A 57671-nucleotide genomic window follows, 5' to 3' on the forward strand; every position below is an offset into this window, starting at 1 on the left:
CGGGCATCTATGCCGGCGACCAGGGCTTCACGATTCATGTCGGCGGCGACACCGCGCTCACCGGCGCGGTGATCGCCAGCACGGCGGACCCATCGAAGAACAGCCTGACCACCGGCACGCTCCACGCCAGCGACCTCGAGAACCGGGAGACCTGGAACGCCAGCCAGACCTCGATCGGCGGCGGGATCAAGGTCGGCAAGGACGGGCAGGTGTCGCAGCAGGGCGCCACGGCGCTGCCGGGGCTGCCGATCCAGGGGCTGGGCACGGTGACCGCGACCCCGCCGATGGCGATGGGGGCGAGCGGTAGCCAGTCGGGCACGACCCGGTCGGCAATCGCGAACGGCACGATCACGATCACTTCGGGCGACGCCGCCAGCGCCGCGCTCGACCATCTGTCCGGGGGGGGGAGCTTGGTCAAGTTGTTGCCCGCAGGGAGCCGCGCGCCTGCAAATTACGGCTACTATATGACCCAGCCGTTTCCCGCAGCGGCAGGATCAACCAGCGTCCATCCACTTATCAGCGCCGCGAGCCTGTGCAGACGAACCGAACCACTTCTGCCCTAGCGCCAGCGGCAGCAAGCAGAAGCAGTATGGGGGGAAATGGGAACTTCCTTCTGGTGCCGAACTCAGCGCATCAAGCCGGCGGTGCGCAGCGCATCTTCTATGATACGTCCGACGCCGTCGGATGCGCGCTGGGGCTGGGGTCGGGTCGGGGTTCCGCGATGCTCGACGGGCACAGCCTCGCTCAGCGATTGCGGCGCCGAGGACGGTGAAGCGTCGTGGTTGCGCCGACGGCCAGACGTCGTCGTGGCCAGACCCCAGAAATCGGAAATCCGACGTGTCGAGGAGATCCCGGCCTCCAGCATGTATGCGCCAGCAGCGCCGCAAGCGTCGGGGCCCGCGGTGCTCAGCGGTGTGCCGTGGCCAAGGCCGCCGATGCGATATTCTTCGATCACCGCACGCCCATGCGCATCCTGCCATGCACGACGACGATGGCCGTCGATCTGCTCGACAAGGTCAGGCTCGGCCGCAACATCATGGAGCCCGCGCCATTGTTCGACGATCAGGGCCGAATTGGCATAGCTCACCGTCGCATCACGATCGCCGTGCCAGATCGAGATCGTCGGCCATGGGCCCTGATGTGGAGATGCCGCAGTCACGAGCGCGCCAAGCCCCGCCGCCGGAGGTCCGCCGTGCGCCCGCATGCGATCAAACGCCTCCGGCATCGATGCCGCGGTCCCGTACGGGAGGCCGGCGATGATGGCCCCGCCGGCAAAGACGTCGGGATAGGTGGCGAGCATCACCGACGCCATTGCGCCGCCCGCCGACAGGCCCGTCACGAAGATGCGGGCCGGATCAATCGCGTGCGCTGCCACCATCGTCGCGATCATCTGGCGGATAGACAGCGCTTCGCCGGTGTCGCGCCGGGTATCACTCGCGTTGAACCAGTTGAAGCAGAGGTTGGGGTTGTTGCCACGCTGCTGTTCTGGATAGAGGAGCGCAAAGCCCTGGTCGTCGGCGAGACGGGACCAGCCCGACCCGTGATCATAGCCGGCGGCATCCTGCGTACAGCCATGCAGCACGACGACCAATGCCGCAGGTGCCTGGCCTGATCGAGGCAGGTAGAACCGTCCCCGTAGCGCGCCGGGGTTCGAGCCGAACGCCACCAGTTCGGACAGGCGATCTTCTGTCGGTGCGGCGGTTCCGCCGATCGCGGCACCGTTCCGCAAGCGGGAAAGGCGGCGTAGAGTATCGTTCAGGCTACGCATGCGGCATTCTCCTGGCCACGGCAGAAGCCCTGACGTGCAGAACGGTTGCGGGTTGCGACGTTTGCTGCACTGCACAATGTCGGGCGCGGCGGTGTGGATGCAAGGCGGGGCGCGAACTATTTCCTCGCCTGCCAAGGCACCTAGATGCTCGAGAGGGGGCGATCCGCAATCGCACGAAGGCGCAGCCGCAATGCCATCGCCCGCGTGTCTTCCACCGTCCGGCCCAAGGCGTCGGCTATGGCCTCGATGCTGATGCCGGCCGCAATGCCGCTGCGTAAATCGTTGATGTTGGTCTGAGTCCAGCGCTGGTGCGTGTCCGTCACCGGCCGACCTTCGAGCAGACTTCGTCCCCTTGTACCCGGGTAGCCAGCTCCCACTTGCACCTGGCGCCAAGCCCCGACGAAGTCGCAATCTCCGCAAGCCCTGGCAGCACCATGATCGAACACGGGACCGCAGGCGCGTAGATGAAACGCCAGCACCAGCGGCATTCGGCCGAACCGAGATTGGATGGCGGCGTGCTCCACGGCAGGGCCGTTTCCTGACCGGGTCGTGCGTCGCGATCGTCGAGGAACATCAGCGTGTCATCCTAATCGCCCCATGCGCGGTACAAAGGCCGATGCATCAGCTTCAGGATCGCACGCACGATGTCGTGCCTTGGAGATGGAATCACAAGCGCGCCGCAAACTATTTCGGCTTCCGCACCTTTGGGGGTAGCCCACGCCTCCCGCCGGCCTCATATATGCCTTATCGCGCCGTCCTTCCCGAGCTTGGCCGCGACCGAGAGCGATTGATGCTCCCGCTCTGATGCGGAACGCTCTCATGGCTGCGATCTTCGACCTGCGCCCCGTACCGCCGTTGAAGCTGGCGCGTGCTCAGGCCGCCGCGAGGGAGAGGGCCGCGCTTGCCAATGCCGCAGCGCTCGTCGGCCGACAGTCTCGAGCAACAGAGCCGCGTTGCGCTGCTCGCCCGGAAGCTGCTCGATGGCGATGCCGCGATCCAGTTCCTTCACGTCCATCACGACGCGCTGTCCGCCCGGCCGCTCGACCTTGCGGTTGCCAGCCCGATCGGCCGCGCGGCGGTGGAGCAGGCGATCACCGTCCGCCGTTAGTCGTTGAAGCCCTGGGTGTTGCTGACCATCCATCACCGCACGCGCTACCGCTATGCGCGGCCGGCATGGCTGCAGCCGCACCGGAGGATGTAGCGCCCGCGCGGCCGGCAGGATCTTCGCGTGCTCGCGACCGCCGGGTTCCTCGAAGCGACCCGGACGCTGACGATCGACAGTCGGATGGTGGCGGATCATTCCTCTACCACGTGGTCGGTATGTGCCATCGCCCCCGGCCGAGAACTTCCTCGACAGGCAGGTCGAGGTGACGGTCGAGACGCGCAGCGCGCCTCCCCGTATTTCCGACGCTTCGGCCCTGTGAGATGATCGACCGGAACGGACGCACCGCCGAACTCGAAAGCGCGTATCGAACGCTGTGCCGGGGCGCACGCTTCTTCGCGAGCCCCCCGGGCCAGGGCGCGGCGCCGCCCGACATGGTCGTGCCGATCAGTCATCGGCACCGGTCGAAGTGGATCGGCAACGGCCTGCGCGAACTCGATCGGTTCCTCCACCACTTGCTCGATGCGGTCGCGCAGGCCCATGGGCTCGGTATCGTTTCCGGCCGGCGCAGCAGCGCGGCAAAGCTGGGTGCGCTGCGCGCAACGCTCGGGCGTGGCGACGACGATCACGCCCGGCTGTTGGCGCTGGGCGGGACGCGCGCCTGCCTGTTCCACTGTGACGGCATCTTGCGAAGCCCTGCCATGGCAGCGGCCTGCTGGAACGGCCTCGGCAGGTTTGGCACGCCGCCGGCGCCCGAATCGGGCACGATGCTCGTCATTGTGGGGGAAGACCTGCAGAGCATCGGTCAATTCTACCACGAGCTCGCCGACGATCTCGTGCGGCGGCTCTAGTAAGTACGCGGTGGAATGCCCATCTCCATGACATCGCGGCTCGCCCTGCATGAGCAAGGTCGCGGCTGAGAGAGAATCCTGCTCCCGCTCGTCGAAGGAGCAGCGCCGTGTCATCTTTCTCCCTCGTTCCGCGGTCGCCTAACGTCGTTCCCTTTGTCGATGGCAGCGCGCGCCGCCGGCCGGTCCTGTCGATCTTCCCGCCGCGGCGCGATCCTGTAGCGCCGGCCACTCCAGATACCGTTTGAAGGTCGCGCGCCGCCAACATCGACGCGACCGTGCAACGGGTACGCGCAGCCTGCGCACAGCCGCAGGCGCGGATCCGCGCGATCCAACCAACATCGCCGAGCGGCACCCATGTCGTCGTTGCCTCCCGACGCAGCGACCGAGGAAAAGCGCCGGCTGACAGCCGATGATGGCATCGCCCGCGTTCCCGCCGATTTGGGCAGTGGGAGCCCGGCCTGCGTCCGGATCCTGCCCTGCTGACGATCGAGCGACCGCATGATCGGCGTTTTGGTCAGCCCGATCGCATACTGCCCAGCGACGAGGTGGCGGTGAAGGAACTGAAGAGCGAACGCTGACCAGCCCTACTTGGCTACGGCTGCCAGCCAATTGCACAGCCTCGCGACCCTCTCCCGCGATTGCGCATGTGAACCCGCTTCAGCCGCTTGCGGGGATCCATGCAGCTGCAAGCATGTACTCTCCGAGTTTCATCGTGGTGCCGGAAATCGCTACGCGCGACGCAGCTATCTCTTTCCGGATGATCCTGGCACAAAAATGGGTTCCGGAAAATGACAGCGCCATATCGGTGAAGTCTATGTATTGTCCTATCAGCAAGTAAATTGCCTTGAACGATGCCTCTTTGGCCGTGAAGCAGCGAGATAGCCACTCCTGCTCGGTTTGATCGAGCGGTCGAAAATCGGCTTCTTCTTGTGATATCAGGGAAGACTGAAGATCTGGCGTAAACCGCTGCATCAACTCTACGTCGATGCCGATCCCATCGAAAAGGAACGCCGGAGCGACTGCGGTCAATACCAACGATTCGCAGTGTGTGACGGTACCGCGCACCCCAGGCGGCAACAGGGGCTCGCGTCGATCACCGATGAGGACCGGCGATCGACTGTCAGAGATATGCTGCAACAGGTTTCGTAAGCTGATGCGCCCGGTTGCGAATTCGGCTCGGCGCGCGGAGCTGAAGTGCGCGCTAGCCTCTGCTTCCTCCGGGAGGAGACTTCCCTCATACGCCTGATCCAACAGCCTCCCATCCACCAGCACGTCGGAAGGAAGCATCGCACGCAATGCCGATTGTGCGTCCGCAGCAATGTTCACGAGCATTGAATCGGGCCGCCTACGCTTACGTAAACCTGGAGGCTGGTCTCGATTTCGCGCGCGCGAAGGGCGCTTTGCTGTGCCTGCGCGGCGATCAAGTCCTGCTTGGCTGCGATGGTCGCCCGTCCGTCGTCCAGTCCCGCGGCCTCACGGGTGCGAGAGAGACGTTCCACCTGCGCAAGCGCGCCGATCCTGCGATCGCCAGCCTGCAGCTGAGTGTCGTACCAGCGGCGTGCAGCCAGCGCGTCGCTGACGTCTCGAAAGGCGCCGCGCACCGCCTTGCGATATAGCGCAAAAGCTTCAGCTGCCTTCGCCTGGTTGAGGCGCACATTCGCCCGCCGCTTTGCCAGGTCGAAAATCGGCAGATCCAGCACGCCCCCTGCAGTTGCGAGCATGGCGTTGCCGGAGAAAAGCGAGTCCAATTCCGTGGAGGCAAACCCGAACAACCCGGTAAGCCGGATGGTCGGGAAAAGCATTGCCCTGGCCGCGCCTACGTCCCCTTGCGCCGCGCGTACGCGATATTCTGCGCTTAGGATGTCCGGTCGTTGCAACAGGAGCGTCGAAGGCAGGCCTGCATCGAGACGGTATGCGCCGGCGAATTGCGCGAAATTCGGTTGGATGGCGGTGGAGGCCGTCCCGCCGCTGAGTGCATCAAGGGCGTGCCGAAGCGTCGCCTCTTCAAGGGACAATTGGGCAAGCGTGGAATCGAGCGTATGCAGGCGGTCTTCTCGCGTGAAGACCTCGACACCGTTTTCCAGCCCTATGCGCTCGCGCTGTTCCGAAATTCGTGATTGTTCGGCAGTCAGCGAACGAAGGGTAAGCGTCGCCTCACGCTGAGCGCTGATTTCGGCCAACCGAACATGGAGGCCGATAAGCTCGCGCAACAGCGCCAGTTCGATGGCCTTGCGGTTCCAAGCCTCGGCCAGCACGCGATTGCGAGCGGCTGCGGTGAGATTGCGAAGCTTGCCCCAGAGGTCCACCTCGAATTCCGTCATCGTCAGCCGCGTTTCATATAGCGGATAACTCGCGGTGTTGGGGATCCCGATATCCTTGCTGATTTCCGGATAAAGCCGCTCGAGCAGGGCGCCAGCCGCCGTCGCTCCGGTTGTCGTGCGATTGATGCTCGTGCCGGCCGTGGTCTCAAGGCCAGGACGATTTTGCTGCAATCGCTGGCGAAGCAGACCCTCGGCTTGGTCAAGGCGGGCGCTGGCCACAGCGACATCGTCACTATGCGCGAGCGCCTGCGTTACGGAGCGGGCGATATCGTCGGTAACCAGATGACGCCAGCATATGGCATTGCGGGGGATTTGTCCCTCCGGCTGGAGGTCGGTGTCGTAGCTGGGCGGAAGCGCGCCGGCGCGCAGCTTGTCGCTGGACTTCCCTATCGTGCAACCGCTCAGCAGCAACAGAAAGGGGGCGGCGAGACGAACGCCAGCGAACCACTTTTGACGCTCCGATGGCAAAGCTCGATAGCGCGACAAATTATGCTCCCAGCGCCGGTTCGAATCGGTGCATGGCAATGCTGCTCAGCTCGGCTTGGAGGTCCGATAGGCGAACAGTTGCGCTGTCGAGGTAGCGTCGATCCTCGCCGATCTGAACGGAACGATGGTCGGAGATGTCCAGGTTGGAACCGTCAATCGGTGTGCTGGTGTTGCGCACGGGATAAATCGTCGTGTCGCTGAAGGTGAAGCGGGCGTTGATGCCGATGCGGTTTCGGGGGGACAGGTTCGCTGAGGAACCGTGCATGCACCGTTCGCTGAAGATCACGAACTCTCCGGCGCGCATCGGCAGCGAGACGATGTCCTGCTCCTCTTCGTGGAAATCGAGCGTTACCGCTCCGCGCGCATGCTCGAGCTTCTTTCGCGTGAACGCGCAAAGTTGATCGAACGTGAAGCCACGGGGATCGACATCGTCGAGATAGGATGCCGTCGGTATGTCGAGGCAGAGGCTATCATCGCGGATCCGGGCGACGAGCTCGTCGAAGTCGTGGATCTCGCGAAACGGGTCGACATAAAATTCGGCTTCGGTGAGCGGGCGCATCTCGATCGGGAAGCGGCGCCGATGGGAACCTCGCGCAAATCGAATCGGCCCCATGGTGGGATCCACATCGGAAAGCGGCATCCAGACGGTTAGGTTCCAGGCGCTATTCTCGCGTCCCGCAGCGGGAACGAGCGCAGGCACGTCGTTCCCAATCTCCTCGCCATTGAACGCGCCCCATTCCTGATGCCAGCCGAGCGGGGCTTCGCCCGGCGCTTTCAGGAAGATCTTGGATCGCCACAGCTTGAAGCTGTCGCCCAAGACGGTCGAAACCGCGCGCAACACCTTCGGCGCGGTGAGCAGGTCGAGAAAATCGCGGTTCAGCAAATGCCAGTCGCGTACGGAGAAGCGGCGATAGAGCGGATGTGCTTCGCGGCCATCGATCATCGCTTCGATTGCGCGGGCTACCATCGCGCATTGCGCCTGCGACACGCCGGCATCGAGGGGGCCACAGAAGCCGTCTGCCGCCATGCGCTCGCGAATTGCGGCGGGCTCAACCAAATTTTGCTCAGACATGCTCAAACTGCCTCCAATTCGCCCAAGATCACATAATTTTCGCGTGGTCCCCGGTGACGAGCTCGGGCGTGGGCGAAAATGCGGTTGTTCAGCGCCAGAATGTCGCCCGAGCGCCAGATGAAGGACCGCGCCGCGCGAAGCTGGGCGGTGACGATGGCACGCGCCCATGCATCGGGTATCGGGGTGCCATCGCCGAACAACACGTCGCGCGGCGTTCGGCCCTGCGCGTCACAGGTCTCGAAATATTCTCGAACCTCTTCCGGCAGAAAGGCGGGGTGGTGCAGGGCGATCTGATGAAACATCGCGTATGCACCGTCGCACGATCGCGAGATCGCCGTCGTTCGAAAGTCGGTTTGCAGCACGTCCTGGTCCCATTCGGCGGCAAGCCCATGCTCCAGGCACTGCCGCTCGACCTCCTCGGGAGAATGCGTGCCGAAAAAATCCTGCCAGGCCACGTCGAGTCCGGGGATGAATCGCCGTCGGTACAGCAGTCCGCGGCGGTGCAGCGCGTCGACAATCCCATCGTCGAGTTCGGCGAGCGCGCGCGCACCGTCGCTGAAGGGGGTGTTGCCGCCTTCCGGTGCTGGCTGGTGGCAGTAAAAAAAGATGAAGCGGGGCGCTGTCGGCGTATGCGAGGCTTCGTTGTGAAAGAGCAGGTCTTCTTTCGCCGGATACGGCGTCACGCGAAAAATGCCACGCTCCCCGAAGCGCGGCAGATCGCCATAGCGCTCCGCCAGCGGCAAGCCGAAACCGAGGATCGCGTCGTGGAACCCTCCGATGGAGGTTGCCGCATTGCGCAACAGACATACACCCTGCTCTGCCAGCATCTGACGGGCAACTGACACGTTCTCGGCGACGATCCCGCCGAGCTGGGCGTCGTCCAGGGGGACGATGTCCGCGAGGCTGGGACGCTCATGCATCCCCGCCTCCGTCGATCAGCGCGTTCAGCCATGGCAGAAAATCCAGCGGGGTCATCGCATCGGGATCATAGCCGAGCTGCACACGAAGGCCGGTCCGGCTGCGCACGCAGGAGAGTTTGACGCGGTGCCAGCGCGGCGCGGACGCGACAGCGCTGGTCTGCGCGGATGTCGGCGTATCCAGCAGGAAGCGATAGGAAAAAGCCGCGAGCGCAGGCGCAAGGGTCGGCCCGCGTGACGTATTTCGTAACGTCGCGATCAGCTGGTCTGCTGCAGACTCCGCATAGGCGCGCAGATCTTCCAGGCGGGCATGCTCGAACAGGAACAGCCGATCCTCGCTATGGGGACCCAACGGAAAGAATGCCGGGTCCTGCTGCCGTACCCTGCCATCGATCGCGCAATCCACCGAAGCCACCGCGCCCTCGTCCTTGAACATGGCGCCGAACGCACCGAGCAGCAGGGCGGGCGTGGTCACGCGCCAGGCTCCGGCCAGACGCTCGAGCAGTGCGACCCGCTCGGCGTCCAGCACCTGCTCCGTGACGTTCCACGATCGGACCGGTGCCCCCGGCGTGATGTCAGAAGCTGTGGGCGCCGTTCGCGACGCGCTCGCCCGCCAGGCCTCGGGCGAGGGGTAGCGCGGCGGAGTGCCGCCGGGCGCGCCGCGCGGGGACAGGTGCTGCAGCAACTCCGCAAAGATTCGCTGCAGTGAGGTGCCGTCGAAGAAATCCGAGCGCGCACGAAACACCAGTTCGCGCACCAGGTCGCCGTCGGCGATCGCGTCGACGGCAAAAGCCCCGTCTTCGCCGCGCAGGGGTTGCTCGAGCAGGTCCAAGGCGGCGGCTCCGTCCTGTGCCGAATGGCGGCGCAGCAGCGCGCGGGACGGGGCGAGATCGAGCAGTTCGCTCCTGGGACCGAAGCGCCAGCGCAAGATCGGGTGGCGGGCCGCAACCAGATCTGCTGCACGCGCCAGCGTTGCCGCCGCCACCGGGCGGGGCGGCTTGACGACGACGCCGAAATGAGAAGCGTCCGATCCGATCCGGCGGTTCCAGGCGGCGATTCGATGATGGTTCGCAGTCACTATGTCGAGCGCATCGGCTTCCGTAGGTGCGTCTGGGGATGGGTCTGCCGGGCCGGCCCCGCGCAAGGCGGCCGTGATACGGCGCAAGGTGCGCAGTTCGAATACCTTCACCACCGGCAAGCGGACGCCGAACTCCCGGGCGATCTCCGCGACCAGCCGGGTCGCGAGCAGCGAATGCCCGCCAAAGGCGAAGAAATCGGCATCGATTGGCAGCGCGTCCACCTTGAGCAATCGCCGCCACAGGTCGGTCATCGCGGCCGTGACCAGGTCGTCGTCCACGCTGGGGTTGGCGTCCTCTTGATCGACGAACAGCAGGTGTCGCAGGGCGGATTCATCGACCTTCCCGCCCGGTTTGATGGGCAGCGTATCAAGGAAGACGAGCATCGGCGGCACCATATGGGCGGGAAGCAGGTCTTCCAGTGCGGCCTGTATGTCGGTCCGCATGGCGCTTGCCCGGCGAATGAAGTCGGGTTGGTTCGAGAGCTGCGGCAGCGCCTCGTCGCCAATTATCGGCACCCGCCGGCCCACAGATGCGGTCGCCGGATCCGGCGAGGCGGTGACGGTGCAAAGCGCTGGGTCGTCGAGGTCGGGAAAAATCGCCGCATGCCAGCCGCGCGCGCGAATTGCTGAAAGGATGTTGCGCAAGGCAGTGGATTTCCGGCCCTCGCCAGCGGATGACGCGAAGGGAACGCCTTCCAGCGCAAGCGGCGAGACCGCGGCAGTGACGCGCTCGATCAGCGCCGCTGCGCGCGAAGCCTGCCATGCCAGCGCGTCCATCTGCACGTTTGGCGATGCGGTACGGTGCAATAGCGCGTCGAAGCGGAAGTTGATCATCTCATTGTCGATGTCGAGCGGCTTGTACCGAATCGTCGGCTCCGCCAGCCCACATCGGCTTGCGATGGCGGTGAAGGCGAGGGGATGGAAATGCGCCTCCTCGTCCTGCAATCGCGCCTGCAACGCGCGGCGATGGATCGCGGCGGTTTCCGCACCCGGTGTCCGCGCGCGCTCCACCAGCGTGTAGAAGAGGTCCCGCCTGCGGAGATCCCGAACGTCTCCCACGAAAATGGCCCCATTGGCGGAAAGCCGCGGCGTCAGCGACGCGATCAGCGCCGAGAGTTCGGCATGCCCCGATAGATACTGAACCACCGAGTTGAGGATGATGAGATCGAACGTCTCACCCGGCAGCGCTGCCGGGACCGCATGTGCCGGCACGCACAACGTGCGCAGCGTTATCCCCTTCGCAGCAGCCTTCGTGTCGAGCGCGGCGATCGCGTTGGAGGAAATGTCGGTGGCGACGTAGGTTTCGGTCTGGTCGGCGAGCGACAGGGCGATCAGCCCCAGGCCGCAGCCGATTTCCAGCACGCGGTCGTGGCGCACCCCCTTGAGGACGGCGAGCGTGTCTTCGAGCCATGCACGCATTTCGTCGACGGGAATGGGATCTCCGGTCGCCGTTTCGGTCCAGCCGCTGAAATCGAGAACGGGGCCATCGGGATCGATCGAGGGGGCATAGAGATCGTCGAAGGCGGTCTGCCATTCGCCGGTCATCGGCGCGAAGTCGTCGCTGCTGCGCCGTGGCACGATGAAGGCGCTGAGCGTAGGCGTTCCCTCGTGCGTCAGTACGGCGACAACGGCCTGAGTAACCTCCGGCAGGCCCATCAATGCGGCTTCCACCTCGGCGGGTTCGACCCGCATGCCGTTGATCTGGACCTGGCGATCAATCCGCCCACCGAATTCCAACTCGCCCGACACCAGCCATCGGCCGCGATCCCCGCTGCAGAAGAAGCGTTGCCGTTCGCCGAAGAAGTCGGCGTCGGCGAACTTTTCCGCCTGGAGGGGCGGAGCGTCCAAATACCCGTCCGAAAGATATGGGCCGCCGATCCAGATTTCTCCAAAGACGCCGATGGGCGCCAACGCGCCCTGCGCATCGACGACGACGATGTCGCAACCAGGGATCGGGTGCCCGATAGTCACGGTGTCCGCCGCCGCGGACCCCGCCTCATAGAGCGAAGTAGTGGCGTTGAAGACCGCTTCGCACGGTCCGTATTGATTGGCGAAGTCAGCGTCGATGCCGGCGGCGCGCTGCCGCGCGAGCAGGTCCGGTGGACAAGTGTCGCCGCCGGTCACCACCAGGCGCAGGGCGGGCAGCGGCACGGGCGATTGGATCAGGGTCGCGACGACGAGCGGGATCGCGTCGAAGATACTGATCGCCTCGTCGTGGCAGAACCGGCCCAGCGCCGCGGCGTCGCTCAGCAACGCGAGCGGCACGAAGCGGATCGGGGTGCCTCTGGTCAATGGCCAGAAGGCGCAGACCAGGCCGCCATCGTAATTGAACGAGTAGCAATGCGCGAAACAGTCTTCGCCGCTTATCGCTCCGAGGACGCGATCGTTGGCGACGAGCCGGGCGCAGACGGCGCGGTGCGATACCTTCACCACCTTCGGTACGCCCGTGGTGCCCGAGGTGAAGGCGAGGAAGGCGGGATCCTCTGGCGCGCAGCGCGGATGCGGCGCGGTATCGCCCAGTGCGGCAGACCCGGCTACCGGCGCCGTTTCCAGCCGCTCGATCCGCCATGCGTCGTTGGTGGCGGTGATGCAGTAGTGGCAACGGGCGAGCGCGAGCAATTGCCGACGTCTTCCCGCCGGATAGGCGGGGTCGACGTAGCAGGGTACCGCGCCGGCCCATTGGATCGCCAGCATCGCGATCACCACCTGCGGCCCCCGCGGCAACGCGATCGCGACTGCCGCTTGTCGCGAGCATCCGCTTGCCAACAGCTGATCGGCCAGCGCGGTTGCCTGGCCCAACACGGCGCCATAGGACAGGAGTTGATCCCCGTCGCGCATGCAATGCCGATCCGGTTCGCGGCGCGCCCACTGCTCGAACAACGAACAAATCGTATCGTCGGCACCTGTGAGAACTGTGTCTCCCCGGCCGAATGCGAGAAGCTGTTCCCGTTCCCGGTCGGGAAGCAAATCGAGGTCGGCGATCCGGTCTTCCGGCCTGGCGAGACAGGTGCGCAGTGCATGCTCGAACTGTTGGGCGATATGCTCCGCCGTGCGGCGTTCGAACAGTTCCGACGCGTATTCCAGCTCCGCGCGAAAGCCGTTGGCAGTAGGCCGGACTTCCAGGCTGAGATCGAACATCGCGCCGATCGGCGGCAACCGCAGCCTTGTCGCTTCCAGGTCGCCCAGGACGATCTTTGCCTCTGCGTTGTTCTGCAGCGCGAAGAGAACCTGGAACACTGCCTGGTAGTCGGCGCTTCGCTCGACGGGCAGATGCTCCAGCAGCATGTCGAACGGCACATCCTGATGCTCGAAACCGCGCAGGGCGACGTCCCGCGTATGCTCCACCAGTGCACGGAAGCTGTCGGTCTCTCGACTGACGATCCGCAGCGCCAACGGATTCACGAGAAACCCGACGAGATGTTCGGCTTCCATCCGATTGCGATTTGCCAGAACGGTGCCGATGACCGTGTCGTCGGTGTCAGCCCGCGTCCGCAACACCAGATGGAACGCGGCCAGCAAAACCATGAAGGGGGTTGCCCGCGTCTCCTGCGCGAACCTTTCGAGCTGGCCGGCGATCTCGGAAGCGATCGTGAACACGATTTTGCCACCCGACCACGATCGCCGCCCGTGCGGCAGATGATCGAAGGGAAGGGGAATGCGGGGGGGCGCATCCGCAAGCTCGCGCTGCCAATACGCGATCTGTTGCGCGAAGGTCTCCTGGCGCGCGCTTTGCCGGTCGTGGATCGCGAGATCGATGTAGTCGATGTCGTGCGCCGGGAGGTCCGCCTCTTCGCCCCTACGCGCCGCTGCATAGAGGGCGCTCAGTTCCGCAAGGGCGATTCCCATAGACCAGCCATCGGAGATGATGTGATGGCAGATCAGGCAGAGAATGGTCTCTCCGCCGTGGATCGGCAGCACCAGGGTGCGAAGTAACGGCCCCTGCTCGAGATCGAAGGGCTTGCGCTGTTCTTGATCGAGGAGCGCTATGGCTGTCTCGATCGACGGAGTGTCTGGGAGCAGCTCGATGTTGCCTACCGCCCGGGGCGGCGCGATGCGCAGCTGCGGCTCGCCATCCTGTTCGAAGAACGTCGAACGCAGCGGAACATGGCGGCGGCATAGCTTTCCGACTGCGCGGTCCAGTGCATCCAGGTCCGGCAGACCGGACAGGCGGACGGCATGCGCGATGTTGTAGACCGGGCCGGAAATGCCCATTCGTTCGATGAACCAAAGCCGCCGCTGCGCATAGCTCAACACCGGCGGCGTGCCCTCGATGCGGGCGAGGGCACCGGCCGTAGCCGTTTTTCGCCCCCTCGCGACCTCCCGCGCGAGCAGGCGGGGCGTCGTGTTTTCGAAAAGCGCGCGCAGCGGAATGCTGATGCCGAACGTCTGTTCGACGCGGTTCCGCGCCTGCGTCGCCAGCAGGGAACTGCCGCCCAGCGCGAAGAAGTCGTCGTCGAGGGCGAAGCGTGTGCCTAGAAGCTGCTGGAATATCCGGGAGATCTTTTCCTCGGCGGACCCTGGCGCCGGATACTCCACGCGCGCTGAACGACCGTCGGCGCGCGCAATGCGTACAAGTGAGCCCAGGTTCTTTTTACCGTTTGCCAGGCGCGGGCAATAAGGCAGCGGAATGAGCCGGTGTGGCAGCATCGCTTGGGGCAAGCGGGTGCGAAGCTGTCGCGGGGCGTCCCCAGCCTGGACGAGGAAGCGCCGCCAGGTCGCCGCATTGATACGGTTCGGATTGGGCAGTGTGGGCAAAGGCGGGCCGCCTGTATCGGAGCGATAGCCAAACGTCGCGGCGCACTCGGCGAGCGATGCCGAGGCGGGAAGCCGGTGCACGGCAATTCGCCTGGGATCGGATTGGACAATCACGCACAAGCGCTCCCCGGCGTCGGGCTCAGGCTCGGGCAGGCGCCACATCCGCTTCGCTTCCCCGTCCTCGGCGAGGCAGCGCGCGAAGCTTTGGCCGCCGGGGGCCGATGTCGCGCACCGAAGCAGATTCGCTTCGCGGAGCACCGGCACGTTGGGGCGCAGTTCGATCTTGCTCGGGACGGCTCTGACCGGTGGTCTCGCACGGCAGAGCGTCACGTCGAACCGAAAATTGACGAGCTCGTTGTCGCCCCCCGCCATCTTGTGCTCGATCAGCGGCGCAGCGAAGCCGTTGCGGAACGCCCAATCGCAGAAATCATCCGGGTGCAGCAGCAATTCTTCGTCGGAGAACCGTTCCGACAGCGCGGCCAGCAGCAATTCCTGGCACTGGGCGCCGCCGCCACGTCGCTCGCGGAGCTTCCAGAAGGCGTGCAAGTCCTGGAGCCGTGCATCGCGTATGTCGCCCAAAAACAGAAAGCCGTCATCGGCGAGCGCCGGCGCCAGGCGGTCAAGCAACCGGTCCAGCGCGGCACGATCGGGAAGATACTGAAGTACGGAGTTCAGGACGATCGCGTCGAAGCAACGCCCTGGCGGCAGCTCGAAATTCTCCAAGCTGCCGATCTCGAAGCGGACGAGCGGGTTCCGCAGCGCGGCGGCATGATGCTGGCAATATTGGATTGCGGACGCGGCGAAATCGACGCCGAGGAAGGATTCACATGAGTCGATCAGACGAAAGGCCAGCGTGCCGATTCCGCAGCCGAGCTCGAGCACATGTTTCGGCTGCCAGCGGCATATTTTTGCTGCGGCGTCGTCCATCATCGCCAGAACTTCGGCGGGGGGGATGGGCGTGCGGGTCGCGCTGTCCATCCAGCCGGCGGTATTATCACGGGGATCGATGGACTCATCGAGCGTGTCATAGCTGTCGTCGAACACCGCCCGCCAAGCGGGCTGCGCTGCCGGCGGCTTTTTCGCTCCGTCGGGCTGGGTCATGGATGCGTCGGGAAACAGGAATCCCACGAACTCGCTTCGCTCGCCGTTCAAGACGACTACTTCGGCATCGGCAACGCCGGGCTGCGCGCGCAGTGCCGCTTCCACCAGCCCGGGCTCGATCCGAACTCCATTCACCTTGATCTGGCGGTCGATCCTGCCCTCGCAGAGCAGGGCACCCTGTGCGTTCAGGCTGCCGAGGTCCCCAGTGCGATATGCACTGCCAAGCGGTTCGATCGTGCAAAAGCGCTGGGCGGGGTCGCCGAGCAGATAGCCATGCGCGACGGCGCAGCCGCCGATGCTGATCTCGCCCCGTGCACTGGCAGGGAGTAGCCTGGTACCGCAGGTAAGCGCGATCTGAACGTTCGGAATCGGCAGGCCGATGGGGATGGTAGTGCCGGTCTCGCGGCCCGTCACGCGATGGAAGGTGACGTCGACGGTCGCCTCTGTAGGGCCGTAGACGTTGTAGAGATCGATGCTGCGTTGCTCCAACACGCGGTGGGCGAGGTCGACAGGAAGCGGCTCGCCCCCCGACACGATCGCCCGCAGGGCCACTGGAAGTTCCCCCTCGCGAAGAAACGCGCGCAATTGTGACGGGACGCAGTGGAGCGTGGAGACGCCATGCACGACGATCTGTTCGCGGAGCAGTTGCATGTCGCGTTGCGCATCGGGAGGCGCAATCACCAATCTCCCGCCTGCGATCAGTGGCGGAAACAGCTCCCGGAACACCGCGTCGAAGACCATGGTGGTCTTCCAGATGCCGGCGTCCTCGCGCTGTAGGGATAGCGTATCCGCGATCCAACCGCAGACATTCGCCAGGCCGGCGTGACCGACGAGAACGATCTTCGGGTCGCCGCTGGAGCCCGAGGTGGTAATCGCATAGGCGATGTCCGTCGGACGGGGAGGTGCCGGAGCTGCCTCCGCGGCTCCCCGCGCGATAAGTGCCGGCAGGCTAATCCCCCCGGGGCGAAGCGTCGTATCTCGCGGAACGATCACCAGGCTGGGGGCAAGCGATGCAAGTTGCGCCTCGACATAGGCCTGCGGCGCTTCCGGATCCAGCGGTGCCCAGATCATCGCCGCGCGCAGGATCCCCAGGAGGCAGATGTACAGGTCGGCGTCCCGCGGGAGAAGGGTCGCGATGCGCTCGCCTGCGCGGGCGCCTGCGCTGACAAGGCCGCAGGCGACCTGGTCGGCGCGTTTCAGCAGTTCGGAATACCGAAGCGTCCCGGACGCGGTGACGAGCGCGATCGCATCGGGCTGGCTCTCGCCGCGGCGCCAGATCAGGTCGACGACGGTCGCATCCAGGCGTTCGGGTGCCGCCGGTCCGGCGAGTATTGCGGATTGGATGTCGCGCGGACCCGGCGATGTTCCGGCAAGCGCCGCCAGTTCCTCGCGGAACAGCTGCAGCAGATCGGTCGCAAACTGATCCGATACGCGAACGGGATCATATTCAACTTCGATATCCAGCGTGCCGCCCGTCTGGGTGGCGAACAGCGTCACGGGGACCTTGGCCTCTCCGACGCGGAGCCGGTCGACCTCGATCTGTACATCGGCAATCCGCACCTCTTCAAAAGGCGCGTTCTGCACGACGAACAATGCTTCAATTGGCGCATCCTCGCGCACTTCCCGCGCGAGGTTCAGCGCGTTGATCACGTCGTCGAGCGGTGCTTCCTGGTGCTCCTGCAGCTCTATCATCAACGCCTGGTTGCGGAGCAGGAGCGCTTCATGATCCTCCGTCAGGACGTCGCTGGAGGGGAGGAGCAGTGTATTGGCGAAGAAACCGATCATCTCCGCCACGTCGGCATCGCGCCGGTTCGCCACCACCGTGGCGAGGAAGAAGTCGTTCTGACCGCTCATCAGCGCGAGCGCCCGCTGATAGGCGGTCAACAGCGCGCTCGAAAGCAGCGCCTGTCGGGATCGAAGGTACCCGTCGAGGCGCGCTGCATCGACGGGGTCAAGTCGCCACCGTCGATGCCGTGCCCGCATCCGATGCGGCTGGGGGGGACGGATGGGCAAGTGGAGCGGCGCATAACCGGCAAGCCGATTGGCCCAGTGCCGCACCTGGCGGGCTACGACCTCGACGCGCTCAGCCTGGTGTTGATGCTCTGCGAAATCGGCGAACTGCAGATCGAGTGGCGGCAGGCTGCCGCCGCCCGGTTTGCCGGCGAAAAGATAGGCTTGGCAGAAGTCCCGGGTCAGAACCGAGTGCGACCATCCGTCCCCGATGACATGGTGCATCACGAAGATCAGCGCCGCGCGGTCATCGTCCCACTGAATCAGCCGGCAGCGAAACAACGGTGCGCGGTCGAGCGGGATGGGTTCGGCGGCAAATTCCTCGGCGAGCTCGGTCATCGCCGCCTCGCGCTGCACCGGCGTCTCGCCCGGCGCGTCGATCACTTCGAAGCGTGCAACGGCGATTGTTTCGACGCGCTGGAACAGCGTTTCGCCATCGAACTCGAAGCGTGTGCGAAGTGTCTCATGCCGGTCCTGGAGCATTGCGATCGCCCTGCGGAGCCGCTCGGCGTCAATCGCTCCGCATAGGTCGAGCCGATACGCCATGTGGTAGGTCGTCTCGCCCGGGTGCTTGGCGGCGAGAAACCATAGACGCCGTTGTTCCCGGGATGCTCGGGCCCGAACGGTGCCGTCACCGGCATCGAGCAGGCGGGAATCGGAAAGATCGCTGAAAACTTGCGCCATGCGTTTCTTAATCCGCGGAAATACGCCTGGAGCGGCGGATGGGCTGTATGGTGGCTGGCGTTGTGCTCCCGTCCTGCGCGCTGGCGGAGACGGCTGCGGCGAGTGCGGCGACGGTTGGATCGGCGAAGAGCGCCTTTACCGCGAGGGTCGTTCCGAAGCGCTTGTTCACCTGATTGAGCAATCGGATCGCGCTAAGCGAATGCCCCCCCAGCGCGAAAAAATTGTCGTCCCGGCCAATGTCGGTTCGGTCGAGCAGGACGCTGGCGAAGGCCATGATCTCCGCTTCAACCGGCGACCTGGGCTGGTCATCGAGGCGCGGCGCGGACACGCCGCCATCGTCAAGATCGACGGCGGCTTGCACCATCCGCGCCAGCGCCTTGCCATCGAGCTTTCCATGCAGCGTGCTGGGGAAGCCATCCAGGCGAACAACCCGATGAGGCAACATTGCCGGCGGTACCCGATCCGCCAGATACGCCAGCAATGTGCCTGCGAAATCCCGATCGTCGCACGCGCTTCGCAACTGCACGGCAGCGGAAAGCTGCGGCTCCCCGTCCGGTGCGGTCAGCGGCAGCAATGCCGCTCTTGCAACCGCGGGGTGCTGCTCGATCACCGCTTCGATTTCCGCCGGCTCGACCCGCATTCCCCGGATCTTGATCTGCCGATCGGCGCGACCGCGATACTCGACCTCGCCGTTCGCGAGCAGCCGACCGCGGTCGCCGGTGCGATACGCCGCTTTTCCGGGCGCCCAAGAAATGTCGCGCAGGAAGGGCGAGTCGGCGCCGGGCGGGGCTCCGTGATATCCCAGTCCGACCGGTGTCCCCGCAACGACGATCTCGCCGACATCGCCTTGTTCCACTGGCTCCAGGGCGGCGTCGGTGATCGCGATGCTGCAATTGTCGATGGGCCTGCCGAGGGGAATCTTGCCGTGATCCGCTGGGCCGATCTCATGGCCGGTGACGTCCACGGTGCACTCGGTAGGGCCATATACGTTGAACAGACGGCACTCGGGGAGCATCGCGAAATGACGCGCGGCAAGCGCTGGTGTGAGCGCCTCCCCGCCGCACATGACCCGGCGCAGCGTGCGCAACGGGCGATCGGGTTGATCGGCTGCGACGTCGAGCAGTGCGGCGTAGATCGTCGGCGTTGCGTGCACGATCGTCACGCCACGGGCTGCGATGGTGGACACCAGTGTGTCGATGTCCAGACATTCGCCATCCGGCACCAGCACGACGCGCGCGCCGCTGCAGAGCGCGGCAAGCGTTTCGCGCAGAAACGCATCGAAGCTGATCGGCGTCTTGGCTAGCACGCGGTCTTCGGCGGTAGACGCGAGCGTTTCGTTCATCCAGGCGACGAAGTTGGCCAGCGCGCCATGCGGAATCACCACGCCCTTGGGGGTGCCGGTGCTTCCCGAGGTATACAACACATAAGCGGGATCGGTGGGCTGGACCGGGATCCGAGCAAGCGTCGCGTCGTTACCCGACAAGCCCCCAAAGGTGTCGAGGACCGCTGTCGCAGCACCGCTCTCCAGCCAGGCGGCGTCGTCGGCAAGCGACGGCGAGTGCAGAATCAGCGCGGGGCGCAAATCTGCGCATATCCGCCGGTTGCGCTCCCTCGGCGCGATTGGATCAAGCGTCGCGAATGTCGCCCCTGCCGCCATCACCCCCAGAAGCGCGGCAATCAGATCGCCGCCGCGGGTCGCGAGAATGGCGATCGTCCGCCCGCTGAGGTTCTCGCTCGATAGCTCGGCGGCAATCTGTGCGGCGCGCATTCGCAGCGTCTGGTAGGTCCAGCGCTCCCCCGCGCATTCCAGCGCCACCCGATCGGCGTGGTTATCGGCTGCCGTGTCGAACAAGGCGAGCAGCGTCTCCGGGTGCTGCCGCACAGGGCCGTGGACGATGGAAGGCGGACCGGCAAGAAGGGCGGAGACCGAGCGGTCCGGCGCATCACCGGCTATCGAACATATCCCCTGAAACGTCCCGAGAAAGCGATCGATCGTCGCGTCGCCGAACAGCCCTGCATTATATTCCAGCTCGAGAAACAGGTCGCCTTCGCCTTCCACCGCCACCGCGTCCCGGCTGTCGGTAAGAAACATGGTGAGATCGAGCTTGGCCGCCCCATTCGGCAGCGGTCGGAGGGTAACCTCCAAGTTCGGCATGGCAACACGCCGCGCAGGAACATGCGACACGAACATGTACTGGAAGACGGGGTGCAGAAAGGGCGCACGGGCCGCGCCGGACATCTTGGCGATTTCTTCGAACGGGATGAATACCCGGTCGACGGCGGACAGCTTCTCCCCGTGGAAGCGCTTGAGAAACTCGGCGAAGGTGCAGTGTTGGCCACAGTTCACCGGCACGGCGAGCCAGTTCACGAAGAAGCCGAAGGTAGATTCAAACCGCGCCTGTGGGCGGTGCGACGCCGCGATACCGATGGCAAAGCGCGTGTCGCGGGTGAAACGATGGATGGTGAGCGCGAATGCCGCCGCCAGCACGCTCCCGATCGTGACCGAAAGCCTCGCGGCGAGCGCGCGCAACTGCCTGGAGAGGCCGGGTGACAGGCTGAAGGTACGGCGCCCACTCTCGTCCGAGTGCAACGCCGGCCGCGGTTCGCCGTCGAAGCTTTCGCTTGCCAGCTGGCAGTCGGCCAGCGCCGCCCGCGCCGCGGCCAGCGCGTCCGGTACATCCGGGGCGAGCAAGCGCGCGCGCTGGTATCTCGCGAAATGCTGGTAGCTGGCGCCCGCCGCCCGGTCGGCGGGCAGGTCGCCTTCCCGATAAGCGTGCGCGATCTGGCGGAAGGCTGCAGCCAGCGACCATCCATCGCAGATATAATGATGGATGGCGACGATCAGTTCGTAGCTGTCGTTCGCCGTTCGCACGAGCGTCCAGCGCCAAAGCGGAGGATGGGTAAGATCGAACGGGGTGGTGGAGATCGTTTGGCGCAAGCGTTCCAGCTCGCGCTCGGGCGCGGGGTGATCCGATAGGTCGAGCGTCTGCAGCGTGATCGGCAGGTTGTGATCGATCGCACTCAGATCGCCTTGCTCGGTGCGGACCAGATAGGTGTAGACGGCGTCGTGCCGGGCCGCGACCGTCGTCAGCGCGTGGATCAGTCGCGCCGCATCGACCTGTCCGCGGAAGAAAATCGACGCAGCGACGATATAGGCGCTGCTTCCGGGATGCAGCGCGTCGATAAAGGCAAGGCGCTGCTGGCCGTGCGAGGCGAGGTAGAACCGGCAGTTGCGCGCGCTGCCATAATGTCGTGCGGGCTCGGGGCGGAGCTTGGCGATCTCCTCCAGAAGGCTGGGCTTGCTCGCTTTGAGTGCCTCGCGAAACGCCGGAGGGAGGGCCGAGGTGTCGCCACTGAGTACCAGGCCGCTACCTGCGAAACCGAGGTCGATATTGAGCGCATCCAGTCGCTGGATCGCATCCACGGGAGTCACAGGATCAATTCCTTCTCCCGTACTTCTTCGAGGGGCGCGCTTCCGCTCCTTTCCAGCGCAGCCGTGACGAGCGGCATCAGCCTCTCCACGACGTCGGAAATGGTGCGGGCGTCCATCAGCACGACGAGGCCGACCTCGATGCCGTATTCTTCAGCCAGTGTATTGCGGAGTTCCACCGCCATTAGCGAGTCGAACCCGAGATCGTAGAGATTGGCGCCTGCATCGACCTCGGCCACTTCGCATTCTAGCGCTTCCGCCACGGTCGTTCGGAGCTGTTCGATCAAATAGCGTCGCTGCTCGTCCGGATCTCGGTCGCGCAAGGCGCGCAACGCTTGGGTGTCCCGATCTGTAGAAGGGGGGAGGATGAGGATCGTATCCGCCGATGGCACTGCTTCCGTGGTGTCGCTCGGTGCAGCAGTAAATTCTGCGATCACGATCTCGTCGCGCCCCGCTGCCAGCGCCAGCCCGAGCGCACGTAATGCGATTTCGGGCGCAAGGCGCTCGACGCCTTTCATTGCGAGGATCGCGTCCAGGTGGGGCGAGGCTGCCATGCCCGCCCCGGCCCATGGGCCGAAATGGACCAGCGTCAAACGGTGCGGGGTGCCTGCCACCAGCCGCCGCAGCGCCGCGGCCGCGGCGCTGTTCGCGGCGGAATAGGCGACTTGGCCCTGCGAACCGCGCAACGCCGCCAGGCTCGAGAAGAAGATCACGTGCCTTGGAGCCGAGCTATCCGCGAGGAGCTGCGACAATTGCCGGACGCCCCCGATTTTGGGGGCGAACACGGCGCGGACGACATCGGAGGTCACGCCGTCGGTTTCCGGAAGATCGACACCGGCGAGATGAAAGATTGTCGAAAAGTCCGTTGCCTTCAGGTCCTCCCCGGCCAGGATTTCCGATATCGTCTGCGTCGCGATGTCTCCCCTGCACCGCAGCAGCGGAGTGCGCTGGATACCCGCAGGCGCGCCGGGCGGAAGCGTCCGCGAAACCGTCGCGAGCGGTGCAACTCCCTCCTCGCCGAGCCACTCGGTCAGCATTTGGCCCAGCGCACCGTTGCCGCCGAGCACGAGCGCACCCTTCGACGATTCGAGCTCCGCAAACGAGCGGAAGGAAGCGGATGATGCGGGTGCGGCCGGCACCATGTGCAAGGTGAACAAGCGCCCGTCTCGCACCGCAGCGGGTACCGTGCCGCCTTCCAGCGCGGCACAAATACAGCGAGCCGTGGCGGCATCGACGCGGGCGACGTCGATCATGCCGCAGCGCCCCGCAGCGCCGAATGGGACGAGTGCCCCGCTGGCGGCCCATGCAGCGGCCGCGACCGGATCGGGGAGGGGGTCTCCCTCTGCAACCGCCTGCGCGCCTTGGAGCAACACGATCCAGCGCGCATCCCGGTTGCGTCGTTGCAGAGCACGAACCCAGTCGGCGATACGGAGGGTGATGGCCTGCGCCGCCTCGAGGGCGTCGGATTGGGCAGCTACTTCGCCTATCACGAGGAGATGGCAGGCATCCGCTTCCCGCGCCTCCATATCTGGATTCGGGCTGACGGCGGCCCCTGCCTCGGAGAGGGCGGTCACCCACGCGTCGGCTAGGTCGGCACCCCATGCCTCCACCACCAGCTTGGCAGCGCCTGCGGCCGAACCTGTTGATGGCGCCGGCCGCCACGTGCCCTCATGCAAGACGCTGCCCGCCGCGAGCATGCGCGGGTCGTTCGACGCGAGCCGAAGGCGGTTGAACGCGATGTCGGTGAATTCTGCCACGACGGTGCCCTCGGCGTCGCGCGCGACGGCATCGAAGAACTCCAGGTCTTCGCGCCGGCCTTTCGCGCGGGTCGTCACGGTGAGCGTGCCGGCGCGCACGTCTCCTATGGTCATCGCGCCCACGCCGGCAGGCATGGCGAGTGGTATGCTTGAACCGCGCATCCCAGGACGCAGCGCAAAGGCATGCGCCGTGGAAATGATGGCATCGACGAGGATGGCTTTAGCCGTCTCGGTCGTATCGTCGACCGACAAGGTGGTTTCGGCTTCGTTCCCGTGAAGCACGACCTGATCGATCAGCCGGAATTCGTCGCCGTAAAACCCACCGAGCGTGCCGATATAGTCGTAGAAACGGGCGCGATCAGCTACAAGATCCGCCGTTGCCGCGGCCACGGTCACGGGCCGCGCGCGGGAGGCGTCGCGGGCGGCGTGCTGTCGTGCCAGTGCCGCGACATCGTCTACGGATTGCAGCACCTGTGCAGCCTCGTCGACAAAGTCGACGAGGCAGGCGACTTCATCGACTCCGATTTCCGTCAGCGCGTGGAGGGTGCGATGGGCAGCCTCGAAAGACCCGATCAGAGACAGCTTCTCGAACACGCGTTCGAACTGTATGTCGGCGATTTCGTCGATCGTCTTCGCGTCGAGACCCTGACCGGCATGGCCGGATTGCAGCAGCAGGGCGCTGTTGCGGACCAGATAGTCGCGATACGGCCGTGCCACAGCATCGCGAACCTCGCCGCTATGCGTTCCCAAGAAGCTGTGGACCATTACGGATACCACGCCTTCTTCCGCCGAGAAGCCATTCTCGATTCGTGCTTCGCGATAGGCTGCGATCGCCGCCGCCAGTCCCTCCAGGCCGAGATCGACGAGATAGGTCAGGACGTTGGCGCCGATCGACCCCGCATAGCGGAAAGTTTCGGTTGAACGCGCGGCGGTGATCCATAGCCCGGGCTGTGGCTGGACCGGGCGTGGGCGCACAGCGATGCGGTGCTCCTTGCCAGCGACCGTTCGGGTGACGCTGGCACCATTCCAAAGGTCGCGTACTTCAAATGCGCGCTTGCGCAATTCCCGGTGGCGATGGGTGTACAGATCCGGCGCCAGGGCGAAATCGGATTCGAGCCAGCCGGACGCCAGCGCGATGTCGACACGCCCTCCGGAAAGATTGTCCACGACGGCCCATTCCTCGACAATGCGAATAGGATCGTGCAGCGGCGCCACCACGCTCCCGGCGGCGAGGCGGATATGCTGCGTTTGGGCCGCCAGATGCGCTGCGAGCACGGCCGGATTGGGATGCAACGCGCCGAAATGGACGAAATGGCGCTCGGGCAGCCAGATCCTGCGAAGATCGGCCGCGTCCGCTCGGCGTGCCGCTTCACAAATGACGTCATAGCGTCCAGCGTCTCCGGACTGGCTTTCGCCGCCGGAAAAAAACATGATGCTGAAGTCCATTACCGCCCCTTCCTGACAACGAGCCCATCGGCGTACACGATATCGTCTGCCCGTCGGTGCAAGGCGAAGCGGTAGACACCGGCGTCTTCCTCCTGCAGCCGCAGCATCGCGGCCGAGCCATCGACAGGAACGTCGCGATCGATGATCATGGCGGTGCGGAACCGCATGTCGCGAATTTCAAGATCGTCGCCGTTGCTGTAGGGAAGCAGCGCGCTGCGCACGGTCATCATGATCGTCGCGCCCGGCACCACCACCGTTCCCGCGATGCGGTGGTTAGCGATGTAACCGGCGCTGAAATCGAGCGGCAGTTCCGCCGGAAAAATCGTTGCCTCGATCGCCGGGGCGTTGGCAGGCGCATCTTCCTCGTCGAGATAATCATAGGCCCAGAAGCGCTTGCGAACGAAGCTGTACCCAGGCGGCGGACGGGAGGGGCGGAAACGCACCGAACCGCCGCTGCAGGTGCGTTCGCCGACAGACTTGGCATCTAGGATGGGGGCGTCGTCCAGCATCGCCGCCGCTGCCGATGGCGTGGCTGCGGCGATCTCGATGCGGAATCGCCCGCCGCCAAAGCCACGCCGCGTCATCGCCCGCACGTACTCGAAATCTTGCTGATCGATATCGAGGAGATAGGCCTGCCAGCGCGCGCGCAGGTCGGCGAGGGCTTCCATGCTGTGTGCGGAGAGCACCAGCAGGGAATCGTCGCTTCCCGCTGGAGGGGCGGGCGGCGGCTCGGCATGCCATCCGGAATCCAGCGCGCGCAGGGCGATGTGCACGTTGGTACCGCCGAATCCGAAGGCGCTGACGCCGGCATAGCAAACTGCGTCCGTTCCCCCGATCGGGACGGGCGCGAGGGGCATAGCGATCGCCGCATCGGGGCGGGCGAAAGGCTCGATGGCGCGCGTCGCCCCGACATGCGGCGGCAAGCAGCCCCGGCCGAGCGCGAGCGCTGCCTTGATGGTTGAAAGAGCGCCAGCGGCGGCTTCCGCGTGCCCGAAATTGGCCTTGAGCGATCCCACCAAACACGGGGTCTCGCGACCTTGGAACACGCGTGCGAGCGCCTCCGCTTCGATCGGATCGCCCACCGGTGTTCCCGTCCCATGGGCTTCCACGAAGGTGAGCGCTTCCGGCGTGATCCCGGCCTTGGAATAGCAATCGGTGAGCAACGCCACCTGGGCCTGGCCCGAGGGGACGGTGATCGAACTGGTCCGACCGTCCTGATTGCTGGCGGTGGCGGCGATGACGGCATGGACTGGGTCCTGCGCGGCATCCTTCAGCCGCTTCAGCACCAGTACGCCGACCCCCTCGCCGCGAACGTAGCCATCCGCTTCGGCGTCGAAGGTCGCGCATCGGCCCTGCGATGACAGCATGTGCGCCATCTCGAAACTCGCGTTGACGACGGGGCTGAGCACGAGGTTGATCCCGCCGGCGATGGCCATGTCGCAGTCGCCGCTTTGCAGCGCCTGCACGGCCAGATGGATCGCCATTGCCGAGGCGGCGCAGGCCGCGTCGACGGTGATGCTGGGCCCCTGCAGACCGAGCGTGAACGATACGTGATTGGATGCGATGCAATGCGCGGCACCCAGCGCCGAATAGGGACCGACGCGATCGGGCATCTCATGTCCGATCATCCCATAATCATACGAGCAAATACCGAAATAGACCCCTGTCCTGGAGCCCTCCAGGGTCCGCGGATCAATTGCCGCGTCGAGCAACGCTTGCCAGGTTTCTTCCAGCAACAGCCGATGTTGTGGGTCCATCAGCCGCGCTTCCCGCGGAGAAATACCGAAAAGGCGGGCGTCGAACTGGTCGACGCCCGCCAGATAGCCACCTTTCATCGCGCGCAAAAGATTGGACGTCTCCACACCCGAAAAGGCTGAGGATGCCGACCAGAGCCTGGAAAACCGCCTACGTTCCTCCGGCCAGTCCCCCGTGGCGCATTCCCCACGCATGAGCCTGTTCCAGAAGTCTTGGTACGTACCGGCATCCGGGGCCCTGCACGCCATTCCGACGATTGCAATCTCCCGCGACACAACCACTCCTCGTCAGCGGATCAATGATGTGCGACGAGCAGTTCGGCTTCTTCTTTGGTGCCGACACTGGCGATCAGTTCGGCGTCGACGCGGCGGAAATACGTGTCCACCATCGGTCGAAGGAACAGGCTGGTGTCGATCTTGTTCTCGAAATCGACGAACGCCTTTTCGAACACGACAGGATCATCGAAGTCCACGAACGTGGCCGATCCGCCGATGCGATCCGCGGCAAAGCGGGTGCAGTAATATTTCGGCATGATATTGGTGGCCGCCGCGAATTCGTCCATCAGACGGAACGTCATTGCCATCGTGTCACGCAGATTGCCCGCCTTGGCATTGAACATGCGCTCGACGAGGAATTTCTTCTGCGGGCCCTTCTCCGCTTCTTCCAGCGTATGAAGCTCGACGCGATCCTTGCGATTCATGAAATAATCATCCGTCTCGAGACGGACGAGAAGCTCGTCGCGTGGGTTGTCGAGGATCATGTGGGCAGCCGAACCCGCGCCGTCGAGAAACGGATCGCTCTTCAGCATCTGATGGAGGAATTTCTCCTCATACTGTGCCAGGCTTTCAAAATCAGAAAACACCTTGACGTTGAAGGTGTCGCCATGACTCTCGGTCTCGATATACGGTAGTGCGTCGATGCCGGCCGTGTCTTTCGCAGCTTCACAAGCTTTGATGAGCAGCTCAAGGAACGGCTTCTTATACCGATTGTGTACGGAGACGCTTCGCTTGATTCGAACGCGCATTTGCATTCCCCTTGACAATGGACTCGCAGATTTGGAGTCGCCGACAACAATACACGATAGTTTAATGAAGAAAAGAGATTCTGCACAAATGTGTAACAATCGCCATTTCATCGTAAAGTATAATACGAACGGCGCCCATTGCTGATGCCGCCATTCAGTTTCGACGAAACTTGAATAGCTTTGACAAGATATAGCTGGCGCGCGCACGAAATCATCCGTGCGAGCCGCTATTTTGCTAAATTGTCGTTGCGACCCCGAATTTCCAGAAACATCTACGATAGTGCAAAAACATGCAAGGCTTTTTTATAAAAAGATAGCTCTAGTTCCGCCGATGAACCGTAGGGATCTATAGGAAGCGGACCAGTACGCGCTGTCCAATCAGCAACGTGCTGTCGCTGGTCGACACCACAACCTCAACGACACGCTCGTCGGTGCGCTGGCTTGCTTGATCGGATTGCAGCTTTCTGGATCCGAAGACGGGCGCGATTCGCTTGACCAGTCCTGCTACTTTTCGGGACTTATCCGACTCGGGCGTGATCTGGACATGTTGGCCGATGTGAACCAGTTTTAAGGCATTCTCCGCTACCTCAGCACGGACGATGCGTGGACCATCGGGAGCGATGGTGAACAAGGTTGACACGTTTAGTGTCGAAATGCCGGTTCCGACTGAAACGAAGCTTTGCGATATCGTGCCGGTTCCCGGCGACGATACCAGCTTCTCGTCGCGCGCGAAGACGGCGCGCCGACGATCGGTTTGTGCCAGGGCCAGCGCCGCCCGCTGTTCGGCAACGCCGATGCGTGACCGGATCACCTCGTCATGCGCTTTGTCCAGAGCTTGGCCGGCGATCGCACGCGAACCGCGCAGCGCCTCAAGTCTGCGATACTCGCGTTCTGCGGCTGCCCTTTCGAATTCCGCACGTTCCGCCTTTGCCTTTGCGAGGTGGGTACTGGCCTCGCTTTGTTCGACGGCGATTGTTTCCCCGGTCGAGTCGAGCTTGGCCAGCGGCTGGCCCCGGACGACATGGTCGCCTTCTCGCACATACAGGGTGGCGACGGTTCCCGGCGTCCGTGCCGCAACCGCGATCAAGCCGCCCTCGACGTCGACTCGGCCGTTCGCCACCGCGCCAGCGGTTGCCGCGATTGGGGGCTGTGGGTCGTCTTCCCCGGGTACTTTGTCGGTGCAGGCGGAAAGCGATGCAAAGATCACCGCAAGCAGGGCGTGTCGCGGAACCGAACCGTCAACGTGCAGTCCCTTACGCAGCATGTACAACCTGCGCGTCCTCCATGAAAACGACCCGATCGGCGCGCTGCTGTAGTTTTTGATCGTGCGTCACGACGACGACGGCCGCTCCGCGTTCCCGCGACGCGGTGTGGAGAAGATCAAGGATTGTCGAGGCGTTGGTCGAGTCGAGCGCGGAACTCGGCTCGTCTGCGAAGATGAGCCGCGGTTCCTTCACGAGCGCGCGGGCGATAGCGACACGCTGCTTTTCTCCACCCGACATTTCGGACGGGCGCAGCGCGATCTTCTTTTCCAATCCGACCTGCGCCAACGCCCGTTTGGCGCGTTCGCGCGCTTCCGACCGCGAGACGCCCAGGTAGCGAACGATCAGCGCCACCTGATCGAGCGCGCTCAATGCGGGGAAAAGGTTGAAGCCCTGAAAGATGAACCCGCAATTTTGCAATCGAAAGGCGTCGATGTCGGTGCTGGAGAGCCGCCACAAGTCCTGGCCCAGCGCCTCGACCATGCCCTGGTCCGGACGCAACAGCCCCGAGATGATCGCCATCAGCGTGGACTTGCCCGAACCGGACGGACCCATCACCATCGTCAGGTGCCCGGGCCATGCTGCGAAGTCGACGTCGCGAAGCACGACGGTGTCGTCGGAGCCCGACCGATAGGATTTCCGTACCTGCGTCGCGCGGATTGCGGGTGCAGTTTCTTTGCCGTCATTGGTCATCGAAGCAACTCCGCGGGATCGGTACGCTTGAGCAGTTGGATCGACATGGCACCCGCGATGACGGCGATGAGGATCGAAACTGCGAGGATGATCAGGAACGGCCATTCGGGGTACGCCATCGGCAGCCCGATCCGCTTGGCGACGAGCGAGACGATGACGAAGATCAACGCGGCGATGATATAGCCGAACGCGACCAGCCACAGGCTAAGCTCGACGACCACGAGCCGCAGCGCGCGCATCGGCACGCCGAGCGCAAGCAGTGCGCCGAATTCCGCCAATCGTGCGGCGATCGCACCCTTCAGCGTCTGCCAAGCGATGACCGACCCGACGATCGCGCCGAAGCTGATCAGGAAGATCAGCACGATGCCGAGAATGCCGCCATTGGCGAACAGATCGACTTGGTTCGCGCGCGCCAGTTCGTCTTTCTGCCACACGCGTACGGCGCCCTTGGTTCGGGCTTCGATGGCATTGCGCACGACAGCGGGATCCGCACCAGGCTTGAGGCGAACGAGCAACGCGCCGACGTGGAGGTCCGACGCGTTGACCAGCCCGAGCTCCTCGGCGCTGCGGCGCGAGGTGAAGACCATCGCCCGGCCGCTCGCATTCGGGAAGCCTTCGGCGATGCCGGCGACCGTGACGACATGGCCGTTGATCGCGGCTTTCCCGCCCAGCCGCGCCTTGAGCTTGCGGAAGCTGGTGCGATCTATCGCGACGGTCAGTGGAAGCTGGAGGGCGGCGACCGAGCGATCGTCCAGCGAGGTGGGCATCGTCAGCGCGTCTCTCCCGATATCGCTCGCCACCACCAGTACCGCAGCGCGGGACCCACCCGACTCGATGCCGTCGTCGGACACATTCGCCCAATCGGCGCCCTTCACCGGGAGGTCCGCGATCTCCGCCACGCCTGGGGTGGTCTCGATTTCCGGTATCAGCCGACGCGGAATGTCACCCGCGTCGAACCAACTCTTGGCCGCCCCGTCCAGGATGATCAGATCCGCGGGCGTCGCATTGGTGAGGCCGGAATAGGATTGTGCAACGCCGCTGAACAACCCGGTGAAGGACAATATCAGTGCGCAACAAAAGGCAATCGAGAGAATGGCCGCGGAATATCGCCGCCACTCATGGGTGATCATCTTCAATGCCAAGGTCATGCTGGTACCGCGGGGTAGGGAGATGGGAAGGCCGGACAATCCGGCGGCAACGACCTGGGGTCGTCGAGGGAGCGTGAGCGTTCCGCAATCTGCGGCAGGAGTGCACGAAACTGTGTGTCGTCGATGAAGCCGCACGCGCCGTAGAAAACGACCATCGTAGAGAGCCAGTCGAAGAAGTGATCCGCGGACGCGACATGCTTTTCGATGGCCATCGCAACCCAGGACAAATGCGCCCAAACATCGAAGCAGGTGGCGCAATCGCGGCTCTCCCCGACGCAGCATCGGCGAGGAGCCGTCAGATCAGGACCATAGGCGTTGAAGAAGGGGTTGTAGCTGTTGCCGTTCTGCAGGCGCTCTGCATTCTGCGGGGCGTCGACCGAGATGCTGCCGCAAACTCCGTAGCCCCAGCGCTGCCCCATCATTTCGCCGCTGGTGACGACCTTGTTGAGATAGCGCGTCGTCAAGATTGCGCCGGGGTGCCGATCGATCATCCGATCCACGAAATCACGCGCGGCAGCGAATCCGATCCTGTGATCGAAGGTGTCGCCGAGATGTGCGAGATCGCCATAATAGTTGAACCCGACCAGATGACCTTGCGCGACGCAGCGGTCGACAACCTCTACCGTGTCGTCGGATGGGGCAGGCGGCAGGGTTATGTACCAGCGCGCGCGTCGATCCCTGGCGAAATTATCGAGCGCACGGTCGAAAAGGTCGATCTTGCCATAGCCGCGCAATGCCCGGTCGTTCGCGCGGTCTCCCCACATCGAGACGGCGATCGCGATCTCTTCGAGGCCTTCCTGTGGGATCGACCGCAGCCCGTTGGTCACGACCATGAGCCGAAAGGCGCTCGCGAGCGCTTTCAGCCTTTTGGGAACGAGGCTCGGCTCGCCGCCCAGCACCGTCGCGAAGGTGATGCCGCGTTCCCGCTCGCTCGCGATAAACGCGTGCAGCCGATCGTCGTCTGCCTCGCCTGCGTCGTCCATCGATTCCGCGAAGAAATAGCATCCTTTGCATCGCAGGTTGCAGCGATGCGTGATGTCGATCGAAACTGATCGCATCGGTCCTGCGCCCCGGAAGGCGGACCACATGCGCTCGACGAGCGGATCCTCCAGATATGACGCGATCTTCTGACGTAGACGCATGCCAACTCTTTTGCGTTATGCTTGAGTACTGAAAAGGAGGTCGCCTTTCCGCACAGCAAGATTTAGTAAAAATGGAGCGTACGATACAACCGTATTTACGGTACCTCCGAGCGATCAAATTATATGCAAAATTGCATCCAGTATTGTGTCTAAAATAATTTTCGTCAAATGAGGCGGCGTGCTTGCTTGATGGCAGGAGTTTCTTCCTCTGGTACTTGGCCCAGGGTGCCGCGCGTGCGAGCGTGCCTGCCATAGACGAATTCGAACAAGGGCGAGGTCATCAGCGTCGTCGCGATCGCCATCAGGGCAAGCATTGAGAACAGGGCGGGGCTGATGATTCCGCGCTGAAGGCCGATATTGATGATGATCAATTCCATCATGCCTCGGGCGTTCATCAGCGAGCCCACGGCGAGTGCCGTGGGGTTGTCCTGTCCGGTCATGCGCGCCGCAGCCCAGCAAGCGAACATCTTCGCTGCGATCGATACCAGCAGAATCGCTACGGCGGCGGCCAGGAGGTGGCCGTCAGCCAGCAAGAACAGTCGGGTATGCAGGCCGGAATAGGTGAAGAACATCGGTATCAGCAGAGCGGTGGAGAGAGGTTCGACCGCGCGGGCAAGGCCTTGGCTGAGCTGCCCTCTGGGCATTGCCACGCCCAGCAGAAAGCCGCCGAACACCGCATGCAGGCCCACGCCGTCCATCGCCCAGGCGCAAAGGGCGAAGGTGAGGAGCGCGATCGCGAGCAGCTGCGGTGGAACGCCCCCCGCACGTTCGGCCCAGCGGCCGAGGGGGGAGAAGATCCGCCGCCCGAACCCGAGCATGACCAGCGCGAATAGTCCGCCACCAGCAAGCGCCTTGACGGCGACCAGCGGTCCGGCACCTAGGCTTGCGAGCAACAGGGCGAGCACCATCCATGCCACGGCATCGTCGATGGCGCCGGCGGACAGTGCCAGCGTGCCCAGTGCGGTCTTGGTGAGACCGCGCTCCTCGACGATGCGCGCAAGTACCGGGAAGGCCGTGATCGACATCGCCGCGCCTAGAAAGAGCGTCGCCTGAAGGGAATCTAGTCCCGAGCCAAACAGGCCCATCCCCGCCAGCCAGGGTGTGAGGGCGATGGCGCCTAGAAATGGAGCGGCAATACCCCAGGAGGAAATGAAGACGGCGCTCTGCGCGGTACCCCGGAAATGATCTGCGCGGAACTGTAGCCCGACGACGAACATGTAGAGGCCAATGCCAAGTTGTGATAGAAAGTGAAGGACAATACGGGTCTGTGGCGGGAACAGAAGTGTCTGAAATTCAGGAAAATAAAAGCCCAATAGCGATGGTCCGAGCAGGATGCCCGCGATCATTTCGCCCATGACCTGAGGCTGATCGAACAACCGTTTCAAAATCCAGCCCGTCGCGCGACATGCAGCAAGAATCACAAATATCTGGAGAAAAATAACCGAATTAAGATCTGCTGCGTTCATCGCTATCCCCCATATGCGACGTTCCGCCGGTCGAATCGACTAGGTGATGAATTGTATTGACGCAAGATTGTCACACGCTTGTGGTGCTTGCAAGCCTTGTTCTCAGGAACGAGGCGAAAGCTATTCAATATACACGTTGGATAGTCGAATTTTGCCGTTGAGGCGAGCATCGGCTCAGCTTTCGTGGAGCGCATCGCCTCCGAGCAGGAAGCGCTGTTGGTTGGGGACTTCGGTACAATCAATGAAGCAAGTCTGTGTAATCCGCGGATATTGCCGGAACGCGTTATCGACATGGTAGGCGCCGTGGTACATGTAACCGGGATACAGCACGAGCCGATTGAACTTCATCTCCAGCAGGTAAGCGAGCTCCCAATGCTCCTGCCAATCGAGCGCATAGTAGCATAGCCCGTCCTCGTTGAGGTACGGGAACTGTTCCGGCGCGGCCTTTCTCAGAAGGTATTCCCGAGCGAAGATACGGGGCTGGCCGGAATGCCGGGAGCGGTAGATTGCGGTGCCTCCATGCGCTTCCGACGGGAGGTTTAGATAGATGTTCGCCGCCATCACCTTCACACCGTCGTAATGCGCGACGTTACCAATGCTTCCTGGAGGCTGGTCGACATTCCACCGAAACAGGTTTGTCGTGAACGCGCGGGTCGTCCTCGCACGATCGACGTCGACGCCGAAATGATCGACCACTAGGTCGGAAATCACCTTCAAGAAGGGAGGCGTGTCGAAGAAATGCCATTGCTGCCGACAGTCCCAATAGGAGATGCCGTTCTGGCTGCCATCCCGGTGTTTCCAGATTGGTGCCGGCGACTCGAGACACAGGTCTCGAACCGCTTCGGGATTCTCGTAAAATCCATCGATGATTATCGCCTTGTCGCCGTTTCCGAGATCGAGCGCTGTAGCTTTCAGGTCTTTGTTGACGGCAAACACCTTGAGCGGCTCGAACGGCTTCATTGTACCCTCCGCAATTGCCCGCGCGGCTTCACTTGGCATAGACCATTGCGCCGGTCTGCAACCGGTTCGCGACTTCCATCATCGCGAGCCGTTCGGCGGAAGAAAGGGCAGGATTGGCATGCAGGATCGCCAATAGAACACGCGGCCCCGCACTCTCGTTACCGGCGCTGTGCACAAAGCTGTCGTTGAACACGAGGCCCTGTCCCTCGCGATGATAGCGCCGCTCACCGTCCACCTCGAGGTAGCAGCCGTCGGGCACGATCAGCCCGAATTGATAGCTCAGCATCCAGTTCGCGCCGTCGCAATGTGGCGGCAGGACGAGGCCCGGGTCCATGATCAGGAAGCCGGCATGGGCAATGGTGTTGGTCTGCGCCAGCGCCCCCAATACGGCGCTCGTTTCCGGGAAAAGAGCTGCGCGCTCATGCTTCCATTCGAAATGCTCGATGATGTTGTAGGAGCGCCAGCCGAAAGGTTGATTGGGGGCCGGCGTGTCCGGATCGCTTTCGGAACCGCCGTAATGGGGCGCGCGCACGCGGCCATCCAGCAAGGCGATGCTTTCCGCCCGAAGCGCCGGGAATGCGGGCGCGACGATGGCGTCCATCGCTGCGGGATCTTCCCAGGGTTCGACGGCCAGGCCTTCGAAATCGAAGCGGACCCACTGGTTGAGGCGGCAGGTGCTGATACGGTGATCTATCCACGCAGCCAGCGCGTTCCGCACGCGCGCGAGAGATTCGCCATGCGCCTGCTCAAGGCGGTCCAGTGCCGGGAGTATGCGTTCGACCTGCAAGCGGCGACCATCTGTCGACCACATCCTCAGCGAAAACTCGGGTTCGCTCAGCAGGCTTTTCCAGCGCGCGATCTTCTGATCTTCCGGGAGAAATATTTTGGACAGTGCAACAGCGTCACTCAGCAATCCGCCAAGCTGTAGTTTGTCCTGTCGCTGAAGCGATCGTGGATCCTGATTGCCCGCCAGCAACTCTCGTAGCGTTTGGCTGGGGATGTGCACCACGCACGTCGGCGACGCTGGTCTTCCGAGCGTAAGTCCGCTGTGAGGGCTCCATCCAAAATCAGCGTCGTCGATTTGGAAGTGATAGACCGGCATCATCGATTCAAGCCAGATCATGTCCGCCAGAAGCGTGCGGATGCGATCAAGAGCGGGGCCGAGGTGCTGTTTTGTAGTGCTGTCCATGTGCATTACCCCCTAATTGCTAAGGTAATCCGCTAACAGCATTACGCAATGGTAAAATGGGGCGGCAATTAGAGTGTTATCCGTGGCCGTTGCTCGAGTAAAAAGCCGTTACTGAGAGGTGTCTCGGAGAATTTTACCAGCGGCGACAAATGGATTGCCGATAGGACAGCGGCGATGCTGTCCACAGGGAGAGGGCAAGATAAGCAAGCGCCCCGTCGGACCGCATTCCGTGCTTGGGGAGCGCGCGCCACGCAAGATAAGGCCCAACAGCCGTATTTGGACCGGGCGCGGATATGGGCCCATCCAGCGCCGGACGCCTCGTGGACGCACGGCGCCGTCTTTCGATCGGCAGTGTCGGCACCGCTATGACAATGTCTTGGTCGAGCCAATTCTCGACCTCGGTAGGACTAACATAATGAGAACGAAGTTATTTTTGCGGTAGCCGATAGGCGTGGCGCAGGAAGTCGAACGCCGGCAGCGCCTCGTGCTTGTCGAGGTCGAACCAAGCGGCGTTTTCCCAGTTGGAGCCCGTACCCCAGCGCGTCTTGCACCGGGTGGAGACCCAGGCGGGCTCCCAATAGACCACGCCGATGCCGCCGCTGGTCACCACCTGCTGGGTAAGGTCGATCAGATAGCGACGCTGGCCGTCCGGGGTCGCCGGATAGCCGGGGATCAGCGTGTCCGGCCCGAGCAGGTTGGGGGAGGCATCCGCACCGTCATTGGTGAACGGATAGGCCGTCTCCACCACGATCACGTCGGCCTTGTAGCGATCCTTGGCTGCGGCGATCACCTTGCCGAGCCCGTCGATGCCGAGCTTCGACCATTTGCGGTAATAGCTGATGCCGATCACGTCGTAATCGAGCACGCCCGCCACCGTCGCCTGGTCGAACCAGGGAATCACGTTTTCCGGCTGGGCGATGTGGAGCATCACCTTGGGGCGGGTGCCGCTGGCCTTGCCGGCGTCGCGCACTGCCTTGATGCCGGCGTTGAACAGCCGGGCGTTGCGCTCCCAGTGGATCGCCTCGCCGATCACGCCGCCCATCAGCTCGGGATTGGTCTCGTTGCCGACCTGCACCATGTCTGGCATCAGACCTTGGGCTGCGAGCTTGCCCAGGATCTCTCTGGTATAGTCATACACCGCCTTGACCTGTGCATCGGTATCGAGCTTGGCCCAGGCGGCGGGCGGGCGCTGCTTCTCGCCGTCCGCCCAGTCGTCCGAATAATGGAAGTCGAGCAGCACCTTGAGACCCGCCGCATGGGCGCGGCGGATCGTCTTCAGCACGTCGTCATAGTTGCTGTAGCGGGTCCAGTCGGGCGCGTTCCACAGCCGCACGCGGACGATGTTGCCGCCCTTGGCCTTCAGCAGCGCGAACGGATCGACCGGCTTGCCGCGCTCGCGATAGACCGCGCCGCAATCCTCCATCTCGTTCACATAGCTGAGGTCAGCGCCCAGATAGAGCGTGTCGTCCTTCGCCGCCGGGGAACCGGCGGCGAGGGCCGTAGCGGCGAGAAGCTGGCCCAGCATCAGAAGCTGTAGCTCACGCCGGCGAGGAAGCGACGGCCGAACCGCTCATAGCGGCCCTGCAGGCGGGTATCGCCATAATAGGTCTCGAACGGCTCGTCGGTCAGGTTGTTGGCCTGGAACAGCAGCTCGACATTCTTGAGTGGGCCGGTCTGGAACTTGTACGAGGTCTGGAAGTCCAGCACGCCTTCGTTGCGCGTGTAGAGCAGGCGATCGGTGTCGCCCAGCTCGGTCGCATAGTTGCTGCGGTAGCGGTACGCGATCCGCGCCTCGAATCCGCGCTTGCTGTAGTAGAGCGTGGCGTTGCCGACATGTTTGGACAGGCCCGGCAGCGCGGTGGCGCCGATGGCGTTGTCGCGCTCCGTCACCGTGATGTCGCTGTCGGTGTACGAGTAGTTCAGGTACGTACCGAAGCCGTCGAACGGGGCCGGCAGGAAGGTGAACGCCTTCTGGAAGGCGATTTCCACGCCCTTGATCGTGCCGCCCCTGCCGTTGATCGGCTGGGTGAAGGTGCCCTGGACGATGTTGCCGCCGGTATCGGTGAAGTTGCGGGTGGTCGTCTGGGTGGCGATGAAGGTGTCGAGGTCCTTGTAGAAACCCGAAATCGTCAGCGCGCTGTCGCGATCGAAATACCATTCGAAGGTGAGGTCGAGCTGCTTGGCGCGGAACGGCTCGAGCAGCGGGTTGCCGCCGGTGGCCGAAGGCGCGCCGCCGCTGGTGAACACGCCCACGCCTGCGTTCAGGTCGTCGAGCGGCGCGCGCGCGATCGCCTTGCTGGCGCCGAAGCGCATCTGCAGCTTGTCGGTCAGCTTGAAGTTGAGGTTCAGGTTGGGCAGCCAGTCGGTGAAGGCGTTGTCGAACCGCACCGGCGTGGCGACGGCAACCGCGCCCTGGCCGTCGATCTTGGTGCTGCGCGAGCTGGTGTCGGTATGGACCATGCGTACGCCGGCATTGCCGGTCACCGGGATGCCGAACAGCGTGCCTTCCAGGTCCGCCTGGGCATAGGCGGCGACGGTGGACTCGCGCACCTTCCAGCTCGACGACTGGTCGTAGAAGCTCTGCTGCGGATCGAGCTTGCCGAAATAGCGGCTGATCGCGGCCGGGATGTCGATCGACAGCGTCTGCGGCACGCCGCCGAAGCCGCTCGGGAAGGTGACGGTGCCGTTGATCAGGTCCGACGGGATCGCGACGCGGTTGCTCGCATCAATGAAGCCGTACTGGGTGCGCTGGGTATAGTCCTTTTCGCGATCGGTGAAGCGGCCGCCGCCGGTGATGCGCTTGACGAAGCCGCTGTCGAACTCGCGCTGCAGCTCGCCCTTCAGCGTCCAGAGATGGTCGTTGATCAGCGGCGCGCCGCCGCCATTGGTCGGGATCTGGAATTCGGAAATGCGGTTGACGTTCGGATCCGTCAGCGAATGGTTGAAGCTGAAGCTCGCCGCCTGGCCGGGCGTGGTCAGGAAGGTACCGGTCGAGCCGTAGCGATCCTGGAAGGTGAAGCCGTTTGCGCTGGCCGAATATTCGGTGCGCAGCGTCAGGAACTGCTGGCTGCGGTGGGTGGTCGAATAGCCGGCGTCGAGGATGCCGGTCCAGCCGTCCTTCGACCATTTGCCGTTGAGACCGCCTGCGTACAGGTCGTCGGTGAAGAAGAAGCTCTCGTTCACGTTGCGCACGTCGAGGCCGTAATCGACGCCGGTGTTGGTTGCGGTGATGCCGGTGACGTTGCCGTCGACCACGGTCGGCTTGGAGAAGCTGTTGCCGAAGGGCAGGCCCTCGGCGCGCAGGCCGCGCTGCGTTTCGGTGAACTTCACATGACTGTAGAAGAAGTCGCCGTTCAGCTCGAACAGACCGTGGCCGGGGTTCCACTGCACCGCCGCGAGTGCGCCGTGGCGGATGTCGTCGCCGCCGCGGACCAGCGCCTCATAGCCATAGGGGATGTTGTCCTGCCCCTTGGCGTTGCCGGCCGCGCCCTTGCCGTCGCCGTTCAGGTCGGCGAAGCTGTTGGTGTAGCGGAACACGTTGGTGCGCGCGGTCGCATTGGCCTGGCGGCGGCCCGAATAGCCGAGCGCCACGCCCAGCGTGTTGTCGAAGAACTGGTCGACGTAGGAGATGCTGCCGATATAGCCCCAGGGCTTGGCATCGGCGATGTCGGGGGCGAGGTCGTTGTAGCTTGCGCGCAGGTTGATCGCGACCTTGCGCTTGCCGAAATCGAGCGGTCGGACGGTCTGCAGGTTCACCTGGCCGGCGATGGCGCCTTCGACCTGCGAGGCGGTCGGCGACTTGTAGACATAGGCGCCGTTCAGCAGCTCGGTCGGGTAATCGTCGTACCGAATGTTGCGGTTCGCTTCGGCCGAGACAACTTCGCGGCCGTTGAGCAGCGTGTTGACGAGGTTTGGTCCCATGCCGCGGATCGAGATCTGGGTGCCGTTGCCGCGATCGCGATTGGTGGCGAGGCCGGGCAGGCGTGCGAGCGACTCCGCGATCGACGCCTCGGGCAGCTTGCCGAGATCCTGCGCGGAGAGCGTTTCCTGGACGCGATCGGCGTCTCGCTTCGATTGCAGCGCGGTGCGCAGCGAGGCGCGATAGCCCTGGACGACGATTTCGGCCGTGTCCTGGTCCTCAGCGGCAGGCGTTTGTGGCGTGACGGCAGCCTGCGGTTGCGCATCGGTCTGCGCGAATGCAGGCGCGGCGATCGCAATCGCCAGCAGGCTCGCCGCGGCTTTGCCCGCGCCGTTGATCTTCATGGGGGTCCCTCTCCCTTACGCGTGTAACAGGAAAATAATAATCATATAAATCAGCTTTCGGAAAGGGGGGCGATAGTGACAGCGGTAGCAATTCCCACCTGTGTGGTAATTCTGCCACTGTCCGCGGTGCGGCGCCCGCTTTGGCCCCGATATCGCGTCTGGCGCCCAGCCTGTCCGCTAGCGGCGGGACTCGTGGCGCGCGGCAGGCCCAATGACCCAGTCTTGCCGGTGCGTGCCAGCCGCCGGATGCGCGATCCGGGGACTGGCACGCCCGGGATTCATCAGGTCAGGCCGCCGTCAAGGCCAAAGCGGTTTCCCGATAGCGGTGGAGCGGGCGGCCCAGCATCGCGATCAGACGTTCGCGATCCCCATGGTTCGGGATCATGCCGTCGCTGACATAGCGCTCTGCCATCAGGCGCATTTCATAGGCGGTCCAGCGCGGCAGGAAGGTCGCCGCGTTCTGCTCGAATCCGCTCGGGTCGTCGCCGCCATAGACGACGGGGCGGCCCAGCACGTCCGACCAGATCGCCGCTACGCTTTCGCCTGTGAGCGTATCCGGGCCGACGAGATTGATCGTCTCGAGCGGCAGCTTGCCCGGTGCGCGGTCGCGGCGAAGCAACTCACGCGCGGCGACTTCCGCGACGTCGCGGGTATCCACCATGGCGACTCCCTTGCTGCCGATCGGCATCGGATAGACGCCATGCTGGAAGATCACGTCTTTCACCATGGCTTCGTTGTCGATGAAATAGGTCGGCCGCAGGATCGTGGCGCCGAAATCCATCGCCGCCAGCATCCGTTCGGCGCCGGACTTGACCGCAAAGTGCGGCACGTTGACGGCCCGGTCCGCGTCGAAGACCGACAGGTAGACGATCCGGTCGACCCCGGCCTCGCGGGCAAGGTTGAGGGTGATGAGCGCCTGAGTGAATTCATCACCCGCCACCGCATTCAGGAGGAACAGCGTGCGGATACCGGCCAGGGCGGCGCGCATGGCATCGATGTCCAGCAGGTCGCCCTGCGCGACCTCGACGCCGGCCGGAAAGGTGGTCTTGGCGGGATCGCGGGTGAGAACGCGGACATCGGCGTCGCGAGCGACGAGCTGGTCGACGACCTGGCGGCCGACACGGCCAGTGGCACCGGTTACGAGAATGGTCATGGAATGTCTCCTTGGGTCTTGCTGACCCGAGCAAGATGCGTGATCCATGAGCGTGCAAATAGACGCGCATTCTGGACGAACCGTCTCACTGGTGGAACATGATGGACCTTCTCGCCCTTGCTGATTTCACGCTGGTCGCGCGTCATGGCGGCTTCGGCAAAGCGGCGCGTGCCACCGGCCGACCCAAGGCGACGCTGTCCCGTCGCGTGGCCGATCTCGAGGCGGCGCTCGACCTTCGACTGTTCGAGCGGGGGCAGCGCGACCTCAAGCTGACCGAGGAGGGGCGGGCCTTGTTCGAGCGCGCCGGGGCCCTGCTGGCCGAGCTGGAGGAGACGACCGCCGCCATCGCGCAGGGGAGCCCACGGGTGCGGGGGCGCCTGCGGATCAGCGCGCCGCTCCTCTTTTCCCAGACCGCGATGGGACGGCTGGCAGCCGAATTCGCGCGGCGATATCCCGAAGTCCGGCTGGAGGTTACCGCCGACGATCGCGCGGTGGACATGATCGAGGAAGGCTATGACCTGGTGATCCGCGTCGATCCGTCGGCCGACGAGGCGCTGGTCGGTCGGCCTTTCCTGCACGACCGGCTGGTGGTGGTGGCGAGCGCGCACCTGGCGCTGCCGGAAGGCGCCGCGACTCCTGCCGTGGTACGCGGCGGCGATCCGGCGCGGCGCTGGACGGTTACCGCTGTTGACGGCAAACACGAGATCGCGATCGACCCGGTGCTGCGGCTTTCGTCGCTGGTGATGATCCGGGATGCGGTGCGCGCCGGGGCCGGAGCGGCACGGCTGCCGCTCTCGCTGGTCAGCCGCGACCTCGCTGCGCAGCGGTTGACATGGTGGGGGGATGTGGCGGGTTCGGACATCGCCCTGTGGGCGCTATACCCATCCCGCCGCCTGCTGAGTGCCAGAGTTTCGGCGTTCCTCGACTTGCTGCGCCACGCGTTCCCGAACGGCACGCCGGAAGAGCTGGCCGCCTGTCTCGACGACCAGCCCTGAACGGGGCGGGGGCGTGCGTCTTACGCCGTCGCGCCGCCATCGATGTTGAGCGTGGTGCCGGTGATGTAGCTGGCATCCGGTCCGGCGAGGAACGCGACCGCACCCGCGATCTCCTCGACCTTGCCATAGCGCCCGAGCGGGATGGCGCTCAGGACCTGCCCGGCAAACTCGCTGTCGGCCGGGTTCATGTCGGTATCGATCGGCCCCGGCTGGACGGTGTTGACCAGGATGTTGCGGGCCGCGAGGTCCTTCGCCCAGCCGCGAGCCAATGCCGCAACCGCTGCCTTGGTCGCGCTGTATACCGTGGTTGCAGGGAAGGCCATCTCGCCCGAAATGCTGCCGATCAGGAGGACCCGGCCGCCGTCACGCAGGTGCGGCAGCGCCGCGCGCGTGCCGACATGCAGGCCCTTTACGTTGACGGCGAACTGGCGATCATAGGTTTCGTCGGTGCCGTCGGCGACGGTCGAGAACTCCGCCACCCCCGCATTGTGGACGAGGATGTCGAGCCCGCCCAGGGCGGCGGCGGCCTGGTCGACCCCGGCGCGCTGCGAGTCCGGATCGGCGGCATTGGCCTGGAAGGCGAAAGCGGTGCCGCCTGCGCTTTCGATCGCCGCCACGGTGGCGTCCGCTGCCGCCTTGTTGCCGGCATAGGTGATCGCGACCGCCGCGCCATCGGCCGCCAGCCGCTTGGCGATCGCGGCGCCGATTCCGCGCGATCCGCCGGTGACGAGCGCCTTTTTGCCCTGAAGTGACATGTCGATACTCCGTATGATGTGGCCCGCGATCACGGCGTCGTGCGCTGTCGGCAACCGGCATATGGCGCGTTGGTTCGACAGTTCAATAATCCCGAACTATTAAATTTATCGGGACGCCCTATATCGGTCGCATGGCCCGCTTCACCCACCCAAGGCTGGAAGACGTCCCGCTCGACCTGGCGCTGCATGCGCTGGCCGATCCCAACCGGCTGGAGATGGTCGCGCGGCTGGCGGCGGCCGAGCGGTTGCGCTGCACGGATGCCGCACCCTGCGAAGCCATCCCCAAGAGCACGCTGTCCAATCACCTCAAGCTGCTCCGCGCGGCAGGGCTGATCGAGACGACGCAGGTGGGGCGCGAGATGATCAATAGCTTGCGGCGATCCGAATTCGATCGCCGCTTTCCGGGGTTGCTCGACGTGGTACTCGCCAATCGGCCTGGCTGATCACCTGCCGATTCCGTCCAGCTTGGTCACTGCATCCTGCGGCAGCGTCAGCGATGCCGCCGCCAGATTCTCGCGGAGATGCGCCATCGACGAGGTGCCCGGGATAAGCAGGATGTTGGGCGATCGCTGGAGCAGCCAGGCAAGCGCAACCTGCATCGGCGTCGCGTCGAGCTGTGCCGCAACCTGGGACAAGGTCGCCGATTGCAGCGGACTGAAGCCGCCCAGCGGGAAGAAGGGCACATAGGCAACCCCTTCCGCCGCCAGCGCGTCGATAAAGGCATCGTCGTCGCGGTGGGCAAGGTTGTACTGGTTCTGGACGCAGACGATCTCGGCGATCGCCCGTGCTTCCTCGAACTGCGCGCGTGTCACGTTGCTCAGCCCGACATGGCGCACCAGCCCTCGCCGCTGCAGGTCCGCCACCACCTTCAGCGGTGCGGCGAGCGATCCTTCCGCCGGGCCATGAACGTCGAACATCAGGCGGAGATTGACGACGTCCAATGCCTCAAGCCCGAGGTTTTCGAGATTGTCGTCGACGGCGCGTGCCAGTTCGTCCGGCGCGAACGCCGGCAGCCAGGAGGCATCGTCCCCCCGGCGTGCGCCGATCTTGGTGACGATCAGTAGGTCCTGCGGATAGGGGAACAGCGCCTCGCGGATCAGCCGGTTGGTGACGTGCGGGCCGTAGAAGTCGCTGGTGTCGAGGTGGTTCACTCCCGCCTCGATCGCCGCGCGAAGCACGGCCAGGGCCTGGTCGTGGTCGTGCGGCGGCCCGAACACGCCAGGCCCGGCGAGCTGCATCGCGCCGTAGCCGAGCCGCTTCACTTCGCGTCCGCCGAGGGCATAGGTGCCTGCTGGGTCGATCATCCGAATTCTCCTTTGTTGACCTGGAGATACGGCTTGCGGAGGAGCGCGATAAGTTGGAGGGATCTGCACGGGCTGTACGGAAATCCGAACAATGAAGGCTGATCTTGCCGATCTCAATGCGTTCCTCGCGGTCGCGCAGGCGCGCGGCTTTCGTGATGCGGCGCGCGCCATCGGATCGAGCGCGTCGACGTTGAGCGAGGCGGTACGACGGCTGGAGGCGCGGCTGGGCGTGCGGCTGCTCCATCGCAGCACGCGGAGCGTGACGCCCACCGAGGCAGGCGCCCGGCTGATCGAGCGCCTGGCACCGGCGCTGGGCGAGGTCGAGGCCGCGCTCGACGTCGTCAACCTGTTCCGCGATCGGCCGGCGGGTACGTTGCGGCTCAACGTACCGGTCAGCGCGGCGCGGCTGGTGCTGCCGCCGATTCTTCCGGACTTCCTCGCCGCCTATCCCGATATCCGGGTCGAGATCGTCGCCGAGGACGGCTTCGTCGATCTGGTGGCATCCGGGTGCGACGCGGGCATCCGCTATGACGAGCGGCTGGAGCAGGACATGATCGCGGTGTCGATCGGCCCGCGCGTGCAGCGCTTCGCAACCGCGGCGGCACCGTCCTATCTCGACGCGCGCGGACGACCGACGCACCCGCGCGACCTGCTCGATCATGCCTGTCTGTGCGCCCGCTTCACCAGCGGTGCGCTGACCAGTCCCTGGGAGTTCGAGCGCGCCACCGAGATCGTGCGGATCGAACCGCAGGGCCCGCTGATCGCCAGCGTCGCCGGCGCAGTCGACCTGCTGGTCGACGTGGCGGTTGCAGGGGGCGGTATCCTCCATCTGTTCGAGGATTGGCTGCGTCCGGCGCTGGACAGGGGCGCGCTGGAACCGGTGCTGCCGACATGGTGGCAGTCCTTCTCGGGGCCGTTTCTATATTATTCCGGCCGCCGCCTCGTGCCGCCGCCGCTCCGCGCCTTCCTCGACTTCCTTCGCCGCTAGCCGTTCGGGGCGCCGGACCCTGTCCTACACCCGTTCGGCCCAGACCACCCGGCGCCACGGCCCGCCATATTCAGTGCCGCCAAAGGGATAGCATGTCGTCAGCGCGAGGCGCGGGCGCGCAGGGTGGAGCGGGTAGGTGAACCGGTCCCAACGCACCGTTTCCAATCGCGTGACCCGATAGCGCTGCGCACGGCCGTCCACGAATTGCAGGCGAACCTCGTCGCCCTCGCGCAACTCGCGGAGGAACAGGAAGTGCGTGTCGCGATGGGCCGCGAGAACCGTGACGGGGCTCGCCGTATCGCCCTGCCGGATCATCGTCGGTCCCTCGGCCAGCTGTTCGTGGGTGCCGTTCCCGGCGAGGACGATGTCTCGCACGCCGAGCCGGGGAACGGTGATCCGCGCAACGGGGCCGGCGGTTGGCAGGGCCGACCTGGTCTGCACCGCCGCCCGCGAAGGCATCCGGGGAAGCGACCCGGGTGTGACGGCTGGAGCAGCGGGAACGGCCAGTGCCGCGTCCAGTCGCTGCTCGAACACCTGCCGCAGCCGGTACTGGGCGATTTCGGCGCGGATCGGCACCGCAGCGCCTTCGGCGAGGCGGATCGCGCCGCCAAGGCACAGCGCGACCGCGGCGGCGCCGAGCGCAAGCCGCCTCACTTGCGTGCCTCGGCGCGGCGGGGACGGTGCGCGGCGACGAGGCCGGGCATACCCAGCGCGAGCATCGCCAGGCCCTGCCACATAGCGCCCAGATAGCCCGTGGCGGTCTGCGGCAAATCCATCTGCTGTTCCGGCTCGGGGAGACCGGCAGCGGTCGCGGGGGCGGGCGCATCCTGGCCGAGCAGCGCATTGAAATCCCAGCCCTTGGGGAGCAGCAGCGGCAGATCCTCGCTGGTCAGTCGTGCGCCCTCCGGCCGCGCAGGCGTTTCATCGACGGCGACGAGGCTGGTCTGCGTGGTCACCAGATCATAGGCGAGCCCGAGCTGCGCCACCTTCTCGTCGGCGGCCGCGCCGTCGAGTTGTCCCGACCACCGCTGCGCCTCCACATCGGCGATGCTGCGGCTGGCCCAGAGGCGGGCGACCGCCGGGCTGTCTGCGGCCTGGCTGAGATCGATCCGCTGGCTCCAGCGGGTGTCGCCGACCCTCCCGCTGACCACCAGCACGCCCTTGAGCGCATCGCCCTTGCCCAGCAGCACGAGCGGTTCGCCGGCATAGAGATCCGGCAGATCGTGCGGGGTCAGGTCGAGCGGCGATCCCTCCACCCGCACCGCGATGTCGTGCATCGCGGGCGCCTTCAGCCGGTCGAGCAGCGCGGTCATCTTTGCCAGCACTTCGCCGCCTTCGCCGATATTGGTATAGGTGCCGCGGCCAGCCTCGGCCATACGGCGCATCAGATAGTTGTTGGGCGCAGAACCGATCCCGACCATGAACACCCGGCTGCGGCCGCCATGCGCGGCGATCTCGGCCATCATCTCCTTCTCGTCCGAAAGGTCGCCGTCGGTCAGGAACACAATCTGGCGCACGCCGCTGTCGGCCGGATGCGCGTCGGCCAGCGCGGCCTTGAGCGCGGGCAGCATCTCGGTGCCGCCCGCCGCCTGCAATCCGGTGGTGAAGGTGCGCGCAAGCGCGACCTGCTCGGCATTGGCGTGAATGGGATGGTCGAACAGCTGGGTCATTGTGTTGTCGAAGCGGATCACGTTGAACGTGTCCTCTGGCCGCAGCGTGCCGAGCGCATGGAGCAGGCTCTGCTTGGCGGCGTCCATCGAGCTGCCGCTCATCGAGCCGCTATTGTCGATCACGAAGATCATCTCGCGCGGGGCGACCTTGCCGGGCTCGACATGGGTCTGCGGCGTGATCGTCGCCATCACATAGTGCTGGCCGCCTAGCGTCTGGCGGAACAGGCCGAGCATGGGATCGGCGCTGGCCGAGCGCCAGCGCAGCTCGAAGTCGCGGTCCGCCGGTTCCTCGCCCTTGGCCAGCGTGATCGTCCGCTCGGAGGGCCCTGCATCGACCACGCTGATCCGGTGGTACGGACTGAGGATGTTGGCCGGTGTGAATCCCGGCGCGAGGTGGACCGTGATCGACACCGGATTGAGCGGCGCGCCCGGGGCAGCCAGCGGCGCGGTGACCCGGGCCGCATCGGCCACCCCGGCGCTGCTCGTCAGATTGCGCGGCGGCACATAGCGCGGACCGACCACCAGCGGCAGACGCAGCGCATATTCGCCGCCGAGCTGGCGCACCGGTGCCTGATATTCGATCGCGATCAGCACCGTCTCGCCCGGGCCGACATTGGCGACGTTGGTGCGGAACAGGTTCGGCCGATCCGCCTCGACCAGGCCGCTGCGCTGGCCCTGTGCCTTCGCCCGCTCATATATGTCGCGCGCTTCGGCGCGGCGCTTGATATGGCCGATGATCACGCGCTGGCCGACGACCATCTTCAGCGTGTCGACCGCGCCGTCCTCGGGGAGGGGATAGAGATAGGTCGCCTCCATCCAGCCCCTGCTGGTGTTGCGAAAGGCCTGCGTCATCCGCACCCGCATCACCGGGCCGTTGACGACCACGTCGATGTCGGTGCCGAGCCGCACGGCGGGCAATGCTGCGGGGGCACCGTCCTTGCCGCCCCGCGCCTGGAGGAGAAGCGCGCCGCCGGCGGCGGGATCGTCGTTTTCTGCCGCGCGCGCCTGCGTTGCCAGCAAGCTGCCGAGCACCATGCCGACGAGGCCGATCGCGCCCAGGGCCTGGCGATAGCGAGCATCGGCAGCACTCGGTCGGTTGGGGATGGTACGCAGTTGCATGGCAGAACTCCCTTCTGGGGTGGAGCCTTGCTGCTAGCCGGCCGGGATGGCGGACCGACACGCGAAAGCTCTGCCAGCTTTGGCCACGCCGTGGCGGGCGGTGACGGATTGCGGAGAATCTCCGCCAAGCCCTTGACGGAATGTCCGGATTTGTGTGGGGTTGTCCGGCAGGAGAGCGGGATGAGCGACGAAGGACCGTTGGGTCGCGGCGAGAATGATCAGATCGCGGCGCGGCTTCGGGAAGAGCTGGCCCGGCGGCGCATCTCGCGCCAGGCGCTGGCCGATATGGCACGGATCAGCCTCTCGACGCTGGAGAAGGCGCTCTCCGGCAGCCGCCCCTTCTCGCTGGCGACCGTCGTTCGGATCGAGGACGTTCTGGCAACGACGCTGCGGTCGGCCACCGCCGCACCGTCCGCATCGCCCGACGCGCTGCTGGCCCCGGCGCATATGGGTTCGTACAGCCGCCCGGCGGTGCGCTGGATCGAGGGCAGCTACCTCACGCTGCGACCGGCGTTCAGCCGGCCGGGCGAGATCTATGCCTATCGCACCGAGATTTTCTGGAACAGCGCCGGCGGGCATCTCGGCTTCACCGAAAGCGAGCGGGCGGACCGGACCTTTACCCAGTCCGGCTATGTCTCGATGCCCAACCTGTCCGGCCACACCTATCTGGTGACCAGCGAGGAAGGGCAATACCGCCTGATCATGCTGGGCCGCGGCACGCGCGAGCGGCGGATGTTCGGCCTGCTGTCGACGCTGCAGGCAGGGCCGGGCTCGCAGCTGCTGCCCGTCGCCAGCCCGATCGCGCTGGTGCCGCTCGAGCAGATCGACAACCCGCATTTCGGCGTGCTCGCAGCGGGGGATGCGCCGTTCGCCGCCTATCGGCAGATCCTCGATCACGCGATCGCGAGCGACTTCTGCCGCTGGCACGGGTGACGGGCTAGGCGAAGCCGCGCAGCGGCGCGCCGGCGACTAGACGCGCGTATAGCAGCCGGAACGTGCGCGGCCCTGTACCGTTCGGCCATCATGGTTTCCCCGGTCGATGCCGAGCCCCTGAAACGCGCCGCCGCGGCTGCGGCGGTCGAGGAGGTGCAGGCGGGGATGGTCGTCGGCCTCGGCACCGGCAGCACCGCGGCCCATGTCGTGCAGATACTGGGGCCCCGGGTGGCGGCGGGGCTCGACATTGTCGCGGTCGCGACCTCGCGCGCTACCGAGGTGGCGGCGCGTGCCGCGGGTCTCCGCCTTCTGCCGCCGGACGAACGCACCGCGATCGACCTGTGCATCGACGGCGTCGACGAGATCGACCCTGGCCTGCGTGCCATCAAGGGCGGCGGCGGCGCGATGCTGCTCGAAAAGATCGTCGCCACGCTCGCCCGCCGTAACATCGCCATCGCCGATGCCTCGAAGCAGGTCGAGCGGCTGGGTGCCCGTGCGGTGCCGATTGAAATCCTGCCGGCAGCAAGAGGATTGGTCTGCAGGGAAATCATGCGTCTCGGCGGCGCCCCGGCACTGCGGTTGCGCGATGGCGCGCCGTGGGTGACCGATGCGGGCCACCACATCCTCGACGCGCGCTTCCCGACACTTGCCGACCCGACCGCACTTGCCGCTGCCCTCTCGGCCATTCCCGGCGCCCTCGGCCACGGCCTGTTCCTCACCGAGATCGACGCGCTCTACGTCGCCGGATCCGACGGCGTGACCCGTCAGGAGCGGCCGATAGATGAATAAGATTGCAGCCATTTGCGAACCCACCCGTTGCACCGCGACGAACGGAGTTGCCTGACCCATGCCCGACACCGACCAGCAGATTCACGAAGACGGCTCGCCCGATCGCCTCGCCATCGACACCATCCGCACGCTCGCGATGGACGCGGTGCAAAAGGCCAATAGCGGCCATCCCGGCACGCCGATGGCACTGGCGCCGGTGGTGCACACGCTGTGGAGCCGCTTCCTGCGCTACGACCCCGCCGCGCCGGACTGGCCGAACCGCGACCGCTTCGTGCTATCGGTGGGGCATGCCTCGATGCTGCTCTACGCCGTGCTGCACCTCGCCGGGGTGCGCGAGATCAATGCGGACGGGCAGCCGACCGGCGAGCCGGCGGTGAGCCTCGACGACATCAAGCAGTTCCGCCAGCTCTCGTCCAAGACACCGGGCCATCCCGAATACCGGATGACCACCGGCGTCGAGACCACCACCGGTCCGCTCGGCCAGGGCTGCGGCAACTCGGTCGGGATGGCGATCGCCGAGCGGGCGCTCGCCGCACGCTACAATCGCGACGGCTTCGACCTGTTCGACCACGACGTCTATGTCCTGTGCGGCGACGGCGACATGATGGAAGGCGTGTCCGGCGAGGCGGCCTCGATCGCCGGGCATCTCAAGCTTTCGAACCTCTGCTGGATCTACGACAGCAACCATATCTCGATCGAGGGCAGCACCGATCTCGCCTTTGACGAGGATGTCGGCCAGCGCTTCCAGGCCTATGGCTGGAACGTCCTGCATGTCGACGACGCGAACGATACGGACGCGCTAGCTCAGGCGCTCGAAACCTTCCGCGCGACCAGCGATGCGCCGACCTTCATCATCGTCCATTCGGTAATCGGCTGGGGGTCGCCCCGCGCCGGCAGCGAGAAGGCGCATGGCGAGGCGCTGGGCGAGGACAATGTCCGCGCCACCAAGAAAGCCTATGGCTGGCCCGAGGACGCGCAGTTCCTGGTGCCCGAGGGCGTGGCCGAGCGCTTCGGTGCGGCCGTCGCCGATCGCGGGAAGCCGGCGCGGGAAGCATGGGAGCAGCTGTTCGCTCGCTATCGCGAGGCCTTCCCGAAGGAAGCCGCCGAGATCGACGAGCTCCGTCGCGGCAAGCTCCACAATGGCTGGCAGCAAGCGATTCCGAGCTTCGATGCCGACGCCAAGGGGCTCGCCTCGCGCGACAGCAGCGGCAAGGTGATCAACGCGGTCGCCCCGCATCTGCCGGCGCTGCTCGGCGGCGCGGCCGACCTCTCGCCCTCGACCAAGACCGACATCAAGGGCGCGGCTTCGTTCGAGGCGAACAACTATGCCGGCAAGAACCTGCACTTCGGCGTGCGCGAACATGCGATGGGCTCGATCGCCAACGGCATGGCGCTGAGCTATCTGCGCCCCTACACCGCGACCTTCCTCGTCTTCGCCGATTACATGCGCGCGCCGATCCGCCTCGCCGCGATCATGGAGCTGCCGGTCGTCTTCGTGTTCACCCATGATTCCATCGGCGTCGGCGAGGACGGGCCGACCCACCAGCCGATCGAGCATCTCGCCACGCTGCGCGCGATCCCTGGCCTCGACACGATCCGCCCCGGCGACGCCAACGAAGTCGCAGTCGCGTGGAAGGTGGCGCTCGAGCACAGCCAGGAGCCGACCGCGCTGATCCTCTCGCGCCAGGCGATCCCCACGCTCGACCGCAGCAAATATGCCTCGGCCGAGGGGCTGGAGCGCGGCGGCTATGTGCTTGCCGATGCCGAGGGCAGCGATCCGGAGGTGATCCTGATCGGCACTGGCTCCGAACTGCCGATGGTGGTCGATGCGCATGAGCGGCTGACCGCCGAGGGGGTGCGCTCCCGCGTCGTCTCGCTGCCCAGCTGGTATCTGTTCGAGAAGCAGGACCGGGCCTATCGCGAGTCCGTCCTGCCGCCGGACGTGATGGCGCGCGTTGCGGTCGAGCAGGCCGGGTCGATGGGCTGGGACCGCTATGTCACCACCCACGGCGCCACCGTCACCATGTCGACCTTCGGCGCATCGGCTCCGCTCGCCAAGCTGCAGGAGAAATACGGCTTCACCGTCGAAAATGTCGTGAAGGTAGCCCGCGACGTGCTGGCGCAGTCCAAATGAGCGGCCCCAGCAAGCTCAAACAGCTGTACGAGGTCGGCCAGGCCGCATGGCTCGATTTCGTCGACCGCAGCTTCCTGCGCGAGGGCGGCCTGCGCAGGCTGATCGAGCAGGACGGCCTGACCGGGGTAACCTCCAACCCGTCGATCTTCGAGAAAGCGATGGGGCACGGCGACGCCTATGACGAGGGCTTTGACCGCTTTCTCGGCACCGGCGATGCCAGCGTCGCCGATGTCTACGAAAGTCAGGCAATCGCCGACATCAAGGCCGCCGCCGCCGATCTGCGTCCGGTCTATGACCGGCTGGGCGGCCGCGACGGCTATGTCAGCCTCGAAGTCTCGCCCTATCTTGCGAACGGTACCGAGGCGACGATCGAGGAAGCCCGCAGGCTCTGGGCGCACGTCGACGAGCCGAACCTGATGGTGAAGGTGCCTGGCACCGAGGCCGGCGCCCCCGCGATCCGCCAGCTGATCGAGGACGGGATCAACATCAACGTCACGCTCCTGTTCTCGCAGGAGAGCTACCGCGCGGTGGCCGAGGCCTATCTGGCCGGGCTGGAAGCGCGGGTGGCAGCGGGGCAGCCGATCGACCGGATTGCGAGCGTGGCAAGCTTCTTCGTCAGCCGGATCGACGCCCAGATCGACAGGAAGATCGATGCGCGGGTGGCCGAAGGCGATCCGGAAAGCGACGCGCTCAAGGCCCTGCGCGGCAAGGTTGCCATCGCCAATGCGAAGCTGGCCTATGCCTGGTATCGCGACATGATCGCCGGTCCGCGCTGGCAGGCGCTCGCCGCCAAGGGCGCGATGCCGCAGCGGCTGCTCTGGGCGTCGACCGGGGTGAAGGACCCGGTCTACCCGGACACGCTCTACATCGACACGCTGATCGGGCCGGACACGGTCAACACCATGCCGCCCAAGACGATGGACGCCTTTCGCGACCATGGCACGGTCGCCGAGACCCTGACCGACGGCCTGGAGGAGGCGCAGCACGTGCTGGCGGAGGCCGACCGGCTGGGGCTCGGCCTGGACGAGATCACCCGCGCATTGGTGCTCGACGGCGTGCAGCAGTTCGGCGATGCCGCCGATGCCCTGCTCGGTGCCGTCGCCGCCAAGCGCACCGCGCATCTCGGCAAGCGACAGAACGGGTTCGAGGCGCAACTGCCCGAGGTGCTGGCCAAGGCGATCGACGAGCGGCTGGAAGCCGCCCGTGCCGATGCCTGGTCGCGGCGGCTCTGGCAGGGCGACGCGACGCTGTGGACCGGCGGCGACGAAGCCAGGTGGCTCGGCTGGCTCCCCGCCGCGCGCGGCGAGCAGGTCGATGTGGCGGCGCTCCAGCGGCTCGCCGAGAAGGCCCGCGCGTTCCGCGATGTGGTGCTGCTTGGCATGGGCGGATCGAGCCTGGGCCCCGAGGTGCTCGCCCTGATCCTCGGCAATGCGCCTGGCAGCCCGACGCTCCACGTGCTCGACACCACCGATCCCGGCCAGATCGCCGCGGTGGAGGCGGCGATCGATCCGGCCGATACGCTGTTCCTCGTCTCCTCCAAGTCCGGCTCGACGCTGGAGCCCGAACTGCTCCGCGCCTATTTCTTCGAGGCGGGCGGCCGCAAGAGAGCACATTTCGTCGCGGTGACCGATCCCGGCTCCAAGCTGGAGGAGACCGCCAAGGCCGATGGCTTTACCGCGACCTTCCACGGCGATCCGGCAATCGGCGGGCGCTACTCGGTGCTCTCGGTGTTCGGCATGGTGCCCGCCGCCGCGATGGGCCTCGACGTGGCGGCCTTTTTCCAGGCGACGGCGCCGATGGTGTTCTCCTGCGGCGCCGATGTGCAGCCTGCCGCCAATCCTGGCGTCCGTCTGGGCGTGTTGCTCGGCGAGGCGGCCAAGGCCGGGCGCGACAAGCTGACCATCCTTGCCGCCCCGCCGCTCGCGCCGCTCGGCGCCTGGCTCGAGCAGCTGCTGGCAGAGTCTACCGGCAAGCAGGGCAGGGGCATCGTGCCCGTCGACCTGGAGCCGCTCGGCGCACCCGAAGTCTATGGCAAGGACCGCGTCTTCGTGCACTTCGCCCTCGCCGGCGACGCCGCGGGCGAGGATGCTGCCCGGCTGGACGCGCTTGCCGCAGCGGGGCATCCGGTGGTGCGGATCACCCTCGATACCCCGCAGCAGATCGGGCAGGAGTTCTTCCGCTGGGAAGTCGCGACCGCCATTGCCGGTGCGGTGATCGGCATCGATCCGTTCGACCAGCCCGATGTCGAGGACGCCAAGGTCGCCACGCGCAAGCTGGTCGATGCCTATGAAGCCTCCGGGGCGCAGGATCCCGAACATCCGATCGCGGAAAATGCCGATTTCGCGCTCTATGCGGCCAAGGGCCAGGCGCTCTCCGGCAGCCCCGCGAGCCTGCTCGCCGACCATTTCGCCGCGCTGCTGCCCGGCGACTATGCCGGTTTCCTCGCCTATATCGAGCGCAACGAAGCCGACACGGCGGCGCTGACGGCAATGCGCGCCGCCGTGCGCGACACGAAGCGCGTGGCGACGGTCGCCGGCTTCGGTCCGCGCTTCCTCCACTCGACGGGCCAGGCCTACAAGGGCGGACCGAACAGTGGTGTCTTCCTCACCATTACCCGCGATCCCGATCCGGACATCGCCGTGCCGGGGCGCAAGGCCAGCTTCGGCACGGTGCAGATCGCCCAGGCGCGCGGCGACACGGACGTGCTCGCCGAACGCGGCCGCCGCGTGCTGCGGCTCCATTTGAAGCGCGGCGGGGGTGGGATAGAAACCCTGGCATCGGCCGTGCGTGCGGCCCTTTGAGTTCAGCGAAAGGAAATTTGCGAATGCGTCTTGCGATGATCGGCCTCGGCCGCATGGGTGCGGGGATCGCGCGCCGGCTGATGGAACATGGCCATCAGATCGTGGCCTATGATCGCAGCGACGAAGCGGTGGCGGCCATCGCCAAGGACGGTGCCACCCCTGCGAGCTCGCTGGAGGACGTCGTCGCCAAGCTGGCGGCGCCGCGCATCTTCTGGGTGATGCTGCCAGCCGGCGAGCCGACCGAGAGCACCGTCGAAGCGCTGATGGCCGCCGCCGAGCCGGGCGACATCGTGATCGACGGCGGCAACAGCTTCTACAAGGACGATATCCGCCGGGCCAAGGTCGCGGCCGAGCGCCAGCTCCACTATGTCGATGTCGGCACCTCGGGCGGCGTGTGGGGGCTGCAGCGCGGCTTCTGCATGATGATCGGCGGCACCAAGGAAGCGGTCGACCTGCTCGACCCCATCTTCGACGCGCTCGCCCCCGGCATCGGCACCATCCCCCGCACCGAGGAACGGATGGAGCGCGAAGGCTGCGATCCGCGCGCCGAGAAGGGCTATATCCATTGCGGTCCCGCCGGCTCCGGCCACTTCGTCAAGATGGTCCATAACGGCATCGAATATGGCCTGATGCAGGCCTATGCCGAGGGCTTCGACGTGCTCAAGAGCAAGTCGTCCGACAAGCTGCCCGAGGAGGAGCGCTTCGACCTCAACCTCACCGACATCGCCGAAGTGTGGCGCCGGGGATCGGTGATCTCGTCCTGGCTGCTCGACCTGTCCGCCCAGGCGCTGGCCAAGGACGGAATGCTGGAGGGGTTCAGCGGCAAGGTCGCCGATTCCGGCGAGGGGCGCTGGACGATCGACGCGGCGATGGAGGAGGCCGTGCCGGTGCATGTCCTCACCGCGGCGCTGTTCGCCCGCTATCGCAGCCGCGTCGAGAATACCTTCGGCGACAAGCTGCTCTCGGCAATGCGCTTCGGCTTTGGCGGGCATGTCGAGATGCCGCAGTGAGCGACGCGGCGCCGGCCCCCGCCGCCACCCTGGTGATCTTCGGGGCGATGGGCGACCTTGCCAGTCGCCTGTTGATGCCGGCGCTCGTCCATCTCGAACGCGACGGGCTGCTCGATGGCGACACCCGGCTGCTCGGCATCAGCCACGGCGAGGGCGACGATGCCGCGCTCCGCGACAAGCTGAAAGCCTTTGTCGAGGACGAGAGCGACGCCGAAGCCTGGGCGCGCTGGGCGCGGCGCATCGCCTATCTCCAGGGCGACTTCACCGACGATGCGCTGTACGACGCACTGAAGGCGAAGCTGGAGGGCAACGCCGTTTTCTACCTCGCCACCGCGCCGGGCTTCTTCGGGCCGATCGGCGACAAGCTCGGTGCCAGCGGGCTGCTCGACGAGCGCGACGGTTTCCGCCGGTTGGTCGTCGAGAAGCCGTTCGGTACCGATCTCGCCTCCGCCCAGGCGCTCAACGCGCAGCTGCTCTGCCACGCGAACGAGGCGCAGATCTACCGGATCGACCATTTCCTCGGCAAGGAGACGGTCCAGAACATCACCGTCGCGCGCTTCGGCAATGCGCTGACCGAGGCGGTGTGGAACAACCACTATATCGACCATGTCCAGATCACCGCGGCCGAGACGGTGGCGGTGGGCAGCCGCGGCAAGTTCTACGACGAGACCGGCGCGCTCCGCGACATGGTGCCCAACCATTTGTTCCAGTTGCTCGCGCTGGTCGCGATGGAGCCGCCGAACAGCTTCGAAGCCGAAGCATTGCGTACCGAAAAGTCCAAGGTGATCGCGGCGGTGCGGGCGATCGATCCGGAGGATGCCGTACGCGGCGGGTATCGGAGCGGCAGCGCGGGAGGCAAGGACGTGCCCGCCTATCGCGACACGCCCGACGTGGCGCCGGACAGCAACACCGAAACCTATGTCGCGCTCAAGGTTGCGGTTGAGACCTGGCGCTGGCACGGCGTTCCCTTCTACCTGCGCACCGGCAAGGCCCTTGCGGCGCGGGATACCGAGATCGTCATCCATTTCCGCGCGGTGCCGCCGCTGCTGTTCCGCGAAACGCCCGCCGAGGCGCTGCCGCCCAACCGCCTGATCCTCCAGATCCAGCCGAACGAGGCACTCAAGCTGGAGATGTCGGTCAAACGGCCGGGCCCGGTGATCGAGACGGTGCCGGCCTGCCTCAGCTTCGCCTATGCCGATGCCTTCGACCTCGGCCATCGCACCGGCTATGAGACCTTGCTCTATGACGTGCTGATCGGCGACCAAAGCCTGTTCCAGCGCGCCGACCAGATCGAGGGCGGCTGGCGCGCGGTGCAGCCGCTGCTCGACGCCTGGCGGACGGGCGCGCCCGAAGACTATGCCGCCGGCAGCGCCGGCCCCACCGCCGCCGACGCGCTGCTCGCGCGCGACGGCCGCAGCTGGCACGAGATCACATGAACCTTCGCCTGTTTCTCTCCGATGTCGACGGCACGCTGGTCCGCCCGGACAAGAGCCTGGGCGAGCCCGTAGTGGCCGCGGTGCAGCGCCTGATCGCAGCGGGCGTGCCGGTCTCGATCATCAGCGCGCGCCCGCCGAGCGGGCTGCTCTGGATCGCCGAGCGGCTGGGACTCACCGCGCCGATCGGGGCCTTCAACGGCGGGACCTTGGTGCGGCCGGACGGCACGGTACTGTCGGCGACGCATCTCGACGGCGAGGTAGCGGCGCGCACGCTCGAGCAGGTCGCGCGGCCCGCGGTGATCCGCTGGGTCTTCGCCAAGGGGCAGTGGCACACCGACCGGATCGACGATCACTATACCCCGCGCGAGCGGGTCACCTCGGCGCAGGATCCGGTGCTGTGCAGCGACTTCGGTCCGCTGCTCGACGCCGTCGACAAGATCGTCGCGGTCTCCTCCGATCACGCCATGCTGGCGGCCCTGGAGCAGGAGGTCGCGGCGGCGCTCGGCGACGCCGCCGAGGTCGCGCGGTCGCAACCTTATTATCTCGATGTCACCGCGCCGACGGCGAACAAGGGCGACGGCATCGCGGCGCTGGCTGCGGCGCTCGGCGTTCCGTTGGCGGATACGGCGGTGATCGGCGACCAGTATAACGATCTGCCGATGTTCCGCCGAGCCGGGCTGTCGATCGCCATGGGTCAGGCACCGGAGGACGTGCGAAAGGCCGCGACGCGAGTCACCGGCGCCAGCGACGCCGACGGCGTGGCGCAGGCGATTGAGACCATCCTGCTGCCGCTGCTCGGCGCGTCTCAGGCCTGAAGGCCGATTCCACGCCGTTCCGCGCCATTTTGATACCGACAAAGTTTTGCGACAAACCCCTTTTAGGGGCAGCTGGAGCCCCGGCTCGT

39 protein-coding genes are annotated in these 57671 nt (G+C 65.3%); 13 read left to right on the forward strand and 26 right to left on the reverse strand.

The features are described 5' to 3' along the window. The coding region (locus QZ814_RS13230) for a hypothetical protein (protein ID WP_294332932.1) at positions 1-563 on the forward strand (563 nt) is incomplete at its 5' end. 62 nt (positions 564-625) lie between these two features. On the opposite strand, the gene QZ814_RS13235 is transcribed toward QZ814_RS13230, so the two are convergent. From QZ814_RS13235 to QZ814_RS13245, 3 genes are all read right to left on the reverse strand, one after another. Then, complete coding sequence (locus QZ814_RS13235; protein ID WP_294332934.1) at positions 626-1768, reverse strand: PHB depolymerase family esterase; 1143 nt, start codon at positions 1766-1768, stop codon at positions 626-628. Positions 1769-1908: 140 nt separating this feature from the next. Continuing rightward, positions 1909-2091 (reverse strand): hypothetical protein, encoded by a 183-nt coding sequence (locus QZ814_RS13240; protein ID WP_294332937.1) that lies wholly within the window; start codon positions 2089-2091, stop codon positions 1909-1911. Continuing rightward, positions 2088-2342 (reverse strand): hypothetical protein, encoded by a 255-nt coding sequence (locus QZ814_RS13245; protein ID WP_294332940.1) that lies wholly within the window; start codon positions 2340-2342, stop codon positions 2088-2090. Before QZ814_RS13245 ends, QZ814_RS13240 begins: the two co-directional genes overlap by 4 nt. A gap of 327 nt (positions 2343-2669) precedes the next feature. Here QZ814_RS13245 and QZ814_RS13250 point away from each other — a divergent pair, with 327 nt between their 5' ends. Both QZ814_RS13250 and QZ814_RS13255 read left to right on the forward strand, forming a co-directional pair. Beyond that, the gene (locus QZ814_RS13250) at positions 2670-2876 is read left to right on the forward strand and encodes a hypothetical protein (RefSeq protein ID WP_294332942.1); all 207 of its coding nucleotides are present in this window, start codon (positions 2670-2672) and stop codon (positions 2874-2876) included. A 317-nt stretch (positions 2877-3193) separates the two neighbouring features. Continuing rightward, on the forward strand, positions 3194-3721 hold the full coding sequence (locus QZ814_RS13255) for a hypothetical protein (RefSeq protein ID WP_294332943.1): 528 nt from the start codon (positions 3194-3196) through the stop codon (positions 3719-3721). A gap of 657 nt (positions 3722-4378) precedes the next feature. Here QZ814_RS13255 and QZ814_RS13260 read toward each other — a convergent pair. The 19 genes from QZ814_RS13260 to QZ814_RS13350 form a co-directional block, all read right to left on the reverse strand. Next, positions 4379-5053 (reverse strand): 4'-phosphopantetheinyl transferase superfamily protein, encoded by a 675-nt coding sequence (locus QZ814_RS13260; protein WP_294332945.1) that lies wholly within the window; start codon positions 5051-5053, stop codon positions 4379-4381. Beyond that, a complete protein-coding gene (locus QZ814_RS13265; protein WP_294332947.1) occupies positions 5044-6528 on the reverse strand; it encodes a TolC family protein in 1485 nt (494 codons plus the stop codon). Before QZ814_RS13265 ends, QZ814_RS13260 begins: the two co-directional genes overlap by 10 nt. Before the next feature lies 1 nt (position 6529). Next, positions 6530-7600 (reverse strand): phytanoyl-CoA dioxygenase family protein, encoded by a 1071-nt coding sequence (locus tag QZ814_RS13270; RefSeq protein WP_294332949.1) that lies wholly within the window; start codon positions 7598-7600, stop codon positions 6530-6532. Positions 7601-7602: 2 nt separating this feature from the next. Beyond that, complete coding sequence (locus QZ814_RS13275) at positions 7603-8520, reverse strand: TauD/TfdA family dioxygenase (protein WP_294332951.1); 918 nt, start codon at positions 8518-8520, stop codon at positions 7603-7605. After that, on the reverse strand, positions 8513-18145 hold the full coding sequence (locus tag QZ814_RS13280; protein WP_294332954.1) for a condensation domain-containing protein: 9633 nt from the start codon (positions 18143-18145) through the stop codon (positions 8513-8515). The genes QZ814_RS13275 and QZ814_RS13280 overlap by 8 nt, the downstream gene beginning before the upstream one ends. 7 nt (positions 18146-18152) lie before the next feature. Then, positions 18153-21578, reverse strand: a complete 3426-nt coding sequence (locus QZ814_RS13285; protein ID WP_294332956.1) for an amino acid adenylation domain-containing protein — start codon at positions 21576-21578, stop codon at positions 18153-18155. Further along, the gene (locus tag QZ814_RS13290) at positions 21575-24778 is read right to left on the reverse strand and encodes a MupA/Atu3671 family FMN-dependent luciferase-like monooxygenase (protein ID WP_294332958.1); all 3204 of its coding nucleotides are present in this window, start codon (positions 24776-24778) and stop codon (positions 21575-21577) included. Before QZ814_RS13290 ends, QZ814_RS13285 begins: the two co-directional genes overlap by 4 nt. Beyond that, positions 24778-26814 carry a beta-ketoacyl synthase N-terminal-like domain-containing protein gene (locus QZ814_RS13295; RefSeq protein WP_365898684.1) on the reverse strand — a complete coding sequence of 679 codons (2037 nt, stop codon included), beginning with the start codon at positions 26812-26814 and terminating at the stop codon, positions 24778-24780. The genes QZ814_RS13290 and QZ814_RS13295 overlap by 1 nt, the downstream gene beginning before the upstream one ends. A 14-nt stretch (positions 26815-26828) precedes the next feature. After that, entirely contained in the window at positions 26829-27557 is a 729-nt protein-coding gene (locus tag QZ814_RS13300; protein WP_294332962.1) for a hypothetical protein, read from the reverse strand. A 346-nt stretch (positions 27558-27903) separates the two neighbouring features. After that, positions 27904-28821, reverse strand: a complete 918-nt coding sequence (locus QZ814_RS13305; protein WP_294333017.1) for an efflux RND transporter periplasmic adaptor subunit — start codon at positions 28819-28821, stop codon at positions 27904-27906. Then, complete coding sequence (locus QZ814_RS13310) at positions 28811-29512, reverse strand: ABC transporter ATP-binding protein (RefSeq protein WP_294332965.1); 702 nt, start codon at positions 29510-29512, stop codon at positions 28811-28813. Before QZ814_RS13310 ends, QZ814_RS13305 begins: the two co-directional genes overlap by 11 nt. Beyond that, positions 29509-30660, reverse strand: a complete 1152-nt coding sequence (locus QZ814_RS13315; RefSeq protein ID WP_294332967.1) for an ABC transporter permease — start codon at positions 30658-30660, stop codon at positions 29509-29511. Before QZ814_RS13315 ends, QZ814_RS13310 begins: the two co-directional genes overlap by 4 nt. After that, positions 30657-31802 (reverse strand): radical SAM protein, encoded by a 1146-nt coding sequence (locus tag QZ814_RS13320; RefSeq protein ID WP_294332969.1) that lies wholly within the window; start codon positions 31800-31802, stop codon positions 30657-30659. The genes QZ814_RS13315 and QZ814_RS13320 overlap by 4 nt, the downstream gene beginning before the upstream one ends. 164 nt (positions 31803-31966) lie before the next feature. Continuing rightward, a complete protein-coding gene (locus QZ814_RS13325) occupies positions 31967-33268 on the reverse strand; it encodes a cation:proton antiporter (RefSeq protein ID WP_294332971.1) in 1302 nt (433 codons plus the stop codon). A gap of 174 nt (positions 33269-33442) precedes the next feature. Further along, positions 33443-34228, reverse strand: coding sequence for a DUF6445 family protein (locus tag QZ814_RS13330; RefSeq protein ID WP_294332974.1), 786 nt, complete (start codon positions 34226-34228; stop codon positions 33443-33445). A 28-nt stretch (positions 34229-34256) separates the two neighbouring features. Beyond that, on the reverse strand, positions 34257-35417 hold the full coding sequence (locus QZ814_RS13335; protein ID WP_294332976.1) for an aspartyl/asparaginyl beta-hydroxylase domain-containing protein: 1161 nt from the start codon (positions 35415-35417) through the stop codon (positions 34257-34259). Positions 35418-35844: 427 nt separating this feature from the next. Next, positions 35845-36942 (reverse strand): arabinogalactan endo-1,4-beta-galactosidase, encoded by a 1098-nt coding sequence (locus QZ814_RS13340; RefSeq protein WP_294332978.1) that lies wholly within the window; start codon positions 36940-36942, stop codon positions 35845-35847. After that, on the reverse strand, positions 36942-39680 hold the full coding sequence (locus QZ814_RS13345; RefSeq protein WP_294332979.1) for a TonB-dependent receptor: 2739 nt from the start codon (positions 39678-39680) through the stop codon (positions 36942-36944). Before QZ814_RS13345 ends, QZ814_RS13340 begins: the two co-directional genes overlap by 1 nt. A gap of 286 nt (positions 39681-39966) precedes the next feature. Further along, positions 39967-40833, reverse strand: a complete 867-nt coding sequence (locus QZ814_RS13350; RefSeq protein WP_294332981.1) for an NmrA family NAD(P)-binding protein — start codon at positions 40831-40833, stop codon at positions 39967-39969. A gap of 98 nt (positions 40834-40931) precedes the next feature. Between QZ814_RS13350 and QZ814_RS13355 the strand changes: the two genes are divergently transcribed. Then, on the forward strand, positions 40932-41828 hold the full coding sequence (locus QZ814_RS13355; RefSeq protein ID WP_294332983.1) for a LysR family transcriptional regulator: 897 nt from the start codon (positions 40932-40934) through the stop codon (positions 41826-41828). 20 nt (positions 41829-41848) lie between these two features. Here the strand turns inward: QZ814_RS13355 and QZ814_RS13360 are convergent, their stop codons facing one another. After that, entirely contained in the window at positions 41849-42583 is a 735-nt protein-coding gene (locus QZ814_RS13360; RefSeq protein ID WP_294332986.1) for an SDR family oxidoreductase, read from the reverse strand. Between the two features lie 131 nt (positions 42584-42714). Here QZ814_RS13360 and QZ814_RS13365 point away from each other — a divergent pair, with 131 nt between their 5' ends. Beyond that, the gene (locus tag QZ814_RS13365) at positions 42715-43026 is read left to right on the forward strand and encodes a metalloregulator ArsR/SmtB family transcription factor (protein WP_294332990.1); all 312 of its coding nucleotides are present in this window, start codon (positions 42715-42717) and stop codon (positions 43024-43026) included. Here the strand turns inward: QZ814_RS13365 and QZ814_RS13370 are convergent, their stop codons facing one another. After that, positions 43027-43887 (reverse strand): aldo/keto reductase family oxidoreductase, encoded by an 861-nt coding sequence (locus tag QZ814_RS13370; protein ID WP_294332993.1) that lies wholly within the window; start codon positions 43885-43887, stop codon positions 43027-43029. Positions 43888-43978: 91 nt separating this feature from the next. On the opposite strand from QZ814_RS13370, the gene QZ814_RS13375 reads away from it, so the two are divergent. Continuing rightward, entirely contained in the window at positions 43979-44875 is an 897-nt protein-coding gene (locus QZ814_RS13375) for a LysR family transcriptional regulator (protein ID WP_294332995.1), read from the forward strand. Positions 44876-44899: 24 nt separating this feature from the next. Here the strand turns inward: QZ814_RS13375 and QZ814_RS13380 are convergent, their stop codons facing one another. Both QZ814_RS13380 and QZ814_RS13385 read right to left on the reverse strand, forming a co-directional pair. Then, positions 44900-45529 (reverse strand): class D sortase, encoded by a 630-nt coding sequence (locus QZ814_RS13380; protein ID WP_294332997.1) that lies wholly within the window; start codon positions 45527-45529, stop codon positions 44900-44902. Then, on the reverse strand, positions 45526-47664 hold the full coding sequence (locus QZ814_RS13385; protein ID WP_294332999.1) for a marine proteobacterial sortase target protein: 2139 nt from the start codon (positions 47662-47664) through the stop codon (positions 45526-45528). The genes QZ814_RS13380 and QZ814_RS13385 overlap by 4 nt, the downstream gene beginning before the upstream one ends. Before the next feature lie 180 nt (positions 47665-47844). Here QZ814_RS13385 and QZ814_RS13390 point away from each other — a divergent pair, with 180 nt between their 5' ends. From QZ814_RS13390 to QZ814_RS13420, 7 genes are all read left to right on the forward strand, one after another. Then, entirely contained in the window at positions 47845-48597 is a 753-nt protein-coding gene (locus QZ814_RS13390) for a helix-turn-helix transcriptional regulator (RefSeq protein WP_294333002.1), read from the forward strand. A gap of 90 nt (positions 48598-48687) precedes the next feature. Continuing rightward, entirely contained in the window at positions 48688-49386 is a 699-nt protein-coding gene (gene rpiA / locus QZ814_RS13395; RefSeq protein ID WP_294333004.1) for a ribose-5-phosphate isomerase RpiA, read from the forward strand. Positions 49387-49444: 58 nt separating this feature from the next. Next, positions 49445-51520 (forward strand): transketolase, encoded by a 2076-nt coding sequence (tkt, locus tag QZ814_RS13400; RefSeq protein ID WP_294333005.1) that lies wholly within the window; start codon positions 49445-49447, stop codon positions 51518-51520. Then, positions 51517-54321, forward strand: coding sequence for a bifunctional transaldolase/phosoglucose isomerase (locus QZ814_RS13405; protein WP_294333007.1), 2805 nt, complete (start codon positions 51517-51519; stop codon positions 54319-54321). Before tkt ends, QZ814_RS13405 begins: the two co-directional genes overlap by 4 nt. 23 nt (positions 54322-54344) lie before the next feature. Further along, positions 54345-55331, forward strand: coding sequence for a phosphogluconate dehydrogenase (NAD(+)-dependent, decarboxylating) (gene gnd / locus QZ814_RS13410; RefSeq protein ID WP_294333009.1), 987 nt, complete (start codon positions 54345-54347; stop codon positions 55329-55331). Next, the gene (zwf, locus tag QZ814_RS13415; RefSeq protein ID WP_294333011.1) at positions 55328-56767 is read left to right on the forward strand and encodes a glucose-6-phosphate dehydrogenase; all 1440 of its coding nucleotides are present in this window, start codon (positions 55328-55330) and stop codon (positions 56765-56767) included. The genes gnd and zwf overlap by 4 nt, the downstream gene beginning before the upstream one ends. Next, positions 56764-57582: a Cof-type HAD-IIB family hydrolase gene (locus QZ814_RS13420; protein ID WP_294333014.1), complete on the forward strand. Its 819-nt coding sequence runs from the start codon at positions 56764-56766 to the stop codon at positions 57580-57582. Before zwf ends, QZ814_RS13420 begins: the two co-directional genes overlap by 4 nt. The last annotated feature ends 89 nt before the right edge of the window (positions 57583-57671 follow it).

This window comes from uncultured Sphingomonas sp., assembly GCF_913777625.1.
Lineage (GTDB): Bacteria > Pseudomonadota > Alphaproteobacteria > Sphingomonadales > Sphingomonadaceae > Sphingomonas.

What these genes read in the sequence shown, in the direction of transcription:
- QZ814_RS13235 (WP_294332934.1), bottom strand. Translation starts at nt 1,768, where the DNA reads ATGCGTAGCCTGAACGATACTCTACGCCGCCTTTCCCGCTTGCGGAAC.
- QZ814_RS13245 (WP_294332940.1), bottom strand. Translation starts at nt 2,342, where the DNA reads ATGTTCCTCGACGATCGCGACGCACGACCCGGTCAGGAAACGGCCCTG.
- QZ814_RS13255 (WP_294332943.1), top strand. Translation starts at nt 3,194, where the DNA reads ATGATCGACCGGAACGGACGCACCGCCGAACTCGAAAGCGCGTATCGA.
- QZ814_RS13260 (WP_294332945.1), bottom strand. Translation starts at nt 5,053, where the DNA reads ATGCTCGTGAACATTGCTGCGGACGCACAATCGGCATTGCGTGCGATG.
- QZ814_RS13270 (WP_294332949.1), bottom strand. Translation starts at nt 7,600, where the DNA reads ATGTCTGAGCAAAATTTGGTTGAGCCCGCCGCAATTCGCGAGCGCATG.
- QZ814_RS13275 (WP_294332951.1), bottom strand. Translation starts at nt 8,520, where the DNA reads ATGCATGAGCGTCCCAGCCTCGCGGACATCGTCCCCCTGGACGACGCC.
- QZ814_RS13280 (WP_294332954.1), bottom strand. Translation starts at nt 18,145, where the DNA reads ATGGCGCAAGTTTTCAGCGATCTTTCCGATTCCCGCCTGCTCGATGCC.
- QZ814_RS13290 (WP_294332958.1), bottom strand. Translation starts at nt 24,778, where the DNA reads ATGGACTTCAGCATCATGTTTTTTTCCGGCGGCGAAAGCCAGTCCGGA.
- QZ814_RS13300 (WP_294332962.1), bottom strand. Translation starts at nt 27,557, where the DNA reads ATGCGCGTTCGAATCAAGCGAAGCGTCTCCGTACACAATCGGTATAAG.
- QZ814_RS13305 (WP_294333017.1), bottom strand. Translation starts at nt 28,821, where the DNA reads ATGCTGCGTAAGGGACTGCACGTTGACGGTTCGGTTCCGCGACACGCC.
- QZ814_RS13310 (WP_294332965.1), bottom strand. Translation starts at nt 29,512, where the DNA reads ATGACCAATGACGGCAAAGAAACTGCACCCGCAATCCGCGCGACGCAG.
- QZ814_RS13315 (WP_294332967.1), bottom strand. Translation starts at nt 30,660, where the DNA reads ATGACCTTGGCATTGAAGATGATCACCCATGAGTGGCGGCGATATTCC.
- QZ814_RS13320 (WP_294332969.1), bottom strand. Translation starts at nt 31,802, where the DNA reads ATGCGTCTACGTCAGAAGATCGCGTCATATCTGGAGGATCCGCTCGTC.
- QZ814_RS13325 (WP_294332971.1), bottom strand. Translation starts at nt 33,268, where the DNA reads ATGAACGCAGCAGATCTTAATTCGGTTATTTTTCTCCAGATATTTGTG.
- QZ814_RS13330 (WP_294332974.1), bottom strand. Translation starts at nt 34,228, where the DNA reads ATGAAGCCGTTCGAGCCGCTCAAGGTGTTTGCCGTCAACAAAGACCTG.
- QZ814_RS13335 (WP_294332976.1), bottom strand. Translation starts at nt 35,417, where the DNA reads ATGGACAGCACTACAAAACAGCACCTCGGCCCCGCTCTTGATCGCATC.
- QZ814_RS13340 (WP_294332978.1), bottom strand. Translation starts at nt 36,942, where the DNA reads ATGCTGGGCCAGCTTCTCGCCGCTACGGCCCTCGCCGCCGGTTCCCCG.
- QZ814_RS13345 (WP_294332979.1), bottom strand. Translation starts at nt 39,680, where the DNA reads ATGAAGATCAACGGCGCGGGCAAAGCCGCGGCGAGCCTGCTGGCGATT.
- QZ814_RS13350 (WP_294332981.1), bottom strand. Translation starts at nt 40,833, where the DNA reads ATGACCATTCTCGTAACCGGTGCCACTGGCCGTGTCGGCCGCCAGGTC.
- QZ814_RS13355 (WP_294332983.1), top strand. Translation starts at nt 40,932, where the DNA reads ATGATGGACCTTCTCGCCCTTGCTGATTTCACGCTGGTCGCGCGTCAT.
- QZ814_RS13360 (WP_294332986.1), bottom strand. Translation starts at nt 42,583, where the DNA reads ATGTCACTTCAGGGCAAAAAGGCGCTCGTCACCGGCGGATCGCGCGGA.
- QZ814_RS13365 (WP_294332990.1), top strand. Translation starts at nt 42,715, where the DNA reads ATGGCCCGCTTCACCCACCCAAGGCTGGAAGACGTCCCGCTCGACCTG.
- QZ814_RS13370 (WP_294332993.1), bottom strand. Translation starts at nt 43,887, where the DNA reads ATGATCGACCCAGCAGGCACCTATGCCCTCGGCGGACGCGAAGTGAAG.
- QZ814_RS13375 (WP_294332995.1), top strand. Translation starts at nt 43,979, where the DNA reads ATGAAGGCTGATCTTGCCGATCTCAATGCGTTCCTCGCGGTCGCGCAG.
- QZ814_RS13385 (WP_294332999.1), bottom strand. Translation starts at nt 47,664, where the DNA reads ATGCAACTGCGTACCATCCCCAACCGACCGAGTGCTGCCGATGCTCGC.
- QZ814_RS13390 (WP_294333002.1), top strand. Translation starts at nt 47,845, where the DNA reads ATGAGCGACGAAGGACCGTTGGGTCGCGGCGAGAATGATCAGATCGCG.
- rpiA (WP_294333004.1), top strand. Translation starts at nt 48,688, where the DNA reads ATGGTTTCCCCGGTCGATGCCGAGCCCCTGAAACGCGCCGCCGCGGCT.
- tkt (WP_294333005.1), top strand. Translation starts at nt 49,445, where the DNA reads ATGCCCGACACCGACCAGCAGATTCACGAAGACGGCTCGCCCGATCGC.
- QZ814_RS13405 (WP_294333007.1), top strand. Translation starts at nt 51,517, where the DNA reads ATGAGCGGCCCCAGCAAGCTCAAACAGCTGTACGAGGTCGGCCAGGCC.
- gnd (WP_294333009.1), top strand. Translation starts at nt 54,345, where the DNA reads ATGCGTCTTGCGATGATCGGCCTCGGCCGCATGGGTGCGGGGATCGCG.
- QZ814_RS13420 (WP_294333014.1), top strand. Translation starts at nt 56,764, where the DNA reads ATGAACCTTCGCCTGTTTCTCTCCGATGTCGACGGCACGCTGGTCCGC.